At 64.8% G+C, this 57671-nt stretch carries 50 protein-coding genes and 1 pseudogene (2 of these 51 cut by a window edge); 23 read left to right on the top strand and 28 right to left on the bottom strand.

Annotated features, from left to right (window positions below):
- From LJ656_RS08460 to LJ656_RS08440, 5 genes are all read left to right on the top strand, one after another.
- Positions 1-499, top strand: the final stretch of a protein-coding gene (locus LJ656_RS08460) for a PqiB family protein (RefSeq protein WP_230508814.1). It extends 1112 nt beyond the left edge of the window; only the last 499 of its 1611 coding nucleotides appear in the window; its start codon lies beyond the left edge, outside the window; the stop codon is at positions 497-499.
- Positions 496-1074, top strand: coding sequence for a PqiC family protein (locus LJ656_RS08455; protein WP_230508813.1), 579 nt, complete (start codon positions 496-498; stop codon positions 1072-1074). The genes LJ656_RS08460 and LJ656_RS08455 overlap by 4 nt, the downstream gene beginning before the upstream one ends.
- 142 nt (positions 1075-1216) lie before the next feature.
- Positions 1217-3562, top strand: a complete 2346-nt coding sequence (locus tag LJ656_RS08450) for a DUF3141 domain-containing protein (RefSeq protein WP_230508812.1) — start codon at positions 1217-1219, stop codon at positions 3560-3562.
- Positions 3563-3672: 110 nt separating this feature from the next.
- Positions 3673-3930: an RNA recognition motif domain-containing protein gene (locus LJ656_RS08445; protein WP_230508811.1), complete on the top strand. Its 258-nt coding sequence runs from the start codon at positions 3673-3675 to the stop codon at positions 3928-3930.
- Between the two features lie 20 nt (positions 3931-3950).
- Positions 3951-4991, top strand: a complete 1041-nt coding sequence (locus LJ656_RS08440; protein WP_230508810.1) for a hypothetical protein — start codon at positions 3951-3953, stop codon at positions 4989-4991.
- Between the two features lie 69 nt (positions 4992-5060).
- Here LJ656_RS08440 and LJ656_RS08435 read toward each other — a convergent pair whose 3' ends face one another.
- From LJ656_RS08435 to LJ656_RS08405, 7 genes are all read right to left on the bottom strand, one after another.
- Positions 5061-6098 carry a GNAT family N-acetyltransferase gene (locus LJ656_RS08435; protein ID WP_230508809.1) on the bottom strand — a complete coding sequence of 346 codons (1038 nt, stop codon included), beginning with the start codon at positions 6096-6098 and terminating at the stop codon, positions 5061-5063.
- A 51-nt stretch (positions 6099-6149) separates the two neighbouring features.
- Positions 6150-7064 carry a UTP--glucose-1-phosphate uridylyltransferase GalU gene (gene galU / locus LJ656_RS08430; RefSeq protein ID WP_230508808.1) on the bottom strand — a complete coding sequence of 305 codons (915 nt, stop codon included), beginning with the start codon at positions 7062-7064 and terminating at the stop codon, positions 6150-6152.
- 76 nt (positions 7065-7140) lie between these two features.
- A complete protein-coding gene (locus LJ656_RS08425) occupies positions 7141-8292 on the bottom strand; it encodes a hypothetical protein (protein ID WP_230508807.1) in 1152 nt (383 codons plus the stop codon).
- 47 nt (positions 8293-8339) lie between these two features.
- Positions 8340-10592, bottom strand: a complete 2253-nt coding sequence (locus LJ656_RS08420; RefSeq protein WP_230508806.1) for a polysaccharide biosynthesis tyrosine autokinase — start codon at positions 10590-10592, stop codon at positions 8340-8342.
- 380 nt (positions 10593-10972) lie between these two features.
- On the bottom strand, positions 10973-12145 hold the full coding sequence (locus LJ656_RS08415) for a glycosyl hydrolase (RefSeq protein ID WP_230508805.1): 1173 nt from the start codon (positions 12143-12145) through the stop codon (positions 10973-10975).
- Between the two features lie 128 nt (positions 12146-12273).
- Complete coding sequence (locus tag LJ656_RS08410; RefSeq protein WP_230508804.1) at positions 12274-13530, bottom strand: lipopolysaccharide biosynthesis protein; 1257 nt, start codon at positions 13528-13530, stop codon at positions 12274-12276.
- A 146-nt stretch (positions 13531-13676) separates the two neighbouring features.
- A complete protein-coding gene (locus LJ656_RS08405) occupies positions 13677-14834 on the bottom strand; it encodes a glycosyltransferase (protein WP_268998540.1) in 1158 nt (385 codons plus the stop codon).
- A gap of 482 nt (positions 14835-15316) precedes the next feature.
- On the opposite strand from LJ656_RS08405, the gene LJ656_RS08400 reads away from it, so the two are divergent.
- From LJ656_RS08400 to LJ656_RS08385, 4 genes are all read left to right on the top strand, one after another.
- Positions 15317-15499, top strand: a complete 183-nt coding sequence (locus tag LJ656_RS08400; RefSeq protein ID WP_230508802.1) for a hypothetical protein — start codon at positions 15317-15319, stop codon at positions 15497-15499.
- A 401-nt stretch (positions 15500-15900) separates the two neighbouring features.
- Positions 15901-16992: a glycosyltransferase gene (locus LJ656_RS08395; RefSeq protein ID WP_230508801.1), complete on the top strand. Its 1092-nt coding sequence runs from the start codon at positions 15901-15903 to the stop codon at positions 16990-16992.
- A 139-nt stretch (positions 16993-17131) separates the two neighbouring features.
- Entirely contained in the window at positions 17132-18217 is a 1086-nt protein-coding gene (locus LJ656_RS08390) for an acyltransferase family protein (protein WP_230508800.1), read from the top strand.
- A gap of 250 nt (positions 18218-18467) precedes the next feature.
- Positions 18468-19625 (top strand): GNAT family N-acetyltransferase, encoded by a 1158-nt coding sequence (locus tag LJ656_RS08385; RefSeq protein WP_230508799.1) that lies wholly within the window; start codon positions 18468-18470, stop codon positions 19623-19625.
- A 24-nt stretch (positions 19626-19649) separates the two neighbouring features.
- On the opposite strand, the gene LJ656_RS08380 is transcribed toward LJ656_RS08385, so the two are convergent.
- The 3 genes from LJ656_RS08380 to LJ656_RS08370 form a co-directional block, all read right to left on the bottom strand.
- Positions 19650-20834 (bottom strand): AI-2E family transporter, encoded by a 1185-nt coding sequence (locus LJ656_RS08380; protein ID WP_230508798.1) that lies wholly within the window; start codon positions 20832-20834, stop codon positions 19650-19652.
- Between the two features lie 69 nt (positions 20835-20903).
- On the bottom strand, positions 20904-21491 hold the full coding sequence (locus tag LJ656_RS08375) for a hypothetical protein (protein WP_230508797.1): 588 nt from the start codon (positions 21489-21491) through the stop codon (positions 20904-20906).
- A 100-nt stretch (positions 21492-21591) separates the two neighbouring features.
- The gene (locus LJ656_RS08370; RefSeq protein WP_230508796.1) at positions 21592-22065 is read right to left on the bottom strand and encodes a glycine zipper family protein; all 474 of its coding nucleotides are present in this window, start codon (positions 22063-22065) and stop codon (positions 21592-21594) included.
- A gap of 158 nt (positions 22066-22223) precedes the next feature.
- On the opposite strand from LJ656_RS08370, the gene LJ656_RS08365 reads away from it, so the two are divergent.
- The 5 genes from LJ656_RS08365 to LJ656_RS08345 all read left to right on the top strand — a co-directional run bounded on the left by LJ656_RS08365 (position 22224) and on the right by LJ656_RS08345 (position 27471).
- Positions 22224-23819: a DUF3300 domain-containing protein gene (locus LJ656_RS08365; protein WP_230508795.1), complete on the top strand. Its 1596-nt coding sequence runs from the start codon at positions 22224-22226 to the stop codon at positions 23817-23819.
- A 29-nt stretch (positions 23820-23848) separates the two neighbouring features.
- On the top strand, positions 23849-24823 hold the full coding sequence (locus tag LJ656_RS08360) for a DUF2950 domain-containing protein (protein WP_230508794.1): 975 nt from the start codon (positions 23849-23851) through the stop codon (positions 24821-24823).
- A 71-nt stretch (positions 24824-24894) separates the two neighbouring features.
- Entirely contained in the window at positions 24895-25302 is a 408-nt protein-coding gene (locus LJ656_RS08355; protein WP_230508793.1) for an RT0821/Lpp0805 family surface protein, read from the top strand.
- An 8-nt stretch (positions 25303-25310) separates the two neighbouring features.
- Positions 25311-25496: a DUF2964 family protein gene (locus LJ656_RS08350; RefSeq protein ID WP_230508792.1), complete on the top strand. Its 186-nt coding sequence runs from the start codon at positions 25311-25313 to the stop codon at positions 25494-25496.
- Between the two features lie 151 nt (positions 25497-25647).
- On the top strand, positions 25648-27471 hold the full coding sequence (locus LJ656_RS08345) for a SulP family inorganic anion transporter (RefSeq protein ID WP_230508791.1): 1824 nt from the start codon (positions 25648-25650) through the stop codon (positions 27469-27471).
- A 36-nt stretch (positions 27472-27507) separates the two neighbouring features.
- On the opposite strand, the gene arcC is transcribed toward LJ656_RS08345, so the two are convergent.
- From arcC to arcD, 4 genes are all read right to left on the bottom strand, one after another.
- Positions 27508-28443, bottom strand: coding sequence for a carbamate kinase (gene arcC, locus LJ656_RS08340; protein ID WP_230508790.1), 936 nt, complete (start codon positions 28441-28443; stop codon positions 27508-27510).
- Positions 28444-28566: 123 nt separating this feature from the next.
- On the bottom strand, positions 28567-29577 hold the full coding sequence (locus LJ656_RS08335; protein ID WP_230508789.1) for an ornithine carbamoyltransferase: 1011 nt from the start codon (positions 29575-29577) through the stop codon (positions 28567-28569).
- Positions 29578-29633: 56 nt separating this feature from the next.
- Positions 29634-30887 (bottom strand): arginine deiminase, encoded by a 1254-nt coding sequence (gene arcA, locus LJ656_RS08330; protein WP_230508788.1) that lies wholly within the window; start codon positions 30885-30887, stop codon positions 29634-29636.
- A gap of 15 nt (positions 30888-30902) precedes the next feature.
- The gene (gene arcD, locus LJ656_RS08325; protein ID WP_230508875.1) at positions 30903-32267 is read right to left on the bottom strand and encodes an arginine-ornithine antiporter; all 1365 of its coding nucleotides are present in this window, start codon (positions 32265-32267) and stop codon (positions 30903-30905) included.
- 461 nt (positions 32268-32728) lie between these two features.
- Between arcD and LJ656_RS08320 the strand changes: the two genes are divergently transcribed.
- The 3 genes from LJ656_RS08320 (at position 32729) to LJ656_RS08310 (ending at position 35479) form a co-directional block, all read left to right on the top strand.
- A complete protein-coding gene (locus LJ656_RS08320; protein ID WP_230508787.1) occupies positions 32729-33676 on the top strand; it encodes a lactate/malate family dehydrogenase in 948 nt (315 codons plus the stop codon).
- A gap of 110 nt (positions 33677-33786) precedes the next feature.
- Positions 33787-35265 (top strand): DASS family sodium-coupled anion symporter, encoded by a 1479-nt coding sequence (locus tag LJ656_RS08315; RefSeq protein WP_230508786.1) that lies wholly within the window; start codon positions 33787-33789, stop codon positions 35263-35265.
- Positions 35266-35320: 55 nt separating this feature from the next.
- Positions 35321-35479 (top strand): hypothetical protein, encoded by a 159-nt coding sequence (locus LJ656_RS08310; protein WP_230508785.1) that lies wholly within the window; start codon positions 35321-35323, stop codon positions 35477-35479.
- Positions 35480-35539: 60 nt separating this feature from the next.
- Here LJ656_RS08310 and LJ656_RS08305 read toward each other — a convergent pair whose 3' ends face one another.
- The 5 genes from LJ656_RS08305 to LJ656_RS08285 all read right to left on the bottom strand — a co-directional run bounded on the left by LJ656_RS08305 (position 35540) and on the right by LJ656_RS08285 (position 40187).
- Entirely contained in the window at positions 35540-36256 is a 717-nt protein-coding gene (locus tag LJ656_RS08305) for a pentapeptide repeat-containing protein (RefSeq protein ID WP_230508784.1), read from the bottom strand.
- A gap of 232 nt (positions 36257-36488) precedes the next feature.
- A complete protein-coding gene (locus LJ656_RS08300) occupies positions 36489-37166 on the bottom strand; it encodes a carbonic anhydrase (protein ID WP_230508783.1) in 678 nt (225 codons plus the stop codon).
- Between the two features lie 21 nt (positions 37167-37187).
- Positions 37188-38501, bottom strand: coding sequence for a DUF2254 domain-containing protein (locus LJ656_RS08295; protein WP_230508782.1), 1314 nt, complete (start codon positions 38499-38501; stop codon positions 37188-37190).
- A gap of 144 nt (positions 38502-38645) precedes the next feature.
- On the bottom strand, positions 38646-39185 hold the full coding sequence (locus LJ656_RS08290) for a cytochrome b (protein WP_230508781.1): 540 nt from the start codon (positions 39183-39185) through the stop codon (positions 38646-38648).
- A gap of 174 nt (positions 39186-39359) precedes the next feature.
- Positions 39360-40187 (bottom strand): helix-turn-helix transcriptional regulator, encoded by an 828-nt coding sequence (locus LJ656_RS08285; RefSeq protein ID WP_230508780.1) that lies wholly within the window; start codon positions 40185-40187, stop codon positions 39360-39362.
- Between the two features lie 97 nt (positions 40188-40284).
- On the opposite strand from LJ656_RS08285, the gene LJ656_RS08280 reads away from it, so the two are divergent.
- On the top strand, positions 40285-41172 hold the full coding sequence (locus tag LJ656_RS08280; protein ID WP_230508779.1) for an SDR family oxidoreductase: 888 nt from the start codon (positions 40285-40287) through the stop codon (positions 41170-41172).
- A gap of 96 nt (positions 41173-41268) precedes the next feature.
- Positions 41269-42192 (top strand): glutaminase, encoded by a 924-nt coding sequence (locus LJ656_RS08275; protein ID WP_230508874.1) that lies wholly within the window; start codon positions 41269-41271, stop codon positions 42190-42192.
- Positions 42193-42274: 82 nt separating this feature from the next.
- On the opposite strand, the gene LJ656_RS08270 is transcribed toward LJ656_RS08275, so the two are convergent.
- Positions 42275-43288: a substrate-binding domain-containing protein gene (locus LJ656_RS08270; protein ID WP_230508778.1), complete on the bottom strand. Its 1014-nt coding sequence runs from the start codon at positions 43286-43288 to the stop codon at positions 42275-42277.
- A 185-nt stretch (positions 43289-43473) separates the two neighbouring features.
- Here LJ656_RS08270 and LJ656_RS08265 point away from each other — a divergent pair, with 185 nt between their 5' ends.
- Both LJ656_RS08265 and LJ656_RS08260 read left to right on the top strand, forming a co-directional pair.
- Positions 43474-45057 carry a glycoside hydrolase family 68 protein gene (locus LJ656_RS08265; protein WP_230508777.1) on the top strand — a complete coding sequence of 528 codons (1584 nt, stop codon included), beginning with the start codon at positions 43474-43476 and terminating at the stop codon, positions 45055-45057.
- 160 nt (positions 45058-45217) lie between these two features.
- A complete protein-coding gene (locus LJ656_RS08260; RefSeq protein ID WP_230508776.1) occupies positions 45218-46912 on the top strand; it encodes a glycoside hydrolase family 32 protein in 1695 nt (564 codons plus the stop codon).
- Positions 46913-47036: 124 nt separating this feature from the next.
- Here LJ656_RS08260 and LJ656_RS08255 read toward each other — a convergent pair whose 3' ends face one another.
- The 6 genes and pseudogenes from LJ656_RS08255 to LJ656_RS08235 all read right to left on the bottom strand — a co-directional run bounded on the left by LJ656_RS08255 (position 47037) and on the right by LJ656_RS08235 (position 52394).
- A complete protein-coding gene (locus tag LJ656_RS08255; protein WP_230508775.1) occupies positions 47037-47810 on the bottom strand; it encodes a GntR family transcriptional regulator in 774 nt (257 codons plus the stop codon).
- A 91-nt stretch (positions 47811-47901) separates the two neighbouring features.
- Entirely contained in the window at positions 47902-48723 is an 822-nt protein-coding gene (locus LJ656_RS08250) for an ABC transporter ATP-binding protein (RefSeq protein ID WP_230508774.1), read from the bottom strand.
- 2 nt (positions 48724-48725) lie between these two features.
- Positions 48726-49556: an ABC transporter permease gene (locus LJ656_RS08245; protein WP_230508773.1), complete on the bottom strand. Its 831-nt coding sequence runs from the start codon at positions 49554-49556 to the stop codon at positions 48726-48728.
- Positions 49557-49561: 5 nt separating this feature from the next.
- Positions 49562-50602 carry an ABC transporter substrate-binding protein gene (locus tag LJ656_RS08240; protein WP_230508772.1) on the bottom strand — a complete coding sequence of 347 codons (1041 nt, stop codon included), beginning with the start codon at positions 50600-50602 and terminating at the stop codon, positions 49562-49564.
- A 112-nt stretch (positions 50603-50714) separates the two neighbouring features.
- Positions 50715-50897, bottom strand: a pseudogene (locus LJ656_RS35095) (allophanate hydrolase-related protein); the annotation flags it as partial.
- 567 nt (positions 50898-51464) lie between these two features.
- Positions 51465-52394 carry a LysR family transcriptional regulator gene (locus LJ656_RS08235; RefSeq protein WP_230508771.1) on the bottom strand — a complete coding sequence of 310 codons (930 nt, stop codon included), beginning with the start codon at positions 52392-52394 and terminating at the stop codon, positions 51465-51467.
- Between the two features lie 99 nt (positions 52395-52493).
- On the opposite strand from LJ656_RS08235, the gene LJ656_RS08230 reads away from it, so the two are divergent.
- Positions 52494-53783: an MFS transporter gene (locus LJ656_RS08230; protein ID WP_230508770.1), complete on the top strand. Its 1290-nt coding sequence runs from the start codon at positions 52494-52496 to the stop codon at positions 53781-53783.
- Between the two features lie 142 nt (positions 53784-53925).
- Here the strand turns inward: LJ656_RS08230 and LJ656_RS08225 are convergent, their stop codons facing one another.
- Both LJ656_RS08225 and LJ656_RS08220 read right to left on the bottom strand, forming a co-directional pair.
- A complete protein-coding gene (locus tag LJ656_RS08225; RefSeq protein ID WP_230508769.1) occupies positions 53926-54915 on the bottom strand; it encodes a TauD/TfdA dioxygenase family protein in 990 nt (329 codons plus the stop codon).
- A 477-nt stretch (positions 54916-55392) separates the two neighbouring features.
- Positions 55393-55995 (bottom strand): PAS domain S-box protein, encoded by a 603-nt coding sequence (locus LJ656_RS08220; RefSeq protein WP_230508768.1) that lies wholly within the window; start codon positions 55993-55995, stop codon positions 55393-55395.
- Between the two features lie 252 nt (positions 55996-56247).
- Between LJ656_RS08220 and LJ656_RS08215 the strand changes: the two genes are divergently transcribed.
- Positions 56248-57671, top strand: the 5' portion of a protein-coding gene (locus tag LJ656_RS08215; protein WP_230508767.1) for a methyl-accepting chemotaxis protein. 145 nt of this gene lie beyond the right edge of the window; only the first 1424 of its 1569 coding nucleotides appear in the window; it begins with the start codon at positions 56248-56250; the stop codon falls past the right edge of the window.

Raw genomic sequence — 57671 nt, 5'->3', positions numbered from 1 at the left:
CTATCTGATCGAGCATGGCTTCCGCTTCCAGCTCAGAAGCGGCAATCCGCTGACCGGGCAGCTCTATCTCGCGTTCGATTACTTCCCGGACGCGCCGAAAGCGTCGATCGACTGGAGCAAGACGCCGCCCGAACTGCCGGCCACGCCGCGCGCGCTGCAGTCGTTGCAGGACTCGGTATCGCGGCTGATGACGAAGCTGAACAACATCCCGTTCGAGGCGATCGGCAAGGATGCGCGCGATACGCTGCGCACCACCAATTCGATGCTGGCGCAACTCGACAAGGAAGTGGTGCCCAAAGCGCGCGACACGCTCGGTTCCGCGCAGAGCGCGCTCGATTCCGCGAACGCCGCGCTGCAACCGGATTCGTCGCTGCAGCAGTCGACCGAGGACGCGATGCGGGAGCTGACGCGCACCGCCGCGTCGCTGCGCACGCTGTCGGACTACCTCGCGCAGCATCCGGAAGCGTTGGTGCGCGGCAAGCCGGAGCAGAAGCCATGAGATGGGGAACGCTAGCGGTCATGGGGCTCGTGGTGCTGACCGGCGCGTGCGCGTCGCCGGCGACCAACTTCTACACGCTCAATCCGGACCCGTCGCTGACCGCGTCGGCCACCGGCCGGCCGATCGTCGCGGTGATCGGCCCGGTGACGATTCCCGAACTGGTGGACCGTCCGCAAATTGTCACGCGGGTCGGCGATCATGGCGTCGCGGTCAACGAGTTCGATCGCTGGGCGCAGCCGTTGGGCGGCGACATCGGCCGCGTGATCGCGGGCAATCTCGGCACGCTGCTCAATTCGCAGCAGATTTCGGTGTATGACGCGACGCGCGATCCGGCCACGGTCTGGCACGTGCGTATCGACGTAATGCGCTTCGACTCGGTGCCCGGGCAAGAGGTCACCGTCGACGTGCTGTGGGCGGTACGGCCGCCCGGCAAGAGCAGGGTGGTCAGCGGCCGCTCGGTCGCGCACGAAGCGGTGTCCGGACCCGGTTTCGCGCCGCTCGTTGCCGCCCACGACCGCGCGCTCGCGTCGGTCAGCCGCGATATCGCGGCCGCGATGCAGGCGCCGCCGGCCTGACCTGGCGCGCAGGCGCGGCGGCGCAAGCCGGCTGAAATCAACCGCACCGCGCCCATACGACCTTGGTCCGATTGCCGGAACGCGTGACGCGGCGCACAATTGCGCATCGCCACCGTCTGTCGTCCGTTACAGGAGCCGCCTCATGGATGTGCAAACGCTGTTGTCCCGCAATCAGGACATCGCGATGAAAATCAACCGCGTGCTGCAAAAGCGCACGCGGATCGCACAGGAACATCTGAACCAGCGGCTCGACGAAGCGCTGCACGCGGAGCGGCGCGGCACCGGCACCGGCACCGGCACGGCGGACAGCGCGCCCGCGCCGTTCGATCCGTCGCACGCATGGCAATACGGGGTGGATCTCGCGCAGCGTTCGCTGCTGTTCTGGGACACGCTGTATCAGCGCGGCAATGAATTCGTTCAACGAAGCATCGGCGAGCCGCCGCCGGTGCTGCACTTCGACTACGACGTCGTGCTCGACGGCCGCAACTTCGCGCGCCCCGTCAACTACACGCTGCTGCAACTGCGTCCGCTCGAAGGCGTCGGCGTCGACGTGCGCAAACGCCCGTACCTGATCATCGATCCGCGCGCGGGCCACGGCGCGGGCATCGGCGGCTTCAAGGACGACTCGCAGGCGGGCGTCGCGCTGCGCGCCGGCTATCCGGTCTACTTCGTCGTGTTCCATCGCGAGCCCGAACCCGGTCAGACCCTGCTCGATGTCTGCGACGCCGAACAGCAGTTCGTGAAGAAGGTCCGCGCGCTGCATCCGGACAGCCCGAAGCCGGCGCTGATCGGCAATTGCCAGGGCGGCTGGGCGGCGATGATGCTGGCCAGCTCCGACCCCGGCGACACCGGTCCGATCGTGATCAACGGCGCGCCGATGTCGTACTGGAGCGCCGCGTGGAGCGAAGGCGAGGGCGACAACCCGATGCGCTACGCGGGCGGCATGCTCGGCGGCACGTGGCTCGCGTCGTACGCGGCGGATCTGGGCAACGGCAAATTCGACGGTGCGTATCTGGTGCAAAACTTCGAAGGCCTGAATCCGGCCAATACGTTCTGGGACAAGTATTACCACCTGTTCGCGAACGTCGATACCGAGCCGCCGCGCTTTCTGGAATTCGAGCGCTGGTGGGGCAGCTATTACCTGATGAATCGCGAGGAGATCGAATGGATCACCCGCAACCTGTTCATCGGCAACAAGCTGTGGAAAGGCGAGGTGAACAATGCCGCCGGCAACGCGTTCGATCTGCGCGAGATCCGCTCGCCGATCATCCTGTTTGCGTCGATGGGCGACAACATCACGCCGCCGCAGCAGGCGTTCAACTGGGTCGCCGATCTGTACGGCAGCACCGAGGAAATCAAGGCGCGCGGCCAGGTGATCGTCGGGCTGATGCACGAGGACATCGGCCATCTCGGCATCTTCGTGTCGGGGCGCGTCGCGAAGAAGGAGCATAAGCAGATCGTCTCGGTGCTGGAGACGATCGAGACGTTTCCGCCGGGCCTTTACGGGATGTCGATCAACGAGAGCAAGGGCGCGGACGGCGAGATCACGTACGAAGTCGAGTTCAGCGAACATCGGCTCGAAGACATCACCGAGCGCCTGAACCGCTTTCAACGCGTCGACGAAAAGCCGTTCGAGGCGGTCGCCGCGGTGTCGGACTTCAATCAGCGCCTCTACGAGGCATTCGCGCAGCCGTTCGTGCAGGCGATGTCGAACGAGACCAGCGCGCGGCTGCTGCGTCAGTATCATCCGCTGCGCTGGCAGCGTTGGGCGGTGTCCGGCATGAACCCGTGGCTGAGCTGGCTGCCGGCCGCCGCGCAGTCGGTGCGCGAAAACCGTCAGCACGCCGGCGCGGACAATCCGTGGAGCGCGCTTGAACGCAGCGGCGCGAGCGTCATCAGCGCGTCGCTCGACTATTACCGCGCGATGCGCGATGCGGCGACCGAGGCGAGTTTCTTCGGGATTTACGCGAACCTGTATGCATCGTTTCTGGCTGACCGGCCGGACGATCGCGCGAAGGTCCCGGCGGCCGCCGCCGATCCGCGCGAGCTGCCGTTCGTGCGCGCGGCGTTGCAGGCGATCGGCGCGGGCGGCTATACGGCCGCGTTGGCCCGCGCGGCGTTTCTGCTGTCGCGCAAGGGCGCGTCGCTGCCGCTTGCGCGCTTCGAGCTGCGCAAGGAACTGGCGGAAAGCTACGCGGACTATCTGCCGCAGATCGGTATCGACGAATGGCGGCGGATTCGCGGCGAGCAGGAAATCATCGTCACGTTCGCGCCCGACGAAGCGATTGCGACGCTGCCCGCGCTGCTCGCCGATGCCACGGACCGCGAACGATTCGTCGAGTTGCTCGGCAAGCTGGCGGCCGATGAGCGGGTGTTGCAGAGCGCGCCCGACGCGGCCCAACGGGCCGCGTTCGAACGGATTCGCGCGGTGCTCGCGACGGGCGGCGGACGCAAACGCACCGCGCGGCTGGCGGATCAGGCCCGTTGATGAGCTGACCGACGGGCAACGGCTCGAGGCTTATATCGACGGCGGATTGAATATCGTCGCCTGGGGTCGACGTTAAGCAGACCCTGGCATGACGGTCGAGGAGCGACATCATGGCTGAACTGTATCTCGGCAACGTCGAAGAAAGCGTCACGGAAGAGGAAATCGCGGAGTTCCTGATCCGCTATGGGTTTCCGCGTCCGAGTTCGGTGCAGCGGGTGCCCGGCTCGGGTTCGCGTCCGGCCGCCATCGTGCTGTTCGACGACGTCAGCACGGATGGGCTGCGGCTGCTGCAACCGCGTATTCATAACGTGTTCTGGAAGAACCACACGTTGGTCGCGCAGCTGTTGCCGGAGCGCAGCGAGGACTGAGCGTCGAGGCGGAGCGGCTCATGGGTCTGCTGTCGAGATGGTTCGGGCGGAAAGGCACGGCCGGCGCGCGCGATGCCGATCCGCATCGGGCGCGGGAAATCGTCGCGCGCATCGTCGCGCTCAATCCGCCGTTAGCGCTCGCGCGCGATCATGAAGCGCGTCTGCTGACGGCCGCGCAGCAGGCGGCGGGCTATCTGGGCCATCTCGTCGCCGAGATGCCGCCGGCGCGCGAAGCGAGCGCGGCCGCGTGGACGACGGACCCGTACATCCACGCATTTTTCGGCGCGCCCGCGGACGTGTGCGTGCCGTTCAGCCGTTCCGCGGAACTGCTCGCTTACTTCGACGAGCACCTCGGCGCCGACCACGCGTTCGCGGTGCTCGGGATGGCCGTCGACGAACGGCAAACCTTCGGCGTCGCGCAGCACGGCGACTCGACCCGCACCGATGTCGCGCAGACCACGATCAGTTTCAGCGATCACCAGGTGCGCTTGTGCGGCGAGTCCGAAGCCGCGCTGCGGCGCGAGATCGTGCTGCGCATCATCGATCAGCTGGTGCTCGAAGGTCTGCAGAAAATCGCCGCGGATACGCAGCGCTACGACTCGTTGGAACGCGAGCGCGCGCTGCTGAAAACACGGCTGCAAATTCTCGAACGGCAGGGCGCCGGGGTGCGCTCGCTGACGGGCGGCGATGGAGGATTCAATAGCGCGGAGAAGTTCGGCGAGGCGGCGCGGCTGCGCGCGCAGATCGATGAGAACGATAAAGAGCTTGCGCAATTGCCGATGAAGACCGAGGCGCTGGACCGGCATCTGCAGATTATTTGCGACGTGCTGGCGTCGTCGAGTGCGCATTTCTATGTGCTCAAGAACACCTATCTGCTCGATGCGCTCAATGTCGTCGTGCCGCGCGGGGATCCGCGGCCCGCGCGGGAAATCGAGCTGCGAATCGCGCGGCTGCCCGCGCGGCAGGATGCGTTGCGGGCGTTTTCGCTGGTGCGGTTCGAGCGCGCGAATCTGCTGCCGCAGCGCGATCTGCATGAGCGGGCGAGAGATGTGCCGATCTGACTGCGGCCGATCTGATGGCGGCCGTTGGGCGCAATGCCGGATTGCAGGTTGCCGGCCGCCGGACCGGGGTCACAGGTTGGGGGAAGAGAACCCGGTAGCCGAATCCGGCACGAGTCGGCGCTTGAGGATACGCGCGACGGCAAACATCGTACTCGCGCGCTCGACACAGAGACGCTGCTTCAGCGCACCGCCGAAGCCTTCCAGAAACTTGCAGGTGCCCAGGCTATAGAAGCCGTCGACATCGAACGTCAATTTGCGTTCGAGTGCCTGCTGAATGGCGGTCCACACCAGCAGGCTGATCGCGCCGCTATGTGCGCCGGCTTCGCGCGACGACATCAGGTAGTACATCGAATGCTGGTCCCAGACGAGACCGATCGCGGCGACGAGCTTGCCGTGGCTGTCGTAAGCGCCCAGCAGGCGCCCGGCTTTGCGCTCGACAAACGCATTGACCAGCTCGCGCATGACGCCGCGTTCGTACGCGTTCTTGCGCGAACGTTCGAGCAGATTCGTGTCATAGAACTGCACGAACTTGTCCGGCGTGTCGACCGGCTCGACCGTCAGACTTTTGCGGGCGCCGCGAATCACATTGCGGGTTTTGCTATGCATCCGTGCCCACGCGTCTTCGACCGTACACGCCGACGAAATCTGAAACGTATAGCGCACGGAGACCGCAAATCCTTGCAGTGAGAAAGCGAGCGCATCGTCGATACGCGAGTCCAGCAGCTGGTGAAAGCTGTCGAAATGCGGCAATTGTTCGATCAGTGCCGTTGTGACCGCGTGGCGATGATGCTGTTCGCGCGAATCGTCGAGGCCGAGCGGGGTGACCACGGGACCGAGCGTGTGCGTGAGCGGAGGCAGATGCGAAATCCGCCACCCGCTCTTGCGGTTGCAACAATAGGGCATCTGGCCCAGCAGCTGTTTGCCGTGCTCGACTTTAGCCATGCTCCAGTTGCCGCCGGTTGCAATATCGAGCCACCACGGTTCGTGGAAAATGGAGAACGCGGCCGGCTCCGCAAGCGCCCGCACGGACTCCGCGACGAGCGGTACTACTCTGCCTTTGAGACCAAAGCGGGCATCTTTCTTTTCATCGGCGAAAGTATTGAACATAGGGCTCGACGATCAGTTTTTACGGGCGCCTCTTTCGGACCTGGGCGCAGCTCAGATAACCGGCTCACATTCGGAAGTCATGGTCTTCGTCGTATGGCCGTGCATGTAAGTGTGCAGATACGCTTCGAACTCCGCTTTCAGTTCCGGATGACGCAGCGCGAACTCGACGGTCGCCTTCAGATAGCCGAGCTTGCTGCCGCAATCGAAACGCGTGCCGAAGTAGCGATACGCGAGCACCTGCTCTTCGATCAGCAGCGACTGCACCGCGTCGGTCAATTGCAGTTCGCCGCCCGCACCCGGCTTCAGCGCGCGGATGTGCTTGAAGATCGTCGGCATTAGCACGTAGCGGCCCACCACGCCGAGGTTCGACGGCGCCTCGCTCGGCGCCGGCTTCTCGACGATGCCAGACATCTTGATCACGTTGTCCGCCCACTCGCGGCCGTCGACCACGCCATACGAGCGGCTGTCTTCGCGCGCGATCGTTTCGACACCGATCACCGAGCTGTGATAGTGATTGAATGTATCGACCAGCTGGCTCATCACCGGCTTCGAGCTGTGCAGCAGATCGTCGGCCAGAATCACCGCGAACGGGCTGTCGCCGACCAGCTTTTCGGCGCACAGCACCGCATGGCCGAGACCGAGCGCTTCGGCCTGGCGCACGTAGAAGCAGTCGACGTGAGCCGGTTTGATGCTGCGCACGAGATCGAGCAGCTTCTGCTTGTTGCGCGCCTCCAGCTCGGCTTCGATCTCGTAGGATTTGTCGAAGTGATCTTCGATCGCACGCTTGCTGCGGCCCGTCACGAAGATCATCTCGGTGATGCCGGCGGCAATCGCCTCTTCAACCGCGTACTGGATCAGCGGCTTGTCGACGACCGGCAGCATTTCCTTCGGACTTGCCTTGGTGGCCGGCAGGAAGCGTGTTCCGAGGCCCGCAACCGGAAACACGGCTTTGGTGACTTTCAGCATGGTTGGCATCCCCACATCGATTGAAAAGTAGTGTGTCCATGAGCTCGCGATCGACGCCCCGGGTCGGCGGGCCTCGTCAGCCGTTGGAGGACTTCAGCCATCTGCGCTCCTTCGGGTTGAAATGCAAACGCTCCTGCACGCTCTGCGTCAGTTGAGGCGCGTCGGACTCGCGAGCCGCTCTCGACGACAGCAACAGGTACATCAGCAGCGGCGAGATCGGTGAAAGATGGCGCAGGAAGGATCCATAGTCCGGTTCGAAGATCGCTTGAGTCGCGATAAAGCTGACCGCAAAGCAGAAACACAGCCGGTCGAAGCGGGCGGGCTGCGCAACCGCGGCTCTCTTCAGATAGCGCGAGAACGTCGCGCCGAGCGAGAAAAACGTGCAGATGCCGCCGAGGGTCTGGGTCGCCACGCCCGATAGAATCAACGGCACGGGCAGCAGAAACGTGCCGAGAATCAGCATCGCATTGCTCACATCCGACAGCAGGTTGCCGCCCGGAATGATCTGCACGATAAGCGATCCGACTTCGCTCGGATCCCTGAATTCGTTCACCGTCTGGCGCGCGAAGTCGAGCGGCTGACCGTACTGGATGCGAAAGTCGATCGCCATGCAGACGAACAGCACGACCGCCAGCACAATGAGAAACGGCGGCTTGCGCAGGAACGAAGGGCCGAAATACAGCAACATGGTCGGCGCGAGCGTGATGGCCCAATAGGAGCGCAGGTACACCGCGACGAGCAGCGCGCACGCTGTAAAAATGACGACGATGAAGCGCGAATCCTTGCACAACACGATCAGAAAAATCGCGAGAGAAATCACGATCTCCTTCGACGGCAGCGCGATGTACACCGTCTGGTCGAATAGCCAGAAGCAGGCCAGCATGAATTCCAGATAGCTCAGGCTGGGCACGCCCGAACGCCAGATCGCCAGCAGCAGTCCGAACGTCGACGCGAAGAATCCGAGCAGTGATATCGCCAGCGTGCCCAGGCCGAGTGTGCGGAAAAGCCATGCAAGGTTATCGAACGAATCGCCGAATGCCTCGAAGCGGACATCCGCGCTCATCCGCTCGAGAATGAATAGCCCGTCGAGCAAAAATCGCTCCGGCAACACCGTTTCGTGATTGATCGACACGAAGCACAGAAGCGCCAGCACGAGCGCCCAGATCGCCGCGGAGACCCCCGGGGTCGCGGTTTCGCCGATCAATCCAGGTAGTTTGACGATACGCACTTTGATTTCCTCGAATCGCGCGAAGTCCGACTGCTGTATGGCCGGCGTCAACTGGCCGATGCTTTGTCATCCGACGCGCTCGCGTACCGATACGAACCATATCGGCTGCGCAGCGCAGTCGAGCCCAGGCTGTAGCGGTAGGCCGAAGGATCGAAGCCGTTGAAGATCACGCCCTTCAACTCGACGTTCGCCTGCCGCAGCTGCTTGGCCGACTCGCGCACCTCGTCGACCGAGGTCGTGCCGAAACGCGCGACGAGCAATACGGTGCCGCAACGATGCGCGAGGATCGCCGCATCGGAGACCGGCAGCACCGGCGGTGTATCGATCAGCACCACGTCATAACTGTCGCCGACCGAATCGAGCAGCGCCGACATCTGATCGCTCATCAGCAGTTCTGCCGGATTGGGCGGGATCTTGCCGTTGGCAAGGAAGTCCAGTCCGGGCGCGACGTTACGTTGCAACGCCTGATCGAGCGTCACACGCGAGGTGAGCACGTCGGCCAGTCCCGGTTGCGCTTGCTTGCCGAAATAGCGGTGCAGATGGCCTTTGCGCAGATCGCCGTCGATCAGCAATACGCGCTTGTCGGTCCCCGTCATCACGGCCGCCAGATTGGCGCACAGAAACGATTTGCCGATCCGTTCGCTCGGGCCCGTGAGCAGCACCCGGTTGCTGCCCGACTCCTGAATCGACAGTTGCAACGCAAGGCGCAGACTGCGCAGACTCTCGACCGATGGATCGGCCGGGGCGTGCTGGGCAAGCAGCAGCAGGCTGTCGTCGCGTGCCGGCGCGTCCAGCGTGAGCGCGGCTTGCGTGCGGGAGACCGGCACGGTCGCGTAGACGCTCAGCCCGGTCTCGTGCTCGATGTCCTGCGGATCGGTCACGCCGCGGCGAACCACCTGGCGAATGAACGCGGCGAGTACGCCGAGAACGAGACCGAGCACCGCCGATGCGCCGATCAGCAGCGGCTTGTTCGGCTTGATCGGCTCCTTCGGGACCACCGCGCGATCGAGCAGGCGCACGGTGCCCACTTTGCCGGCGCGCACGAGTTTCAACTGCTGCATGTTGTTGAGCATGCCGACATAGAGGTCGTTGTTCACACGCACGTCGCGCATGAGCCGCAGAGATTCCTGTTCGAGCTCGGGCAGCGCGGTCATTTTCCCCGACACCGCCGCGGCTTTCGCGCTCAACGCGGCAATCTGCTCATCGACCGCCCGGACCGCCGGATACTCACTGGTGAAATGCCCGCTGAGTTCCATGCGCTTCTGTTTCAACGCGAGCAGGTTGGTCTGCAGATCGACGCTTTCTTTCAGATAGGTCTTGCCTTCCTCGCTCAGGTCGAACGTGCCGCGCTTGACCCGCAACGCGTTGTAAGTCGCCTCCGAACTTTCGAGTTCCCTTTTGAGTTGCGGCAGCAGGTCGCTGAGGAAGGCAAGCGATTTTTCCGCTTCGGCTGCTTTGCGCGCGATATTCGCCGCGACGTATTCGTCGCCGAGATTGTTCAGGATTTGCGCTGTCAGATGCCGGTCGTTGCCGGTCAGCGATACGTCGATAATGCCGCTCTGCTTGCCTTTCTCGAGGATGAACAACTTGTCTTGCAGATTCTCCATCGTCTTCAGGCGCGAGTTGCGTACCAGCACGAATTCGGTGCCGGGATTCGCGTGCAGCGATTGCACGCGCAGCGTGATCGGTCCGTTGCTGCCGCCCGAGACCACGGTCTCGCCGACCCGGCCCTCGATCGGGGTGTCGAGAAACTTCTGCTCGACCCTGAAGCGCCCGTTGCCGAGCGCGATCAACCTGAAGCTCTCGCCTTCCAGATCGTCGGGAACATCGAAAACGTCCACATCGATCGATTCGCCGGCCCACGCATAACCGCCCATGCCGAACAGCCCGGGTCGGGATAGCCCCTTGTTCCAGCGTGCGATCCAGCTGCCGATCAGTGGAAAACGCACGGGTTCGGCGCGGATATAAAGTTTCAGCTTGTCGACCGCGTTTCCCACCACCATACGCGAGCGCAGTACTTCTATCTGCGCGCTCGTTTCGGTTTTCACGTCGAACAGGCTCGAGACATCGCCCAATAGACTTTTTGCATTCGTCGGGTTCTCCTGCTCCACTTGCACGACGATGTCCGACTGATAGACGGGCCGCGCAAGAAAACTGTAAGCGACGCCGAGCAGCAGAACGGTCGAGGCGATTGCGAGGACCAGCCAACGGTTGGCGAGGACGACGTCGAAGTAACGGACCAGACCGATGTCGTTCTGGCGTGAGCCGGCCGCCTGCGAGCTACGAGAAAACTCATTCATATAGAGCCCATCGAAAAGGTTTAACCGACCACCTGAAGCACAACTGGCCACTCGCCGGCAGCAGAGAAAAACGTGCACTCGATCCGTTCGAACGTCGAATCAAGTGATGTTTCCGCGAGCCGGTCGATCTCGGAGAACGCTGCTCAATTTCGAAATACGGAAGTGCGAACTTGCTGTCTTTTCAGTCAAAACCGACGAAAGACTTATTCGTGAATTGATTTGCGACGCGTCATATAAGGAGACGCAATCGTGATGGGGCGTGTCACAACGGCAATGTAAGTTCTGGAAATATTAACGAGGCAATAAGTGCAAGTTGGTTCGGAAACGCACAAGACTCGTTTTTTTTACTGCATCGGTTATGCAAAAACGGTAATCGTTGCTTACGGGACCGGTGTCAGATAGACGCCGGATAAAAAGCGTTCGGACACGGGAACGGTCGCGGTGTATGCCTTGATCGCCGCGGCGAGCCGAGGTCTGATCAGATTGCGGTGATAGTCGTATATCGCATAGGTATCGCCTTCGCCGTTTGCCGGATCGCCGTTGCGCACGACGAACCAGAACGCCTTTTGCACCGCATTACTGCTCATCAACAGCTTCAACTGTTCGAATGCGCTTGTCATGCCGGCATCTGTGTTGTCCGTGCCGCTATTGGTTTCCGTGATCCAGAGCGGCTTGGTGCGGTTCGGTGTGAGCGCCGCGAGCGTGGTGATGATCGCTTGCACCGTCGTCACATACACGTCGCTTTTGAAATATGGATGGATGTCCACCACGTCGATTACGGCATTGAGCGGACTGCTCGCCGCAGCCGTGTGGTTCCCGAGTGCCTGAAGAAGATCGGTTGCCTGAATGAAAGGAGCATGATCCGGCGGCTTCCACCCGGCATTCGGATAGGCGGAATTATAAAAATAGGAAATTCCCTGGCTGTGCAGAACCGCGTTGTAACCGAGCCGCTTCTTGCTGTCGAGAACTCGCTTCGCTTCGATATAGAGTTCCGTTTCACGCCGGGGAATGTAGCCGAAGATGCCATTCACATCGCCGTAAGAGGGATCGTCGATAGAGAATCCCCAGTTCAACTCGTTGAACAACTCGATGTCCGCCGTATAGGGCAGCACGATGTCCATCAGTGCGCTCAGATATCTGCTGAAGACGGCATCGCAGAAGTCGAGCCGCGGCGACGCCTTGCGTGGCCGGTTCACGACGCCGGGGCACTGATATGCGCCCACAGGCGCCAACATGCCCACCTGGAACAGGATCTTCATTCCGCGCGCGCGAGCGGCATCGAGAAGCGCCTTGGTGAACGCGACCTTGCCCGGCTCGAGCGTACTGCCCTGACTCATGAAGTCCCAGCTCACGCCGAGACGAACGGTGCCGACGCCTAGCGCCCTGATCAGGTCCAGATCCTTCGCGCACTCGTTCAACGCCGCGCGATCCACGGACCAGGGGTTGCAGTTCACGGCCATCGCAAAGCGGTCCGGACCATGCCCGGTTGGCGGGGGCTGCAACGCCGCCAGCTTCGCTGCGTGGCGCGCGCCGGCAGGCGTGCCGGCCGTCACCGCGGCCGCCGGCGGAACCGGCGCGGCCAGGTGCAGCAGCGCGAGACCCGCAACGCAGTACTTTTTCAACCGGCGAGCGACGACCGGCGCCGCGCGTGGCGATCTCGCAATTGCTGTAAAGAGACAATTCAGCCTCCCCATGTTTTACCCAATTGCGCGCCTTTGGGGCTCCGGTGATTTCCGCCTCTTGCGACTTCATACGCGTAGTAGATTCCGATGCTTGCGACGAGCGTGCCGGAAACGCTGAGGAGTGCGAGGACCAGCATCAGATCCAGCTTGAAAACGCTGGTCGCGGCAAAGATGATGAAAATGCTCGCGGCGTTCATCGTCTGGAACACCACATCGAACTTTTGCCGGCGGAAAACCGTGAAAACCTGAGCGAGGGTGCCGAACAACGCCATCGCGAGAAAATACGGCGCGAACACCAGATAGATATGCAGCGACGGTCGCCACAGATCACCCATCTTGAAGTTGATGATGAGCGCGAGGCCGACATAGCCGGCGAGCAGCAGCACGACGGTGAGAGGCATCAGAATCATCGAAAAAGAAGCGACTGGATTGCGCTCGTTCGCGGCGTTTCCGCGTCCGACAAAATCGATCAGATCGCGGCGGAATACGGTGCCCAGGCTTTGTCCGAGCAAAGACGCGGGAAAATACCCGATCCGATAGGCCAACGCGACAACGCCGGCGTCGTGCGGCGCGAACACGAGCGGCATCAGCATCGCAATCGAGTAGATGACGATCGATTGAAGCAGCGTCGCGGGCAGCGAAAACTTCGCGTAATCGAGCTGGAGCTGGGAAAACCTGAAGCACTCGCGCGACAGCAACGAGCGCGCATCGAACAGGAAGCGCAGCAACGGCGGCACGGCCGACGCGAAAAACAGCACGCTGTATAGCGCGAATACCTCCACGCCTTTCCATGCGTGTCCGCCCACGCTCACGAGGACGATAAATAGTGCGGTGAACGCGAGATTGGGAAATGCACGCTGCGCCGCGATGCTCGCGTATTTGCGCTCGCTCGCCAGCGCCTGGGAGAGCGCCTGTTGAAAGAACACCCCCGCGGCGAGTACGACGCTCGACGCATAAGCCCAATGTCCGCTAACGAGCGCGGCGCCGGCGAGCAATAGCGCGATGGCCGTGGCAACGCAGATCGAACTGACCAGTGCATGAACGACCTGCTTTCTGTCCGCTGCCATGCAGGCAACTTCGAGCCGCAGGCCGAGCAATGAACCCGCGAAGAAGCCGATCGCGGTCAACTGGCTGAAATAGCCAAGCTCGTCTGGGCCGCAGAACTTGCCGATCAATATGATCGCGACGAAGCTTGCGATCTGGCTGAAAAAGACGCCTGCGATGCTTAGGACCGAATGCTTTACATTGACGATCATCTGGTATTGAGGTTCCGTTCGGGAAAATCGCATGTCGGTCACTGCGGGAACCGGGGGCGCAAACCCCATCGTGGAAAACGGCTGCGAGAAGCCCTTTCCCACGAGTTCGTGTCGCAACGGCTGGTCTGGCTAGTGCGGTGTTGTCTTTACACCGTCTGATCGGGATTTGGCTGGACTTCCCTGGGGCTTGCGGCGAGACGCTCCCTCGTTCCCTTGCCGAGGTTTTCCCTGGCCGTTTCGTAGAGGTTCAGCCAGGTGCAAAAAATGGTGTCCATCGAAAATTTGGCGATGGCCAGTTTCCGCGCGGCGTTGCCCATTTTTTCCCTGAGTTCACGGTCGTCGCGCAAGTCGGCCAGATAGCGGGCCATCTGTTCTTGCGTCGAAGCGACGAAACCGGTAACGCCGTGAACGACTACGTCGCGATTGCCCACCACATCGGTCACCACCGCGGGGATACCCGCGACCTGAGCTTCGATGAGCGCGACAGGCATGCCTTCCCAGCGCGAGGTCTGCACGTAGATGTCGAGTCCCGACACCAGTTCCAAAGCGCGCGAGCGCGTGAGCCAGCCGCTGCACGTGAGCGCCGAACTATCGCGTTCTTCCTTCAGGTCGTCGCGATTGCCGCCGATCCACAGAAACCGCGTGCTCGAATCGTGCAGCGTATTCGCAAGCGCAATGAACATCTCATGGTGCTTCTGAAACGAAGGGCGGCCGTTCATACCGATGACGATGTCGGTATCTTCGCGGACCCGGCGCACCGGAATGCTTTCGATGTTGACGCCGTTCTCGATCAGCGCCGCGTCTTTCACATGCATCCCGCCTTTTATTTCGTTCAATTCGCCGGGCGAGCAGGCGACGACGGTGCCTCCCATCAAGGCCGCGATCCGCTCGAACATAAGAAAGGCGAGTCGCCTCCCACGGGAAACGTCGCTGCGCAGGAACGCGAGACCATGAGGCGAATAAAAGATCCTCGCGTGTTGCGAAGCGATGCGGGCGGCCGCCCGGCCCAGCACGCCCGCTTTCGACGAGTGCAGATGAATAACGGTCGGATCGCAGCGCCGGATGTGTGCTGCCATTTCCCACATGCTCAGCCAATCATTCTTCGGATGAACTTCGCGGCACATCGACACGTGGACGAGGTCGATGTCTGGATGGAATAGTTCGCGGAAGTTTTTCGGCGTCTCGGGTCGGATCGAAAAAAGTACTGTGACTTTTGCACCGGTCGCCGCGGTACGGTTGCACAGTTCTGTGAGCATCGAGAGGACGCCGCCCCCGAATGCCTCCGTAATATGAACAACTCTCATGTGCCTCCCGCGCTGAATTGACGAGGTCCAGTTATTAACCGGGCAAGGTTTTGTCGTTTATCATTGATACGGAACCGGCTTACCCTGGGCATCACACGCACCCGGCCGGCATCGCGCGGACACGCGCAATGTGCCTTTCAAGTGGGACGGGAGCTGCGTGGGTTGCTCAGGTAACTGTTACGGTATGACGTTTGCAATCGGTATTTCTGGGCCACGATAGAAGTTCAGAATCCACGGCTCTGTGCGGAAACCCACATCGATCCCTAAATCGAATGTATTACGATTGGAATTGCGGGCAATATTCGCGGACAGCGAATTGGTTTAAGATTTTTTTCGTGGTTAAAAATAACAACTGACAAAAGCGGCCAATCAAGAGGGCATCCGGTCTGCGTCAATACGCGGGTTCGTAATTCCACTGCCGGGGCGTTTTCGGCGGGTAGTGCAAGATCGTTCGCTTCATTGCGGGCGTGGCGAGGTGCAACATGGTAGATGGTCCGGCATGGCGGAAGATTCAGCGCGCAGGTTCAATTGCCTGGGTGCTATTGCTGTTTCTCACTGTGACCATCAGCATGTGGGTGTTTCAGAGTGTGGGACGGCTCATCGTCAAACTCAAACGTGCGCCGCTCAAGCGCGCCGATTCTCTCGCCGAACCGCCGAATAGCTGAGAGCTGCGCGATTCATATTTCAATCGGGAAATCGGCACGCACACGTTTGCGCGCGAGAGTTCTCTCGTCCGCTGTTTTCCAATCCCAACTCGCACCCTCTCCAAACTGCCGCCCAGCGCCTTTTTGTTTTGCCTGAACGCAAAACGGTCCGCCGCGCGCCTGCGAATCGAATGTGCATCAGGTAGAACTTGGTGTGCGTTTGCGCACGGAGCCGGTAAAAATGGAATGCCAGTCTACGCGTGCCTGCCGAATGCTTCGGAAGGCGAACCAAAAATACGTAGACCACGAGGCCGACCATGGAAGAACGCGCACTGCAATTTCCGCAATCGAATGGTTCCACGGCGATTGCCGTGATAGTCGTAACGTGCCCGCTCGCGGCCTGACATCGTCCAGTCAAGCAGATGAAAAACGCACTGTTTCTGATGCAGGACATCAGGGGTGGGGGCGCGGAACTCGTCACGCTGAATGTGGTGAGCGGAATCGTTGCGCGCGGCGGTGACGTGCGTATCCATACGCTCAATCACAGGCGCGCGGATCACGCGCTTCCGGAGAACCTCGCACGCGCGGGAAACTCGGTGTTCGCCGCACGCGGAGGGCGGCCGCTGTCGCTGTGGCGCGCACTGCGCGAGGCGGACGTGGTCGTCGGCTCGCTCGAGATCAAGACGCATCTGGCCGCCGTGCTGCTCGGCGCGATCTTTCGCAAGCCCGTCGTGCTGTGGCTGCACAAGGACCTGACGGTTTTCCTCGAAAACAAGGGCAGCGCGCAGCGCGTGATCTATAAAACGCTGTTCGGCCTGAACCTTCGCTTTGCGCGGCAGACCATCGGCGTGAGCGAAGGCGTAGCACAAAGCCTGCGCACGATGTTCCCGCGCCACGCTTCCCGTATCGCCTGCATCTACAACCCGATCGACATCGCGCGTATCGACAGTCAGCTCGAGCGCGCGCCCGCAGTCGCAGCGTGGATGCAAAAGCCGTTCGTACTCTCGGTCGGGCGTCTCACCAGTCAGAAAGGCTTCGATCTGCTGATCCGCGCGTTCGCGGTGGTCGCCGGGCGCGTTCCGGAAGTGGATCTGGTCATCCTCGGCCAGGGTGAGGAGCGCGCGGCACTGGAGCGGCTCGCGGCGCAGCTAGGCATCGCGCAGCGCGTGCATCTGCCCGGTTTCGTCAGTCCGCATCAGGCGATGGCGCGCGCTTCCCTCGTGGTTGCGTCGTCGCGTTTCGAGGGTTTGTCGCAGGTGCTGATCGAGGCGCTCTATCAAGGCGCGCGCATCGTCTCGACCGATTGCCCGTCCGGGCCGCGGGAAGTACTCGATGGCGGTCGTCACGGCACGCTGGTCGCCAACGGCGCGGTCGCCGATCTGGCCGACTCGATCGTGCGGGAGCTGACGACGGCCGATACGCACGGCGCGAAAGCGACGCGCCGCGCGCGCGCCAAAGACTTCTCGTTCGATTGCATCGTGCCGCAATGGGAGCGTCTGCTGGGCCGTGTTTGATCCGTGTTTGATACGTGATTGACACGTGTTTGCGCATCGAAACGAGCGCGCGCTGAAAGAAACTTCCGGCTGCCTGTGGACCGCTGACGTAACTCCCGCGCGCCGACGCGCGGCACATCCTTCCTGCTGCGAGATGCCCATGGCTGAAGCTAGCGTTAGAACCAGAACGACCATTCCGTGGCTCGACGCCGTGCGGTTCGCGGCGGCGTTGATCGTCGTGCTTTACCACTACACCGCGTACGACTTGCGCACGGGGATCTACCCGGTGACCCGCTATGGCAACCTCGGCGTGCCGCTCTTTTTCATCATCAGCGGACTCGTGATTGCGATGAGTCTCGAGGCGGCCGCGACGCCCGTGCGCTTTCTCGTCAACCGCGCGACGCGCCTGTATCCCGCGTTCGTGGTGTGCTCGGCGATCACCGTCGCGTACGTCGCGTTCTTCACCAGCGGTCCGTTCTTTACCGTGCGCGACGTGCTCGTGAATCTGACCATGTTCGGCGAGCTGCTGCACGGGCGGCTGATCAACGGCTCGTACTGGACGCTCGCCGTCGAATGGGTCTTCTATCTGCTGATGTTCGGGCTGTGGTGCGGGGCCGGGCGGCGCGCGCTGCCGCTGTTCCTGTGGGCGTGGCTGGCTATCTCCGCGGTGGGCATCTGGGTGCCGCTCGGCGCGCTGCCGCGCGCGCTCGTCTCGCACTCGGCGCCGTTCTTCATCGCGGGCGCGGCACTGTACCTGATCTCCACGGGCAAAGGCGGCAGGACGATGCCGGCGCTCGTCGTCGCGAGCTTTCCGGTCGCGCTGTACTGGACGCTGTACAAGCTGGACGACGGGCATTTCCCCGAGCCGCCGTCGCAGTGGGCGGTGATCGCGGTCATTACCGCGTGCTATCTGCTGGTTGCCGCGCTGGCGCTGCGGCCGCGCTGGACGCGGGCGGGGCCGGTGATCGTGCAATTGGCCGGCCGCGCGAGCTACCCGCTTTATTTGTTGCACGAGACGATCGGCGCGCAGGTGCTGCATCGTTTTTACCGGCCCGGCGCATCGGGTGTGCTGCTCATTGCAGTGCTGGTCTGCGCGATGGTTGCCGCGTCGGTTGCGCTCGCCGTGCTGGTGGAACAGCCGCTGATCGACGCAATAAAACGGCGGCTCGCCAGCGGCAGGGGCAGGGGCGAGGCCGTGGCACACGCTGCGCCGACGGCGACGCCGGCGCAACAGGATCTGCAATGACGGCGTGTATGCGCAAGCGAACGACTGGCGATTCGCGAACGCAGGCGCGCAACCCGGACATTCTGTTGTCCTCCCTTTTATTCGTTCGCCAGCACGCCGGACGCACGTTGCCCGACGCCAACGCAAATCGCGAGCGCGGCAGTGCGGCCGATCGTCAACCCATCGATGCGGAGATAGCGTGACCATGGCAACACAGTTCGTAACCGCTCTGTCGCATGCCGCGCAAGCGGGCCGATTCACTCACGAAATCGTGTCCGTTGATTCCATCGACGGGCTCGGCGCGTTGCGCGGTGTGTGGGACACCTTGGCCGCTCAGGCGGACAATCCGTCGTTATGCGAGGGCTACCCATACTGCGAACTGGCGGCATCGATAGCCTTCGAGCAACGCATGGCGGTGCGGGTGCTGCTGCTTCGCGAGGGTCACGACCTGGTCGCGCTGTGGCCGTTCGTGATCGAGCGCCGCGCGCTGCTGCGGGTCGCGCGGCGCCTGACCTGCGGCGCGCGCGAGGAGTACGGCCAGCCGCTCGTCAAACTGGGTGTCGGCGACGACATCTGGCCGGCGCTCATGACCGCGCTCAAGCGGCTCGACGCCGATCTCGTCGAAGTAAGCCGGGTCGCCAACGGCACGAGGCTGCAGGCGGCGCTCGACACCGCGCCGCAATCGCGTGCGCATCGTCTGCTGCCATCGAGCAAACGCGGCCACCCCGGATACGCAATCGGCCTGCGCGGATTTGCGAGCTTCGTCGAGTTTGAGAACGCATCGTTGTCGTCGAGGTTTCGCCAGGTTTTGCGCAAATGTCGCCGGCGGCTCGAACAACTCGGGCCCGTCGAATCTGGTTGGTGCGATACGCCCGAGGAGACCACGCGGCTGCTCGGTTGGATCATCGAACAGAAGCGCGCATGGGCCGCCGCGCGGAGCATCGAGAACGAGTACCTGGAGGATGACCGGATCGTCGCGTTCTTCTCGCGGCTTGCGCAAAGACTGGATTTGTCGAAGACGCCGCTGGTCGCTTTTCTGAAGGTGGACGGTTTGCCGGTCGCCGCGTCGTTGAACATGGTCGGTGGCCAGACTCTGGAGGGCGGCGTCACGACTTACGATCCGGCATTCGGCGAATATTCGGTCGGCTCCCTGCACCTGTATGACCTGCTCAAGTGGGCGCATGCGCGCGGGCTGGATTTCGATTTGCGTCCGGTGCACGTCGACTACAAGGAGCGTTGGGCGACTCACCGTAGCTGGCACGAGACACGGGAGCTGCTGATCACCGCGCGCGGCCGGCTGGTCGACGTCGCACACCTGCACAACTACGCGCAACGAGGCGCGCGCAAGCTGCTGCGTGAGACGGTGCGCCGGATGCGGCCCGCCGCGAAAGCCCCGGAAGCCGCGAAAGCCGCGCAGCCCGGCAAGTAACCGGCGCGGCCGGCGGGGCGGCCGTTACTCCTCACGCGGCGCGGCATCCTCTTTAACACCGGCGGGCTCGGCGCTGACCCGGGCGGGGCCGGCCGCGCGCTCGAACGCCGCCGTTCGATTCGTGGCGCCGACCCAATCCAGCAACAAATGATAAGTAACGGCCAGCAGAACCGGCCCGACAAACAATCCGACCGGCCCCATCGCAATCAATCCGCCGATCACCCCGGCCAGAATCAGCACCAGCGGTAACGCGACAGCGCGTTGAATCAGAAGCGGCCGCAGCACATTGTCGAGCGTCGATACGCACACGGCCCACACCAGCAGCACCGCAGCGGTAATCCGAAAGCCGTGCAGGAACAGCCAGATCACCGAGCCGAGCATCGGCAGCAGCGGCCCGAGCTGCACGAGGCACAGCACCAATATCAACGCGCTGAGCGCGCCCGCAAACGGCACACCCGCCAGCCAGATCCCCGCCGAAGCGAGCGACGCCTGCACCAGCGCGGTGACCACGACACCGAGCGCGATCGCCCGGATCGACTGCCCGGTCAGATAGACGACGCCGGCACCGCTATCGGGCGCGACCCGCACCGCCAGCGCGATCAGCAACGCCACCATCGCTTCGCCCTTCGCATACAGGAGCCCGCACACGATGATCATCAGCAGCAGGTGCAACGCCAGTTCGCCGACCACGCCGATATGCAGCAGCAGCCATTTCGCGGCGACCGCGACATAAGGCTCGATACGCGCGAGCAAGCCGCCGGGCCCGGCCTCGGACAGCCGCTGCCATTCGAGCGTCACAGGCTTCAATACGCGCATGCTGCCGAACCAGCGCGGCGGCGCCGGCAGCGTATCGTTCGGTAGCCCCTGCACGAAGCGCATCACGTCGTCCGCGCGGTCGGCGAGCGTATAGACCGCGCCGAACGTCGGAATGCAGATCACGACGATCTCGAGCAGCAGCATCACCGACACCGCGAGCCAGCGCCGGCCGCCGAACGCTTGCTGGAGCCTGAGCATCAGCGGCCACGTGGCGACCACGATCGTGCTCGCCCAGATCACCGCGGGCACGAACGGACTGACGATATACAAACTGCCGCCGATCAGCGCGACCAGCACGCCGCCGGCGACCAGAATCCGCGCGAGGTCGAACGAGCGCAGCCTGGCCTCGCGCGGTGCCGCGGGCTCGCTGGGGCGCTGGGCCGGGTCGTTCATCGTGGTCGCCGCGACTCCGGTTCGGATGGCGGCCGGGGCCGGATGTCAGCGGCGCGTACCCCCGCGCAGCTAATTGGCGGCCTTCGGTTCGACCGAAATGGCCACCGCCTCGTTGTAGACCACTTCGAGCTGGTCGCCTTTCCTGATCCGCTTCAATTGTTCGGGATCCTCCACGACCAGCTGTACCGAGTTGCCTTGCGGCCCTTTCAGTGTGAGCGTGCCGCTGTGGTGATCGACCGCCGTGACGTTGGCGATCACCGTCACTTCCCGCGCGGCCGAGCCGCCGGGCTTCGCGCCGAGCGCCGCGCGCTCGATCGACTCGGTCGCGTTCGCGCTCGGCGGCGTATGGGTCTTCTTCAGCGTGACGGTCACCGCCTGCGAGTATTCCGCGCTGACCTTGTCGCCGAGTTTGAGCTGGTCGAAGTTGCGCGCTTCCTCGCCGACCACCACCTGCACGACCCGATCTTTCGCATCCTTGAGCCAGATCGTGCGGGTCGACGGTTCGATACCGACGATCGTCGATACCGATTTGACCGTGCCGGTGACGGTCACCTTGCCGGGTTCGCGTTGCGTGGTCACTTGCGGCGCGTCCTGCGCAAACGCGGTTTGCGCCGCGCACAGGAACGCCGCCGCGCAAATCAGTCGGCCGTATTTCATGGTGTTCTCCTCGATTGCCGCACAGACGTCGTCCGCGCGGTCACAGTTGACGCCACGCGCGGGACGGCACGAGCGCGCGCACCGCGCTTTAGCGGACCGTCTAGTGGACCGTGTAGCCGCGCCCCTGCATACACGCAGCCCAGGCGCGATTGAAGGTGTCCATCGCGCCTTGCGTGTTCGCCTGGCTCTGCGCCGCCTGCGCGCGCCGGTTCTGCCGCGCGCGCGAGCCGCCGACCACGGTGCCGGTCGCCGCGCCGATCGCCGCGCCTTTGCCCGCGTCGCCGGCAATCGCACCGATCACCGCGCCGCCGGCCGCGCCGCGCGCGGCCCCGCCCAGCCGCTCGCCGCCGCCGACCGCCGGTCCCGAAGGCGGCGGAGGCGCATTGGCGACCGCGGTCGGATCGACACCGGTATTGCTTTTCGCCCACGAATAACAGGCGCCTTCGTCCTGTTGCTGCTTCTGCGCGCTCTGGCCCTTCGCCGGGTACGCGATGGGCCGCGCCTGACCGATGCCCTCGAGCGGCAGCGCGACGCTCAACGCTGCAACCACCAGATACTTCGTCACCTTTTTCACGACAGCTCCTTGCGTGAACGCACGCGGGTGCGGGTCGTCGGCTGCCGCCCGGCGCATCGCGCGCACAGCATGGCAGGTTCGCTTACATCATGGCGCGCGCGCCGTGACCGGCGCATCGGACCAAGGTCGTATTGGCGGCAACACGCGGCGCTGGTGAAATGATTTCTGAAAAAGTGCAGGTATCGTTTCGGTCGCCGCGCTTCGCGGTCTCGTCGAAAATGCAACGCGCGGTGCCGGCCACGCGTGAGGGGGAAATAGCGATGGAGCGCATCACGCATGCTCTCGAACGGATCGTCCCGCTCGCGAGGTCCGCTTCGGCGCCCGGCGGGCGGCCGGCGGTCAACGCGGCGCAGCGCCCGTGCAAGCCGGCAGCGCGTTTGGACACGGCGCGCGGCGCGCTCACGCTGACCTTATGCGCGGCGCTGTGCGCTTTCTCCGCGACCGCGCTGTTCAGCGCGGCCGCGCTCGCCCAGGCGCCGGCCGCCAACGTCGGCGCGGCGCCGGCACCGGCGTCGCCGGCCGAACTGGACAAGCTGGTCGGGCCGATCGCGCTGTATCCGGACGACCTGATCGCGATCATCCTGCCGTCCGCGACCTATCCGGTCGAAATCGTTCAGGTCGACCGCTTCCTCGATCAACGCAAAAGCAACCAGTCGCTCAAGCTCAACGACTCCTGGCACGACCCGGTGAAGGCGCTCGCCAATTACCCAGACGTCGTGAAGAAGATGAGCACCGATCTGGACTGGACCATCGATCTCGGCGAAGCGGTGGTCGCCGACCAGGGCGCGGTGCTCGAAGCGATCCAGCGCTTTCGGCGGCAAACGCAGTCGGCCGGCAATCTGAAATCCGACGACAAGCAGGTCGTGGTGGTCGAAAAAGAGGTGATCAAGATCCAGCCGGCCGATCCGCAGGTGATCTACGTGCCGCAGTACAACCCGACCACAGTCGTGGTCGCCGGCGCGCCGGCACCGTATGCGTACTATCCGGCGCCGTACCCGGCCTATTACTACCCGTACGCGCCCGGCGCGGCGCTCGCGACCGGTCTGATCTGGGGCGCCGCGCTCGGCGCCGCGTGGAGCGGCGGCCACTACGAAGCGCACTACGGTGGCGGCGGCAACAACAACATCAATATCAACCGCGAGAACAACTTCGAGCGCAACGTCGATCGCGGCGACCGCACCGTCAATCGGGGCGACCGCGGCAACATCAACACCGGCGACGTGAATCGCTCGGGCGGGAACCGCACGACGTCCTGGACGCCGGACAAGAAGCCCGGCCAAGTCAGCGGCATCGCCGATCGGTCGACGCGCACGCAGCGGGTCGGCGATCCGCCCGCGCGCGGCAATGCGGGCGGCGGCAATGCGGGTGGCGGATTTGCCGGCGGCGGCGCGGGAGCAGGGGCAGGGGCAGGCAATCGCGCCCAGGCCACCCCGCGCAATGCGTCGATGAGTCCGCGCGAACAGACGCCGCGCGCTTCGCAGACGCCGGCCTCGCGTGGCGAGGGAGGCCGCGGCGATGCGTTCAGCGGTTACGGCTCCGCGCGCGACACGCAGGCCAATAGCGCGCGCGGCGCGGCGAGCCGGCAGTCGTTCTCGGAAGCGCGCGGCGGCCAGGCGCCCCGTGCGTCGGCGGGCGGCGGCGGCTTTGGCGGCGGAGGCGGCGCGCGCGGCGGCGGGGGCTTTTCGGGTGGCGGCGGCGGTTTTGCGCCGCGTGGCGGCGGCATGGGCGGCGGTCGCGGTGGCGGCCGGCGTTGAGGAACCCTGAACGACGAGAGGCGACGACGATGACCAAGCGCATCATCAGCGGCGGCAACCCGGGCGCGCGCAACGCGCCGCTCGTAAGCCGGCTAGTCGCGTGGGCCGCCACGCTCGCCAGCGCGGCACTCTTCGCGTTGGCGCTGCCGCATCACGCATGGGCCGCCGGCCAACGCACGTTCGCCACCCCGGAGGATGCGGTCGCCGCGCTCGCCGACGCGCTGAAAACCGACAACGAAACCGCGCTGGTCGAGATCTTCGGCGACGCGCACAAGCGCCTCGTCGTGTCGCCCGATCACGCGGAAAACGAAGCGAACTGGGCGAACGCTAGCGCCGAACTACAGGCGTTCCACGCGCTCGACGAAGCGGGCCCCGATCGCCGCATCCTGCTGGTCGGCAATGAAGCGTGGCCGATGCCGATTCCGATCGTCAAGGAAGGCGGCAGCTGGCGCTTCGCGACGGAGCTGGGCGAGGACGAGATCATCAATCGGCGCATCGGCGCCAACGAGCGCGCGGCGATCAACGTGCTGACCGCGTATCTGGCCGCGCAGCGCGAATACGCGTCGCGCGCGCGCAACCACGACGGCGTGCTCGAATACGCGCAGAAGCTCGCCAGCACGCCCGGCAAGCAGGATGGCCTGTACTGGCACACGGATGCGAACAGCGCCGAGGAAGCGAGTCCGTTCGGTCCGCTGGTCGCCGCGAGTTCGGAGTATCTGAAGGGCCACCGGGCCGGCGATCCGTACCGCGGCTATCACTTCCAGATCCTCACGAAGCAGGGTCGCCACGCGCCCGGCGGCGCGTTCAGCTACGTGATCAACGGCCATATGCTGGCCGGCTTCGCGATGGTCGCGTATCCGGCCGAGTACGGCACCAGCGGCGTGATGACCTTCGTGGTCAACAACAACGGCGTGATCTATCAGAAGAACCGCGGCCCGCATGCGCCGCCGATCACCGAATTCAATCCGGACAGCACATGGCAGCGCGTCGACGATCATTTGTGAGCCGCACGCCCGTCGTCGCGCTCGTGGTTCGCCACCGCCCGCATCCGCTACCGATTCCGAGGAGCCCATCCATGTCATTGCTGTCATTGCGATCTCACCCGGCCGCGCGCGCGGTCCTCGTCTGTTGCGGCGCGCTGGCGCTGCTCGGCGGCGCGGCCGCGAGCCATGCGGCCAACCTGAACTTTCTGAAGGACACGCCGGTAACCTACATGCGCGAGGCCGACCGCAAAGCGCTCAATAGCGCCGCGCAGAAGGCGTTGGAACAAGGTAAGGATGGCGAATCGTTCGACTGGAGCAACGCCGGCACCGGCAACCCGGTGACGATCTCCGGCACGGTGACGCCGCGCGATACGTTGAAGCAGGGCGACCGGACCTGCCGGCACGCGACCCTCGTTGCAACCGCGAAAGGGCAGACGCAGACGTGGATGCCGACCGTCTGCAAGACCGGCGACGGGCCGTGGAAAATCCTGCGCGAATGACAGCAATCATGGAACGCGTGGAAGGCAGGATCGTGCTCGCGGCGATTGCGATATTCATCGCGTTGGGCGGCATCGCGTCGGCGATTCGCGGCTTGCTGTACGAGGACAGCTCTCTGGTGCGGATCGGTGCGCTGGCGATGGTGCTCGGCGTCGCGGGCTTCGTGATCCTGCTCAATCCGTGGGCCAACAAGTGAATCGTTTCCCGCCGCCGGCTGCACGTTCGGGCCGGAACGGCCGGGATTGTTATCTGCGTCAGTTGCGCGACATGACGATGCCGGTGTCGATCGACAGGCTCGACGGGCTCGCCGCGCCGACGCACGCCGCCCGGCGGACAAGGAGGGTGCGATGGCGCAACCGCGAATCCCCGTCGCCCCAATCGACAGTCACGCGCCCGCGCGCGGCTGGCGCGCGATCTTGCCGCCCGCGCAATGGCTGCCCGACTATCGGCCGCAGTGGCTGGCCGCGGACGCGCTCGCGGGTCTGACGCTGGCGGCCTACGGGATACCGGTGTCGCTCGCCTACGCGACGTTGGCCGGTTTGCCGCCGCAATACGGGATCTACTGCTATCTGGCCGGCGGCCTCGCGTATGCGCTGTTCGGATCGTCGCGGCAACTGGCGATCGGGCCGACTTCGGCGATCTCTATGCTGGTCGGCGTGACTGTCGCGGACATGGCGGCCGGCGACCCGCTGCGCTTCGCGGCGATCGCCGCGCTCACCGCGCTTCTGGTCGCGGTGATGTGCGGGTTCGCGTGGCTGCTGCGGCTCAGTTCGCTGGTCAACTTCATCAGCGAGACGATCCTGCTCGGCTTCAAGGCCGGCGCCGCGCTGACGATCGCGTTGACGCAACTGCCCAAACTGTTCGGCGTGAAAGGCGGCGGCGAACAGTTCTATGAACGCATCGCGGTGCTGGCCGCGCAGCTTCCCGATACCCATGTCGCCGTGCTCGGGTTCGGTCTCGCCGCGCTCGCATTGCTGCTCCTCGGCGAAAAGTTCTTGCCCGGACGGCCGGTGGCGCTGGGCGTCGTGGTGCTGTCGATCGTGCTGCTGTCGGTCACGCCGCTCGGCGCGCTCGGCTTCCAGGTCGTCGGCGCATTGCCGCGCGGTTTGCCTACCTTGCAGTTTCCGCCGCTGCACGTGCGCGACGTCGACGGCATCGTGCCGCTCGCGTTTGCCTGTCTGCTGCTGTCGTATGTGGAAAGCGTGTCGGCCGCGCGCGCGATCGCCCAGCAGCGCGGCTACGAGATCGACGCTCGCCAGGAGCTGCTCGGGCTCGGCGCGGCCAATCTCGCGGTGGGGCTGTTCCACGGCTATCCGGTCGCGGGCGGGCTGTCGCAGTCGTCGGTCAACGACAAGGCCGGCGCGCGCACGCCGCTCGCGCTGGTGTTCGCGTCGGCGGCGATCGGGCTGTGCCTGCTGTTCCTGACCGGTCTGCTCGCGAATCTGCCCAACGTCGTGCTGGCCGCGATCGTGCTGGTCGCGGTCAAAGGGCTCGTCGACGTGCAAGCGTTGCGGCATGTCTGGCGCGTGAGCCGCTACGAGTTTTTCGTGTCGGCGGTCGCGTTCGCCGCGGTGTTGCTGCTCGGCATTCTGAAGGGCGTGATCTTCGCGGTGCTCGCATCGATGCTGCTGCTGATCACGCGCGCCGCGCATCCGCACGTGGCGATTCTCGGCCGCATTCCGGGCACGCGTCGCTATTCGGATCTCGAACGTCATCCGGAGAACGAAGCGGTGCCGGGCGTGCTGATTTTCCGGGTCGAGTCGTCGCTGTTCTATTTCAATTGCGACAACGTGCGCGCGGCCGTGTGGCGGAAAATCCGCGCGAGCGCGGCGCCGCTCGGGCTCGTGATCTGCGATCTGTCGAGTTCGCCGGCGGTCGATCTCGCCAGCGCACGGATGCTCGCGACGCTGCACGCCGATCTGGTCAAGGCGGGGATGCGGCTGCGGATCGTCGCCGCTCACGCGGGCGCGCGCGACATCCTGCGCGCCGAGGGGCTCGAACAGCAGGTCGGCGCGTTGGGGCGGCGCGTCGGTGTGGATGAGGCGATCGACGCGTTTTTGCACGACGTGGCGCCGCGCGGTGCAAGCGCGGGGACAGCGGTTACGCCGGACGCACGGGGCACCTCGGGCACCTCTGGCACCTCTGGCACCTCTGGCACGCCGGCGGCATAACCCACGCGCCGCGCGCGGGACGCGGCGCGCTACGCGTTACGGGTAGTACCGGATACCGGGCTGCGCGATGCTGACCCGGGTGCCCGCTTCGTTGTGCGTAATCGCGACGATGTCGGACAGCGCGCCGATCACCGCGTCGCGCCCGGTATTGCGCGCGAACTCGCAGGCGGCCATCACCTTCGGGCCCATCGAACCGGCCGCGAAGCCGAGTTTTTCCAGCTCGTCCGGATGGGCCTGCGCGATCGCTTTCTGACCCGGCTTGTTCCACTCCACATACGCGGCGTTCACATCGGTTGCGATCACCAGGAGATCCGCGTCGAGTTCCTGCGCGAGCAGCGCCGCGCACGCATCCTTGTCGATCACCGCTTCGACGCCGTGCAGCTTCTTGTGAGCTTCGTCGTACATCGTCGGAATGCCGCCGCCGCCCGCGCAGATCACGATGGTGCCGTGCTCGAGCAGCCATTTCACCGGGCGGATCTCGAAGATGTGCTTCGGACGCGGACTCGCGACCACGCGGCGGAACATGTCGCCATCGGGCGCGATGCTCCAGCCTTTTTCGGCCGCGAGGCGCTGCGCTTCGTCGCGCGGATACACCGGGCCGATCGGCTTGCTCGGGTTCTGGAACGCGGGATCGTTCGCGTCGACTTCGACCTGGGTCAGGATCGTCGCGAACGGCACCTCGTACGGCAGCAGGTTGCCGAGTTCCTGTTCGATCACGTAGCCGATCATCCCTTCCGTCTGCGCATCGAGCACGTCGAGCGGATAGCCGGGCACGTCCTTGTAGGCGGCGCCCTGCAACGCCAGCAGACCGACCTGCGGCCCGTTGCCGTGCGCGATCACCAGTTCGTTGTCCGCAGCAATCTGCGCGATCTGTTCGGCCGCGAGCCGCACGTTGTCACGCTGGTTGTCGGCGGTCATCGGTTCGCCGCGGCGCAGCAACGCGTTGCCGCCGAGCGCAATCACCATTCGCATGATTTACCCCTTTTTTTGCAGTGCTTTTTGCAGTACAGACGTGGCGGGCCGCGTGTCGCGCCGCGGCCGCCCGGTGGAGGGCATCGCGCAACGCGCACGCGGCCGGAACCCGCCTCGTGACCGTTACAGATCGGCGAGCGTCGAGACGAGAATGGCCTTGATCGTATGCATCCGGTTTTCGGCCTGTTCGAACGCGAGATTCAGCGGCGACTCGAACACCTCTTCGGTGACCTCGACGCCGTTTGCCAGATGCGGATATTTCTCCGCGATCTGCTTGCCGACCGTGGTCTCGCTGTTATGGAACGCGGGCAGGCAGTGCATGAACTTGGCCTGCGGATTGCCGATCGACTTCATGATGTCCATGTTGACCTGGTACGGCAGCAGCTGGGCGATCCGTTCGCCCCAGGCCTCGACCGGTTCGCCCATCGACACCCACACGTCGGTATGCACGAAGTCGGTGCCCTTGACCGCTTCCTTCGGGTCTTCGGTCAGCAGCATGCGCGCGCCGCTTTCGTCGGCGAACCGGCGGCACTCGGCGATGTGCTCCTCCGACGGCCACAGGCTTTTCGGCGCGGCGATGCGCACGTCCATGCCGAGCTTCGCGCCGATCAGCAGCAGCGAGTTACCCATGTTGTTGCGCGCGTCGCCGAGATACGCGTAGCTGATCTGGGTCAGCGGCTTGTCGGTGTGCTCGCGCATGGTCAGCACGTCGGCCAGCATCTGGGTCGGGTGGTATTCGTCGGTGAGCCCGTTGAACACCGGCACGCCGGCGAATTTCGCGAGGTCCTCGACGATTTCCTGGCTAAAGCCCCGGTATTCGATCGCGTCGTACATCCGCCCGAGCACGCGGGCGGTGTCCTTCATGCTTTCCTTATGGCCGATCTGGGACGAGTGCGGATCGATGTAGGTGACGTTGGCGCCCTGATCGTACGCGGCGACTTCGAACGCGCAGCGCGTGCGCGTCGAGGTCTTCTCGAAGATCAACGCGATGTTCTTGCCTTTCAGGTGCTGTTGCTCGGTGCCGGTGTACTTCGCGCGCTTCAGGTCGCGCGACAGGTCGAGCAGGTAACGCAGTTCACGGGTGGAGTGATGCATCAGGCTCAGCAGGCTGCGGTTGCGCAGGTTGAATGCCATGTCGGTTCTCCAATGCAGGTTCGGAAAGACTGCGCTGAATGCGGCGGGCGATGCGCTCAGTAGTCTACCGGGTCGCGAATGATCGGGCACGTCATGCAGTGGCCGCCGCCGCGGCCGCGCCCCAGTTCGCCCGCGGTGATCGTGATTACCTCGACGCCCGCCTTGCGCAGCAGCGTGTTCGTATAGGTGTTGCGGTCATAGCTGATCACTACGCCCGGTTCGATGCAGACCACGTTGTTGCCGTCGTCCCATTGCTCGCGCTCGGCCGCGAACGCGTTGCCGCCGGTCTCGACGACGCGCAGCTTCGGCAGCCCCAGCGCTTCGCCGACCACCTCGACGAACGGCTTGTCCTCGCGCCGCAGGCTGAGCTTCGACGGGCTGTCGTCGGGGCGCACGGTGAACGGCACGATCTCCTTGACCACTTCCGGGAAGATCGTCACGAGGTCGCGGTCGCAGAAGCTGAACACGGTGTCCAGATGCATCGCCGCGCGCGACTTCGGCAGGCCGGCCACGATCACGCGCTCGGCGCCGCCGCGCGCGAACAGCTGCTGCGCGAGCTGGCCGATCGCCTGGCGGCTGCTGCGCTCGCCCATGCCGATCAGCACGGTGCCGTTGCCGATCGGCATCACGTCGCCGCCTTCGAGCGTCGCGTTGCCGTGATCGGCATCCGGGTCGCCGTACCAGACTTCGAAGTTCTTGCCGGCGAAGTCCGGATGGAACTTGTAGATCGCGGCGGTCAGCAGCGTTTCCTGGCGGCGCGCCGGCCAGTACATCGGATTGAGCGACACGCCGCCGTAGATCCAGCAGGTGGTGTCGCGCGTAAACAGCGTATTGGGCAGCGGCGGCAGCACGAAGCTGGAATAGCCGAGGTAGTCGCGGAACATCTTCAGCGTATTGGTTTCGCTGGTATCGGGGATATCCTCGGCCGCCACGCCGCCGATCAAAAACTCGGCGATCCGCCGCGGCTCCAGTCCTTCGAGCCACGCGCGCACCTCGCCGGCGAGCGTCACGCCGACCGTGTTGTCGCGGATCTTGCGGTCGAGAATCCACTTCAGCGCCTCGGGCACGCGCACGGTTTCGGTCAGCAGGTTGTGCATCTCGACCACGTCGACGCCGCGCTCGCGCATCTTGGTGACGAAGTCGAAGTGATCGCGCTTGGCCTGGCTGACCCAGATCACGTCGTCGAACAGCAGCTCGTCGCAATTGCTGGGCGTCAGGCGCTGATGCGCGAGTCCCGGCGCGCACACCATCACCTTGCGTAGCTTGCCGGCTTCGGAATGTACGCCGAAACTCGCCGTTTCCGTGCTCATGCTTTTCTCCTCGAATCAGAGGGTCAGAAATCCCTTGTACAGACCGAAAGCGGCGATCAGCGCGGCGATGATCACCGCCGCGAAGACGATCGTTTCGATGCCGGTGAAGACCGGCTTGCCGGCCTCGCGTTTGGCTTTCGCAAACAGCAGCACGCCGGGCGCATAGAGCAGCGCCGACAACAGCACGTATTTGACGCCGCCCGCATACAGCAGCCACAGCGCATACACGACCGCGATCGCCGAGATCAGCAGGTCCTTGTTGCGCTCGCGGCCGTCCTCGTAGGTTTCGCCGCGCACCGCCAGCAACAGCGCGTAGGCGGCCGACCAGAAGTACGGCACGAGGATCATCGAGGTCGCCAGATAGATCAGCGACAGATAGGTGCCCTTCGAAAACAGCGTGACGATCAGGAACAGCTGGATCATCCCGTTGGTCAGCCACAGCGCGTTGGCCGGCACGTGGTTGGCGTTCTCCTTGCGCAGGAATGCCGGCATCGTGTGGTCGCGCGACGCGGAGAAGATGATCTCCGCGCACAGCAGCACCCACGACAGCAGCGCGCCGGCCAGCGAAATCACGAGGCCGACGCTGATCAGCACCGCGCCCCAGTGGCCGACCACCCGTTCGAGCACGCCGGCCATCGACGGATTTTTCAGCGCCGCGAGTTCGGGCTGCTTCATCACGCCGAGCGACAGCAGGTTCACCAGCACCAGCAGCAACAGCACGCCGACGAAGCCGATCACGGTCGCCTTGCCGACGTCGCTGCGTTTTTCGGCGCGCCCGGAGAACACGCTCGCGCCTTCGATGCCGATGAACACCCACACGGTCACCAGCATCATGTTGCGCACCTGGCTGCCGACGCTGCCGAGCTTCGGGTTCTGCAGGCCCCAGACGTCGGACGTGAAGGTCGACCACTTGAACGCGAACACGCAGATCAGAATGAACAGCGCGAGCGGCACCATCTTCGCGATTGTGGTGATCACGTTGACGGCCGCCGCTTCCTTGATGCCGCGCAGCACGAGGAAGTGCACGCTCCACAGCAGCACCGAAGAGCACACGATCGCGAGCGGCGTATTGCCTTCGCCGAACACCGGGAAGAAAAAGCCCGCGGTACTGAACAGCAGAACGAAGTAACCGACGTTGCCGAGCCACGCGCTGATCCAGTAGCCCCAGGCCGAGCCGAAGCCCATGAAGTCGCCGAAGCCCGCCTTCGCATACGCGTAGACCCCGCCGTCGAGATCGGGCTTGCGATTGGCGAGCGCCTGGAACACGAACGCGAGCGCCAGCATGCCGACCGCGGTGATCGCCCAGCCGATCACGACCGCGCCGGCGTCGGCGCTGACCGCCATGTTCTGCGGCAACGAGAAGATTCCGCCGCCGACCATCGAGCCGACGACCAGCGCGGTCAGCGCGCCGAGCCGCAGCTTGTTCGCGGAGGCGGAGACGGCCGCGCCCGAGGCGGCCGGGGAACCGTGGGCGGAGGTCGGATCGGACATGGATGGTCTCAGGGCTGCGCGCAACACCGGGACGGTCGCCGAACTTCGTGCGCGATGCGATGGCTCGGCGATCTGAATCCGCGACCCGACATGTGCAGGCTCCCCTTGGTCTCATAACTTTTCTGGCCTCGTAAGCGCGACGTGAACTCGGGGGAGTCGCCTCGCGTCGTCGCAGAGGGCGCGACGCGTCGAGTGTCATGCACCAATTTGGGCTGCCCGGCACGCTCGTGCAATAAGACCTTGGTCCGATACGAGCCCCCTCCCGATCGCATCGCATTTGCACAACGACGGAGGCAGACATCGCGCGGCGCTTCGGGCATCATTAGGGCCAGACAAGACGGAGGCATGCGATGCGGCAACCGAAAATCGTCATGGTCGGCGCAGGTCTCGTCGGCGGCTCCGCGGCGCTGTTCATCGCCGCGGCCGTGCCGAGCGCCGAGATCGTCATCATCGACCTGGAGCGGATACGCGCGGAAGGTCAGGTGCTCGACCTCGCTCACGCCGCCGCGTTCTGGGGGCATAGCGGCTTCGTCGCCGGCGACTACGAGCACGCGCGCGACGCCGACATCATCGTGATCACCGCCGGGGCCGGCGTGAAACCCGGCCAGACCCGCCTCGACCTCGCCCGCACCAATGCGCGGATCGCGCTGGAGATCGTCGAGCACACCGCGCCGATCGCGCCCGACGCGATCTATCTGGTCGCGACCAATCCCTGCGACGTGCTGGCCGGTGTGATTTTCGACCGGCTGCGCTGCGCGCCGGAGCGCGTCATCAGCACCGGCACCTCGCTCGATACCGGCCGTCTGCGTTCGCTGCTATCGGAGCGGCTCGGCGTGGTCGCGCCGGCGATCCACGCTTACGTGCTCGGCGAGCACGGCGAATCCGCGCTGATCGCGTGGTCGGGCGCGGCGGTGTGCGGGATGCCACTGGAAGTGTTTCTGTCGCGCAGCGGCAAGGAGCTCGGTCCGGCGAGCCGCGATCTGATCCTGCGCTCGGTGCACGAAGCGGCCAAGCTGATCAAGGAAGGCAAGGGCGCGACCCACTATGGAATCGCCAGCGCGATCGGGCGGATTTGCGAAGCGATCGTGCATAACACCGACCTGATTCTGACCGTCGGCACCGTGCAGGGCGAGGTGGAAGGCGTGCCCGACGTGTGCCTGTCGTTGCCGATGGTGATCAATGGCCGGGGCGCCCGCCTGCTGGCGCCCCCCGCGCTCGATGCCGGCGAGCAGGAAGCGTTGCGGCGCAGCGCGCTGATCGTCAAGGAAGCAACCGGCAAAGTATTGGGCGGCCCCTGAGCGCTCGCGCAGCGCCGCCCTTACATCACCAGAACTACCTCATCAGATCCACCACGACCCTCATCGACCCTCAACGACCAAGGCGCCGAGCGCGGCGCGACGAGGTGTATATGGCTCCAACCCCCGCCAAAACTTCACCGCCCACCAGCTCGCCTTCGCCGCGGCCCGCGTCGTCGCCCGGCAGGTTCGCGAACGCGTGGAAATACCTCGTGCCGGTCGCCATCGGCGTCGTGCTGTGGCTGCTGCCCGCGCCCGATGGACTGCCGCCGAAGGCATGGCACATGTTCGCGGTGTTCGTCGCGACCATCGCCGGGATCATGACCGCGCCGCTGCCGATGGCGGTCGTCGCGATCATCGGCGCGACGCTCGGCGTGCTGCTCGACGTGCTGACCTTCGCCGACGTGACGCGCTCGACCGGCACCGATCTGGTCTGGCTCGTGATGCTGGCGTTCTTCATCTCGCGCGGCGTGATCAAGACCGGCCTCGGGCGGCGCGTTGCGCTGCTGTTCATGCGACTGCTCGGCAAACGCACGATCGGGCTTGGTTACGGGCTGGTGCTGACCGAGCTGGCGATCTCCCCGGCGATGCCGAGCATCACCGCGCGCGCCGGCGGCGTGATGCTGCCGATCACCCGCTCGATCTCGGAGGTGCTCGGCAGTCACGCCGATGACCCCGAATCGCGCGGCAAGGTGGGCACCTATCTGATTCTGTGTGCTTTCCACGCGAACATCGTCGCGGCCGGGATGTTCATCACGTCGATGGCGGGCAACCCGCTCACGGTGAAACTGGCCGCCGACCAGGGTGTGTCGATCAGCTGGCTGGACTGGGCGGTGGCCGCGTCGGTGCCCGGCCTCGTGTGTCTCGCGCTGATTCCGCTCGCGATGATGTGGATCGCGCCGCCGCAGATCCGCAATACGCCCGACGCGATCACGCTCGCGCAGCGCGAACTCACCGCGATGGGGCCGATCTCCGTCAACGAAATTCTGATGGCGGTGATCTTCGTTGCGCTGCTGGTGCTGTGGGTGTTCGGCGAGCAATTCAACATCGGCGCGACGCTCGCGGCGGCGCTCGGGGTGTCGCTGCTGTTCATCACCGGCGTGCTCACGTGGCAGGATGCGCTGAACGAGAAATCGGCATGGGACACGATGATCTGGATCGGTCTGCTGATCATGCTCGCGTCCAAGCTCAACGAGTACGGGATGGTCGCGTGGTTCGGCAAGGAATTCGGCGCGCATCTGCAGGGCTTTCCGCCGCTCGCGGTGTACATGCTGGTCGCGGCGATCTACTTCTACATCCACTATTTCTTCGCGAGCGCGACCGCGCATATCAGCGCGCTGTTTCCTCTGTCGCTCGCGCTGATGGTGGCCGCCGGCATTCCGCCGTTCACCGCGGCGGTCGCGCTCGGCATCATCAGCAACCTCAATGGCTGCCTGACCCAGTACGGGATCGGCTCCGGTCCGGTGATGTTCGGCGCCGGCTATGTGTCGCAAGGGCGGTGGTGGAAGGCGGGCTTTCTGATGAGCCTGATCTATATGGCGGTGCTGCTGGTGATCGGGCCGCTGTGGTGGCGGGTGCTCGGGCACGTTTGAGCGGCCGGGCGTTTTAATGTCCGGGCGTGGCGCGCGAGGTCGAGGACGGCGGCGCGTGGTCCGCGGGTGCGGCGCCGATAACCGAAACGTCGGGCTACTGTCGCGCAACGGCAACGTAGCCACCGCGCTCGGCGCGACCGCCGGCTTCTTCCTGCTGGCCGCGCTGATCGTGCTGTTCTTCATGCGCGAGACGCGCGGGCAGGCGCTGTCCTGACGGCGCGACGGCCGGCGCGGGCCAGTCTTCGCGTTGCTACTGAACGCATTACGCGCGCCGTCACAGCACCCGTACTCCGCAGTCGCCTATCAGCATTACCGCCTGCTCGACCGACAGAATCGCGCCTTTCAGATGCTGCAGCACGTCGGACAAACGGATCCCGCTCAGTTCGGCCGCACGCAGGTCGGCGCCGTCGAAGCGGGTGTCGCGCAACCGCACGTTGCGCAGGCTGCCGCCGTCGAATACCGCGTCGCGAAAGTCGCATTCGGTCAGATCGGCGTCGGAGAAATTGATCGATTTCAACGTCTGTTTGCGGAACGACAGACCCTTCAGGTTCGCACCGACCAGCAGCGAATCCTCGAAGGTCAGCCCGAGCGTGCGGGCGTCGACGAAGCGCGCGCCGGTCAGCTTCACCTCGCTAAATACAGTCGACGACAAGCGCGCGCCGGTCCAGTCGGTATTGTTCAGATCGCTGCGGCTGAAGCGGGCGTCGCTCGCATTGCTGTAGCGGAATTTGGCCGCCGCGCCTTTGCAGGCGACCCATTGGCTGCGCGCGAGATCGCAGTGCTCGAAGCGGGTCTGCTCGAAGCTGCAACGGGTGAAGCGCGCGGCGCGAAAGTCGAGGTTCGACAGGTCCGCGCCGTCGAAATCGCAGTGCTCGAAAGACGGTTCGTCGCCGCACTGGCGAAGCGCGCGAGCCAACTCCTCGCGGTTGAAGGTCCGGCCGCTGAACACGTCAGCGTCGCCGCTCGATGTCTCGTTCATATTGCTGCTCATCTGGGCAAGCTCTCCATCACGAGGGGCGCGCAAGGTCATGCCACGATGCGCTTGCTCGACTCGTCAAAGTAAGGTTGACGCCGCGGCATGCATGGAACCAGGCGAATCGGCGCAGGAGCTGCCAGGCTGCCGCTCGGTTTTCGGCGGGACGAGATTCTATCGTTGTCGCGCTAACGGGCACAAGCGGGCTCGCCGCAGCGCCCGTTAGCGCGGTTAGAGCGGTTAGCGCCGGTTAGCGCGCCCGCGCGGCCAGGCGCGCGATCATCCGCTCGGCCATCGCGCGGTCGATCACTTCGAAGGAGCGGCTCGCGCGGTCATACGCGTACATCGCGCCGGTCGCGATGTCGAACCACCAGCCGCTCAGCACGAGCGCGCCGGCGGAGACCTGCTGGCGCACGATCGGGTAGGTCATCAGATGCTCGAGCTGCACCAGCACGTTCAGTTGCGACAGTTGATCGTGGGGTTTGAGCGTCGCGTCGAGCGGGCCTTCCTGGTCGAGCCGGAACGCCGCGTTATTCGCGTGACACAGCCATTTGTCGAGGTTCGGCGCTTTCAGTTTGGCGCCGCGCGAATACACCGCCTTCATCGCGCCGCATTCGGAGTGACCGCAGACGACGATGTTCGCCACTTTCAACACCAGCACCGCGTACTCGATCGCGCTCGCTTCGGAGACGTCGCCGGTGGAAATGCCTTCGGCGGTCGCGGGCGGGATCAGGTTGCCGACGTTGCGCATCGTAAACAGGTCGCCCGGATGGGTCGACGCGAGCAGGTCCGGCACGACCCGGCTGTCCGAGCAGGTGACGAACAGCGCGTCCGGGGTCTGCGCGAGCGCCAGTTTGCTGAACTGCTGCGCGTACTGCGGCAGCATTTTTTCGCGAAACTCGACGATGCCCATGATCAGTTTGCGCATGATGGGTTCTCCGAACCGCCCCTAGTCGCCGCTCGACGAGGTCACCGAACCGCCGAGGCCTTGCGAGTCGGCGATCCGGGCCAACGCCCGGTCTTCTGGAAATAGATGCTGCTTGTCGATCACGCGATCGAGCAGGTCCAGTTCGACGAGCAGTGCGTGATGGCGATGTTCGGGCAGGCTTTGCAGCAGATTCTCGATCGCCGCGCGCAGCCGCCGCGCGATCTGGATGCTGCCGGCGCCGTACTGGCGAATCTCGCGAAAACCGATGTGCACGTAGTTTTCCCAGTTGGGGGTCCGAAATATCACCCGCACCTGTCCCGACGAGTCCTCGATTTCTTCGAGGTACAGCGAGCGTTTGCCGACCACGCTCAACAGCCGCTGCAACTGATCGATCGCGAGCACCGCGGTGGTCGGATCGTTGATCGCCGCGGACAGTGCTTTCAGTGCGATGTCGACGAGGATCCGGAACGCGAACATCGGGTCCTGTTCCATCGTGCGTTCGGTGCCCAGCGCGACCAGTGCGCGCAGCCGGTTTTCGTCGATGGCGGACGCGTTGCCGTACAGATAGAACAGCGGTTCGCCGACCGCGACGAAATCGCCGACTTGCGGCACCAGCTCGATCACCGAATCGGTGCGCCGCCCCTTGGCGACCAGCCGTTTGAGATTCACGGCCAGCACGATGCCCGACTTGCCGCGATGACGCACGATGCGATCGGGGACGCGGCGCTCGCCGGTGGCTTTGAGCGCCGCGATGCGACCGGTGGCCGGCGCCGGATAGACGCTGTCGATCACCGCGATGCCGAGCGCGCCGACCCGCGCGACGAGGCTGACCGGCCGCAGGAACCGCGCCGCGTAGTCGATCAGGAACAGGAACGCGACGACCGATGCGAAACCGAACAGCGCGGCAAGAAACACCTGCAACTGATGGACCTGTTCCTCGCCCATCCACGCGAGGGTCCGGTTCGCGAACAGCAGCGCGAATACGAACAGGCCGGACGTGCCGCGGATCACGTTATCGCGCAGCAGCGTGGTCGCGATGATGCGCGGCGTGTACTGACCGCCGGCGACCTGGATCGCGACCAGCAGCGAGCCGAACGTGAATACGAGGAAAGCGAGATCGGCGGATACGATGTCGCCGACGAGCGAGCGGGCGCCCGTCATCGAGAGCCCGAAAAAGCCGGTTTTGGGATCGAGCAGATGTTGCCCGATCATCCACCGGCCGAGCATTTCGGTCAGCGGTTTGATGAGCGCGTAGATCGCGACCGCGATCAGCGGCACGGTCCACAGCGAAGATCTGAGGTAGCTCTTCAGGCTGTACCAGCGATTCCAGTCCATGATGGCGAGCGCGCGGATTGAGCGGCGGTTGACGACCCGCGCGAATGGAGCCGGGGCCTTTCTGGACTATCAGATACGCAAACGTGGGAGCGGGCAATCAGACCTTGGTCCGACGTCCGCCGGAGGAAGAGGCCGCGGACGCGCTTACGGCAGCATCCGCTGCAACACCCGGTCTTTCAGAACGAACTGGTGGAACAGCGCGGCGGCGACGTGCAACGCGATCAACGCAAACAGCACCCATGCGAGCACGCCGTGCACGTCGCCCATCGTGTGGCCGAACGACGAGCCGGTGCGGCTCAACGCGGGCAGCGGCAGCGCGCCGGCGACGCGCACCGTCCAGCCGCGCGACGACGCATTGATCCAGCCGAGCAGCGGCACCAGCAGCAGGCACAGATACAGCAGAAAGTGGGTGGTACTCGACAGCACACCGAGCAATGGTGGCAGTTCGTGCGGCGCAGGCCGATGCGTCAGACGCCACAGCGCTCTAAGCACGATTACGACGATCAGGGTCGCGCCGACGCCGAGATGCCACGCGATCAGCCCGACGGGCTGCGTGTCGCGGTGGATGTCGGGCATCGTCCAGCCGATCACGAACTGCGCGGCGATCAGCAGGACCGTCAACCAGTGGAGGGTGCGCGCGACGGCGTCGTAGGCCGGCGCCTGGGTTACGGATTGTTTGTTCACTTCGACTCCCACTTTGCGCTGGATAGTCATACTTGATTGGATGCATGGCGCGGGATTGCGCAACCGATGCCGGAACGAGTATCGCCCAGGCTGGCTGAGCGTAGCGAGAATTTCTTAAGGAACCCTGATGTCCGTCGGCGCGTCAGCAAGTTGTTATCACATTGAGGCGGCCCGTCAGGTTTGCGCAACCCGCTGGCGGATGCGCTCGGCCATTTCACTATCGAGCGGCATGTAGACGATCATGCCGAGATCCGGCCGGCCATCGACGGAGAACGCCGAATATTCCAGTTCGATGGATCCGAGTTCCGGATGCTTGAGGCGCTTCACGCCGCCGGCCTCACCGTGTATGAGCACCTCGTTGCTGCGCCACAGCGCTTCGAACTCCGGGCTGACGGCGATCAGTTCGTCGACGAACGCGCCGACCTCGGAAGCCAGACCGGCGCGCGCGACATCCGCGCGGAACGCGCCGACCACGAAGCGGGCGACGCTGTCCCAGTCATGTTGCTTCGCGCGCGCGGCGGGGTCGAGAAACAGGAAGCGCAGGATGTTGCGCTGATCCGCGGGCAACGCGCCGTAGTCGGTCAGCACGACGGCCGCCGCGCGATTCCACGCGACCACATCCCAGCTCGCCGTCTTGATGATGGCAGGACTGGTTTCGAGCGAATCGAGCAGCCGTTGCAAGCGCGGATTGACCGTTTCGACCGAGCGGTAACGGACTTCCGGCGGGCGTCCCAGGCCGAGCATGAACAGATGCTCGCGTTCGGGATCGGTCAGCAGCAGCGCGCCGGCGATGCGCTCGAGCACCTCCGGCGACGGCGCGCCGCCGCGCCCCTGTTCGAGCCACGTGTACCAGGTGGGACTGATATGCGCGCGCTGCGCGACTTCTTCGCGGCGCAGACCGGGTGTGCGTCTGCGGCCGGAAAAACCGAAGCTCGCGGGATCGAGCCGCACGCGGCGGCTGCGCAGAAAGTCGCCGAGCGACAGAGCCGAATTGACCGACATGGGCACCCTGTTAGTCGTTTTACTATGATGAGATCACTACTTTAACGGGATAGGAATCGATCGGATAGTGAACGCGTGATCAACAAGGAGAGTTCACATGCGAATCTTTCTGACGGGCGCGACGGGTTTCATCGGGTCGGCCCTCGTTCCCGAACTGCTCGCGGCTGGCCATCAGGTGCTCGGCATGACGCGCTCGGACGCGGGCGCGCGAGCGCTGGAGGCAGCCGGTGCCGACGTGCATCGCGCGACGCTGGAGGATGCCGCGAGCTTGCGCGCCGGCGCGGCGCAAGCGGACGCGGTGATTCACGCGGCGTTCGACCACGACTTTACGAACTTCGTCGCGAACTGCGAGAAGGACCGGCACGTGATTGCCGCGCTCGGGGCGGAGCTGCGCGGATCGGAGCGGCCGTTGCTGATTACGTCGGGAACCGGGTTCGGTAGCGGCGAACATGGCGAACCGGCCAGCGAGGATGTGTTCAACCCCGCTCATGCGAATCCGCGCATCGGTTCCGAACTGGCCGGTCAGGCGCTGCTCGATGTGGGTATCAACGTGTCGGTGATGCGGCTGCCGCAGGTGCACGATCCGTTTCGCCAGGGGCTGGTGTCGCCTATGGTCGCGATTGCTCGCGACAAGGGCGTGGTCGCGTATGTGGGTGAGGGGCTCAATCGTTGGCCGGCCGGTCATCTCTCCGATGTCGTGCGTCTATACCGGCTCGCGATCGAAAAGGCTCAGCCGGGCGCGCGTTATCACGCGGTCGGGGAAGAGGGCGTGACTAGCCGTGCGATCGCCGAGTCGCTCGGACGCGGGTTGAAATTGCCGGTCGTTTCGATTGCGGCGGAGGAGGCGAGCGCGCATTTCGGCTGGATGGCGATGTTCGCCGGTCTGGATATGCCGGCTTCCAGCGCGTTGACCCAGGCGCGGCTCGGGTGGAAACCAAGCGGACCGACGCTGCTCAGCGACCTCGATCAGGCGCGCTACATCTAGTCGTAGAGGTGCGTGGCGCTGCACGCAAGTGACCGAGCGCTGACGGGCTGCAGTATTATCGCTGCCTTGCTCAAGGGCTCTCCGACGCACCTCTCAATGACCGAACCAGACTATCAGGAAATCCTCGAACGAATTCATCGCGATATCGAACCATGGCGCACCGCCGGCCGTGTCGCGAACTACATTCCCGAACTTGCCAAAGTGCCCGCCGAGCGCTTCGGGATGTCGGTTGTTACGCTCGACGGCCGCATCTTTTCGGTCGGCGACGCGCACGAGCGATTTTCCATTCAGAGCATCTCCAAGCTCTTCGCCTGCACGCTCGCGTTCCAGTTGATCGGCGACGCACTCTGGGCGCGCGTCGGCCGCGAGCCGTCCGGCAACGCGTTCAATTCGCTCGTCCAGCTCGAAGCCGAGCGCGGCGTGCCGCGCAATCCGTTCATCAACGCGGGTGCGCTCGTCGTCACAGACGTCCTGTGTCGCCGCTTCGTCCGCGCCGAGACGGCGCTGATCCAGTTCATCCGGCGCCTGACCGGCGTCGCCGATCTCGACTACGAGCTCCGCGTCGCCAACTCCGAGCTTGCGCACGCTGAACGCAACCGCGCGATGGCGCACTTCATGGCGAGCTTCGGCAACTTGCAGATGCCGCCCGAGACCGTGATCGACGCCTATTGCCGCCAATGCGCAATCGAGATGAACTGCGTCGAACTGGCGACTGCTTCTCTCTTTCTCGCCAACCGCGGCGTCGCGCCGGTTTCGGGCGAACACATCCTCGATGCGAGTTCGGCCAAACGGCTGTCTGCCCTCATGCTGACATGCGGCACGTACGACGCTGCCGGTGACTTCGTGTATCGGGTTGGGCTGCCGGCGAAAAGCGGCGTGGGCGGCGGCATTGTCGCGGTGCTGCCAGGGGAGATGGCCGTGTGCGTCTGGTCGCCCGGACTCGACGCGAATGGCAACTCGCTTGCAGGCGTCCAGGCATTGGAACGGTTGACCACACTTACCGGGCGATCGATTTTTTGAAAGCGCCGGAGCCACTACCTATTTTTGCCGAGCGCCCGGACCAGGCTCGCGTCTTCTCGAACCGTGGGATCGTGCCCGCGAACTATCCGCGCACGGGCCCGTCCGTATCTCCGGCCTCGATCTCTGGCGTGTCGAGCTGTTGCCCGTGTGCGCCATCGTCGACTAGCCGGAGCATCAGTTCCGCCAGCGCGCGCCCCGTGGCGTGCCCAGTCGGTTGCACGACGGCTGTGACACGATGCGGATACGCGCCGTCCGTCGGCACCCCGTCATAGACGATCAGCGACATGTCGTGACCCAGGCGTAGCCCGCTGTCGACCAGCGCACGAAACACGCCGTCGCCCGCGATATTGTTGTCGACCAGCAGCGCAGTTGGCCGTTCGGCGTGCGCGAGCAGCGCCCGCGTCGCTTGCAGGCCGCCATCGCGCGTGAACGGACACTCGACGAGCAGCGACGGCTCCGGTTCGATGCCGGCCTCGCGCATCGCGGCGAGATAGCCCGCACGCCGCTGCGCGGCGAAATTCAGCGTAAGCGGCGCGCTGATCATCGCGATGCGCCGGTGCCCGAAGCCGAGCAGGCGACGCACGGCATTGCGCGCGCCGGCCTCGTTGTCGAAGTCGAGCCACGCATACGGCCCGGCAACCTGCGTCCGGCCGTAGGCGACGTACGGAAACCCGCGCGACTGCAGGTAGGCGATGCGCGGATCGTCGACGAGCGTGCGCGCAACGATCAGTCCGTCGACCAGCTTGCCGTCGACGAGCCGCCGATACGTGTCGAGCTCGGCGTTCGGTCGCCCGGACACGATCACGAAGTCGAGATTGCGTTCGGCGAGCCGCTCGGTGATCCCCGCAACGACCTCGCGGAAACGCGGATCGCCCAGGTCAGCTGCGTCGAACGGGTAGACGATCCCGATCATATCCGCCCGCCCCGTCGCGAGCCGTCGAGCGGTCGGGTCCGCGACATAGCCCATTTCCCGCGCGGCCTTCACCACGCGTTCGCGCGTCGTCTCGCTGACGTCGTCGTAACCGTTCAACGCACGGCTGACCGTCGTGCGCGAAAGCCCGAGCGCATCCGATAGCGCCTTCAGATTCACCTTCACCGTCGTTCCTTGCCTTCTGAATTTCGCGTGCCGAGCCGATTCCCGGCAATTATTTCCACATGGTAATGGCTACCGTCAAAAATTTATCTTTTGACGCCCAAACCGGTTTGGACTAGCATCCAAACCGGTTTGGATGCTGATAGTTGCCAGCCGTTCCGTTTAACGACCTTGGAAACAACGCCGCGATGACATACTTTCCCCTTTTCCGCTCCACTTCGAGCAAACGTTTGGTGATCGCGGGCGGCGCACTGGCCGCCTTCGCGGCCGTCTCGCACGCGCAGACGGCGGGCGCCCCCGCGCCGACGCCCCATACCCAGCAAGCCTATGACCCGGAGGGCAGCTTCACGATGCGCTGGACGCGCGCCGACATCCGCCAGATCGTCGCGCAGTCGCACGCCGCGAACGGCGTCGACAAAAACTCGCTGCCACAGGCACTGACGATGCCGGACATCCCGCAGGATTTCCCGCTGATCAACTCGAATGTGTGGGTCTGGGATACGTGGCCCCTCGCAGACCTGCGCGCGAACCAGCTCAGCTACAAGGGCTGGGAAGTGATCTTCTCGCTCACGGCCGACCCGCATGCCGGCTACACGTTCGATGATCGCCACGTGCATGCGCGGATCGGCTTCTTCTATCGCCGCGCGGGCATTCCCGCGTCGCAGCGCCCGGCCAACGGCGGCTGGACCTGGGGCGGCCACCTGTTCCCGGATGGCGCGAGCGTGAAGGTGTTCGGCACCACGCCGATGACCGACAACGCCGAATGGTCGGGCTCGGCGCGCCTGCTCAACGGCGACAACGTCAGCCTCTACTACACCGCGACGTCGTTCAACCGGTCCGCCCCGGGTGGCGCCGACATCACGCCGCCCGTCGCGATCATCACGCGCGCCGACGGCCACATCCATGCCGACGACAAGCACGTCTGGTTCAGCGGCTTCGACGATCACAAGGCGCTGCTGCAGCCCGACGGCACCAATTATCAGACGGGCCAGCAAAACACCTATTTCTCATTCCGTGATCCGTTCGTCTTCACCGACCCGGCGCATCCCGGCAAGACGTACATGGTCTTCGAGGGCAACACGGGCGGCGCACGAGGCGCGCGCACCTGCACCGAAGCCGACCTCGGCTACGCGCCGAATGATCCGTACAAGGAAGATCTCAACGCAGTGATGAATTCGGGCGCAGTGTATCAAAAGGCCAACGTCGGCCTCGCCGTCGCGACGAACCCGCAGCTGACCGAATGGAAGTTCCTGCCGCCGATCCTGTCGGCGAACTGCGTCGACGATCAGACCGAGCGTCCGCAGATCTACCTGAAGGACGGCAAGTACTACCTGTTCACGATCAGTCACCGTACGACGATGGCGGCGGGTGTCGATGGCCCGGACGGGGTCTACGGCTTTGTCGGCAACGGCATCCGCAGCGACTTCCTGCCCCTGAACGGCGGCAGCGGCCTCGTGCTCGGCAATCCGACCGACTTTGCTGCGCCCGCCGGCGCACCGTACGCCCAGGACCCGAACCAGAACCCGCGCGAATTCCAGTCGTATTCGCACTACGTGATGCCGGGCGGTCTGGTCGAGTCGTTCATCGACGCGATCGGCCCGCGCCGCGGTGGCACGCTCGCGCCGACGGTGAAGATCAACATCAATGGCGCGTCGACGACGGTCGACCGCTTCTACGGACACGACGGGCTCGGCGGCTACGGCGACATTGCGGCGAACCTGCCCGCGCAGGGCGCCGGCCAGAACGGCGGCAATCCGGGCAACGGCAACTGAAACAACAGTAACGGCAACGGCCGGGGCCACCGGTAAGCCGCGGGACATGCATCGTCGCGTCGCGTGCGCGGCCCCTGTTCACTTCCCTTTGCCGATCGCGCATGCCGCCGTCACGGGCGGCATGCGCTGTTCGTTCACCCGCCAAGGCACGAAACCACGCATGAGATTGACGCCTTATCGCTTTTCCCTTCGTGTTGCGCCGCTGCTGATCGCCGCTCTGTCAGGCGCGCACATCGCGGCCGCGTCCTGCGCCGCGCCCTCCGCAGACGGTACGCCGCAATGGCGGCCGGCGCTCCATTACACGCCGCAGCGCAACTGGATGAACGACCCGAACGGCCTCGTCTACGACAATGGAAGCTATCACCTCTTCTATCAGTACAACCCGCTCGGCAACGACTGGGGCAACATGTCGTGGGGCCATGCGACCAGCACGGACCTCGTCCACTGGCGCGAGCAGCCCGTCGCGATCCACGCGAATGCGAACGAGGAGATCTTCTCCGGATCGATTGTCGCCGACGCGCGCAACACATCGGGCCTCGGCGCGCCGGGCAACACACCGCTCGTTGCGCTGTACACGAGCGTCTACAAGGAGGGCTCCGGGCATGCACCGGGCACCCAGGCGCAGTCGCTCGCCTACAGCCTCGATCACGGCGCGACCTGGCGGCCCTACGCGCACAATCCGGTACTTACGCTCGATCCCGAATCGAAGCAGTTCCGCGACCCGAAAGTGTCGTGGTACGCGCCGGGCGGCTACTGGCTGATGACGACCGTCGTCGCCGACGCGCACGTCGTGAAGCTCTACCGGTCCGGCGATCTGATCCACTGGACGTTCCTGAGCGATTTCACGCTGCCGGGCATCCCGCACGAGGGCGCGCTGTGGGAAATGCCGGACCTCGTGCCGCTGGCGCTCGACGGCGATCCCCGCCGCATCAAGTGGGTGATGATCGTCAACGTAAATCCGTGGTCGATCGCGGGCGGGTCGGGATCGATGTATTTCGTCGGCGACTTCGACGGCCGCACGTTCACGCCGGACCGGGTCGCGCCGGCCGGTTCAGATCCCGCGCAGTTCCGATGGGTCGACCACGGCGCCGACTTCTATGCGGCGGGCACGTTCTCCGGCGCGCCCGGCGCGCGTCCGGTCGTGATCGCATGGATGAGCAACTGGGACTACGCGGCGAAGGCGCCGACAACGCCATGGCGCGGCGCGATGACATTGCCGCGCGAGTTGGCGCTGAAGACAATCGACGGCGAGCCGCGGCTCGTCATCGCGCCGACCGCGGCATTCGACGCGTGGGCCGACCGCGGCAGGCCCGCGACGCATCTAGCGGACCTGACAGTGACGTCGACGCTGACTGAGCTGCCTGTCGCGACGCGCGGCGCCGTGCAGCGCATCACGTTGTGGCTCGCGCCGCGAAGCGCCGTCCGCGCGGGGCTCGTCGTACGGCGTTCGGCTGACGGCGCAATCGGCACGAAGATCGTTTATGACACCGTAACCTGGACGCTGACGCTCGACCGCTCGCAATCGGGTGAAGCGAATTTTTCCGATGCGTTCAGCAAGCAGCACATCGTGAACCTGCCGCTTGAGCATGGACGACTCAAGCTCGAGATCGTGGTCGATCGCGGCTCGGTCGAAGTGTTCGCCAATGGCGGCCGCGCCGCGCTCACGGACCTCATTTTTCCGCCACGTGACGCGGACCGCGTCGCTGTATTTTCCGAACACGGCAGCGCGACCTTTGACGGCCTGACGGTGACTCAGCTCGCGGGCAGCGACGACGATCCGGCATGCGCATCGCGCCAGGCAGCGGGCAATTCCTGTTGTCTGCCTGATCGACAGCATGGCGATGGCCGCTTGTGATGTTGGACATCCACTGACCTTTCAGCAAGGCGACTTCATTTTGGCAAGCTGAGGTTCCCACGCATCCCGATCTTCCGATTCGATGAGGGACTTGAGTCGACCCACTCCCGCTCGCGATCCGGGCTTAGTCCTGGCCGCCGGCGGCCTCCTGCGCCTGGCGGGCCTGGTGGCGCGCCAGGTAGACCTCGTGGAGGGTGATCTTGCGCACCTCGAGCTGGCTGGCGCCGATATGCGCGCGCAGTATGCGGCAGGCCTCGTCGCCGCGCCTGGCGAGAATGGCCTGGAGGATCTTGCCGTGCTCGTCGTAAGTGGCGGCGACGCGCGCGGGTTTGGTGAAATCGAGCCGGCGGATGATGCGGATGCGCTCGCTGACTTCGCGGTGCACGTGCGCCATCTCCGCGTTGCCGGCCGCGCTGACCAGCGTGCAATGAAACGCTTCGTCCAGCGCGCCCACCTGCGCCATGTCCTGCAGCCGGTCTTCCGGCGCCACCAGCCAGATCGCGGCCAGCGCGTCCAGGCTGGCGCGGTCGGCATCAGGGCTGCCGGCGCAGATGCGCGTCACGGCCTCGGTCTCCAGCACCATGCGCAGATCGTACAGCTCCTCGAACTTGCGGAAGTCGAACGGCAGCACGCGCCAGCCGCTGCGGAACAGCACCTCGACGATGCCTTCCTGCTTCATCCGGAACAGAGCCTGCCGCACCGGCGTGCGCGACACGCCGAGCCGTTCGCAGACTTCGTTTTCGGTGAAGCGGTCGCCCGGCACCAGCCGGAATTCGGCGATGTCGGCCTTGAGCAAGGCATAGACGCTCTCCGCGCGAGAGCGGGGCGGCCCGCCGAATTCGGCGGTATCGGGCGCGGCCGGTGCGTCGGGGTCGAGGTCGGCTGAGGGGGGCGTCATGTGCGGGTTCGCTAAGGCATGCTGCTGCGCCAATGGTGGCACAGACGGGGTCCGGCGCCTATCGGGTGCCGGCCGGACGCCGTCCACGGGCTTAGCGACGGACTTCGCGCTGGAAGATTTCAAGGCTCTGCTTCTTGGCGGCCACGAAGCTGGCTTGCGACAACGTGTCCACGGTGCGCGGCCGCGCGTCGTCGTATCTGAGGATCTCGGCCACGCGCGTAGGCCGCTTGGTCAGCAGCAGGATCTCGTCGGCCAGATAGACGGCCTCCTCGAGGTCGTGCGACACCAGCAGCATGGTGGTGCGCGTCTGCATGAACACTTCCTGCAGCTTTTCGCGGATGAACAGCGTCATCTCGAAATCGAGCGCCGAGAACGGTTCGTCGAGGAACAGCACCTCGGGTCCCGGCGCCAGCGCGCGCATGATCGACGCGGTCTGCTGCTGTCCGCCCGACAGTTCGTACGGATAGCGGTTCAGGTCGAACTTGACGTCGAACGACGCCACCAACTCGGCCATGCGCCGGTCCACCTCGGCCTTGCCGCGGCCTTCGAGCAGTAGCGGATAGGCGATATTGTCGATCGTGCGCATCCACGGGAACAGCGCCTCGCGGTAGTTCTGGAACACGTAGCCGATCTTGGTATCCCTGAGCGTTTTGCCATCGAACAGGATCTCGCCGCGGTCGACGGGAATCAGGCCGGCGATCATGTTGATCAGCGTGCTTTTGCCGCAGCCGTTGGGGCCGAACACCGACACGATCTTGTTCTTCGGAATGTCGAGATCGAAGTTCTCGTACAGCGGCCAGCCCGCGAAGTACTTGGTCAGGCCGCGAATGGTGATGTGGGTGCCCGTCGGGCCCGGGCGGAACGGCGGCATCGGCACTTCGACGTGGACGGGGGCGTTGATGATGGTGCTCATGATTACCTTCCACTCCAGTGAACGATGCGGCGTTCCAGCATCAGGAACACGATGTTCAGGACATAGCCGAGCGCGCCGGCGGACAGGATGGCCGCGTACATGACGCGCACGTTCAGCACCTGCTGCGCGTCGATGATGGCGTGGCCCAGGCCGTTCTCGGAACCGATGAACATCTCGGCCACGATCACGATCACCAGTGCCATCGACACCGCCGAGCGCAGGCCGACGAAGGTCGGCTGCAGGCTTTCCCAGATCAGCACGTCCTTGAAGACGCGCCAGCGCGAGGCGCCCATTACCCTGGCCGCCATCACGCGCTGCTTGCGCGCGTTGATGACGCCGTAGGCGCTGTTGAACACCACGATCAGCAGCGCGCCGAACGCCGCAATGGCGACCTTGTTGAAGTCCGATACGCCGAAGATCAGCAGGAACAACGGGATCAGCGCCGACGACGGCGTGGAGCGGAAGAAGTCGATCAGGAATTCCACGCTGCGATACGCGCGCTCGTTGCTGCCGAGCAACACGCCCAGCGGCACGCCGACCACGGCGGCGAACGCGAATGCCTGCAGCGTGCGACCCACGGTGACCAGGAAATCGGTCAGCAGCGCGCCGCCGGCCAGCCCCGCGACCAGCGTCGCCAGTGTGTCGGCCGGGCTGGGCAGCAGGATGGCCTTGATCATCCCGAAACGCACCACCAGGTCCCAGATGACGAACAGGACCAGCGGGCCGATCACGGGCAGGAAGCGTTCGGTGCGCGGCTTGACGGGCGCGGCGTCGGCGGAGGCCGGCGGCGCCCAGGGCGCCGCGGCCGAGGTCTTGGTGGTGGTTTCGCTCATGATGCTTAGCCCTTGTAGATCAGCGATGCGACGTCGACCCTCTTCGAATAGATGCCTTTCTCGGTGAACAGGTCGTAGAACTTCTGGAAGTAGGCGATATCGGCCGACTTGAACTGGTCGTAGAACATGTAATCGGACATCGGCACCTCGGCGGTCAGCGCGCCTTCGATGGCGGTGTAGCCGGTCAGGTACTTGCGCGCCTCGGCGGGGTTCTTCTGCACCAGCTCCACGCCGCGCCGGTACGCCGCCATGTAGCGCTTGGCCACGTCCGGGTTCTTCTTGATGAATTCGCTGGTGAGGCTGGCGGCGCCGCCGTGCCACGGGGCCATGGGGTCACCCAGCACGTACCTGGCGATGACGCCGACTTCCAGCGCGCGCGTGGTGCCGTGGATGCGGCCCACGGTGCCGGTCGGTTCCAGCGTGTAGACGCCGTCGACCTGGCCGGCCGCGAGCGCGGCCACGTGCTGGCCGATCGGCAGTTCGGTCACAGTCATCTTGCCGGCGCCCGCGCGTTCCAGCACCGTCTTGGCCAGCAGCACGTTCTGCACGCCCGGGCCGCAGGCCACGCGCTTGCCCTTGAGGTCGGCGATGGTCTTGATGGGGCTGTCCTTGGCCACCAGGAACTCGTCGAGCACGAACCTGGCGTTGGTCGGGTTGGTGCAGAAGATCTTGAGCAGGCCCGGCTGCGCGATTTCGCCGATGCCGAGCACGCCCGATGCCGTGCCGTTGGCGCTACCGTCGGAGCGGCCCGCCAGCATGGCTTCCATCACCTGTTGCGCGCTCGCGAACTTCTGCGCTTCCACGTCCAGCCCAACTTCCTTGAAATAGCCTTTCTCCACGGCCGCGTAGAACGGCAGGCCCGAGGCCACCGGCCAGAAGCCGACACGGATCTTGGGGCCGCTGCCCTGGGCGCGGACGATGGCGGGCGCGGCGAGCATCGACAGGCCGGCGGCACCGGCCTTGAGGATCTGGCGGCGCGTGGCGGAGGCGGGTGCGGCGGTGGCGTGGTGGACAGGGGCGGCGGCGGATTGCGGGTGCTTGGGCATGACGGTACCTGGTTCGAGAGACAGTGTGAGGGGCGAAAGAGTCGTGGGCAATGCGCCGCGGCGCGCGGGGTCCGTGCGTCCAGGCGGTGGCCAGCGACCGCAGGTAGGCACGCCAGCCACCGTGCGCGGTCACGTCGGTGGCGCCGGCCAGCGCGTGGCCTTCGCAGACGAAGCCGTGCTCCCAGCTACCATCGGCCGGTTCCACGCTGCCCGGCGCGAGCGGCTGCGGCCCCAGCGCAAGGACGCTGCCGACGGGGTGCAGCGGCACCCGCCAGAGCTTGGCGGCGAACGTCAGGCCGGCGAGCGGGCCCGGCGCCCGCGTGGCTGGTGCCCGCAGCGCTGCGGCGAAGCGGGGATCCGGGCATTGGCGGGATCGGCGGTGTGCGCGTCCGTCGCGGAGGCGGCATCGGGCTTGGTCATCATGGGGTCCTGAAGAAATCCCTTCTTGGATCCAAGATAAGCAAGCGTTGTGCCAACAGATAGCGGTGGTACCGAAAACTGGCGCAATCCGTTGATGGGCCTGCGTGGGCGGCCAGCGGGCGGGTCATGGCGAGAGAATGCCCGGGGCGCGGGACACGGCGAGCGGCGCCCCAATCCCGGGGCGGTGGGCGCGATAACGGTGCAGGACGCGCAGCGCGCGACGCCAGCCTCAGGTCCGGGAGCAGGGGGGCGGCGCCCGATCCCATATAGCGGCCCGTCAACGCGTCGAACGGCAGACATCATTCGTCAACATCGTCTTGCTGCCACGAGCGGCTTGTTATGGCCGATCCAGCAACGTTCACTATGTCGAATTGAATGGCCGCTTAGGGTGGAAACGACGCATGAATGTCCCAGCGACGGTGCGGGCGAATGACGCTCGCGCTTATGCGACGGAATCGGCGAGGGGCAAACATACCGCATCCCTTTCCAGCGTTTCGATCAGTGCGTCGCGCATCACCGCGGCGGGTCGCACAAGACGGCCAGGCAGCGCACCATGCACGAGCCACACGCTCAGCCCGCTTTTGAACTCCGGCACATCGACGATCTGCAGCGCATTGCGATGCGGGCTGCGCGCCAGCACTTCAGGCGCGGCAAGCCCGACGCCCAAGGCGCGCGCGACCAGCGACAACTGCAGTTCCGAACCGAACGCTTCGACAGCGACGTTGAACGGCAAACCCGCCGCCGACATCGCGCGGCTCAGTGCCGAACGCATTCCGCAACCGTCCTGGTTCAGCACCCAGGGATAAGCCGCAAGATCGGCGAGCGAGACGGGTTTGTCGGGCAGACCGAACGAGCGCGGCGCGACGACGACCGTAGGCTTATAGGCGAGAAGCGTCGACGTCAGACCTTCCGGCAACGGCGCGCCTTCAGGCAATAGCACGACGGCCGCATCCGCCTTCGCCTTTTCGACGCCCTCCAGCAGTCCCGGCGACCAGCCCGCTGTCACGCGCAGCGTCAGATTCGGAAAGGCGGTACGCAGACGGTCGACCGGTTGCTCCAACGCCAGCTCAGACAAAAACGGCGGTACGCCGATCCTGAACTCGCCTGTCGGCTCGCTATCAGGCGACGCGACGGCCAGCAGGTCGTCGACCGCGCGCAGCACCGTGCGCGCAAGACCATAGACCTCGCTTCCGGCCGCCGTCGGCTTGAGCGGCTTGCTCTGCCGGTCGAGCAACTCGATGCCGAGCATCGTTTCCAGATTCTGGACACGGCGCGTGAGACCCGGCTGGGTCAGAAACAGCCTCTCTGCGGCCCGCACCATTGAGCCGCTTTCGACCACTGCCACGAAAGCCTGCAAGTCACGCGTGTTCATAAAACAATCTCGCATAAACATTATCAGGATAATTCAATTGTCGCATAACGTTCGCGTCTCTAGGATAGGCCACGCTCCTACACCCAACAGTCCAAACCTATGAGTCAACCTGCTGACACCTGCGCGCGCAGACTGCCTTGCGCTTCACCGTCCTCACCGCAAGCGGATGCGTCCGCATGCGGTGGGCTGACCACGCCGCTGACGATCTTTTTTGCTGCCGCCGTCGGCGTGATCGTCGTGAACCTGACGGCCGCGCAACCTCTGACGGGGCCGGTCAGCCGAGCCCTGACTCTGCCGCCCGAGTTTGCCGGCCTGATCGCGATGCTCCCGCAACTCGGCTACGCCGCCGGTCTGCTATTGCTCGTACCGCTATGCGACCTGCTGGAAAATCGCCGCCTGATCGTCTGGACGCTCGCCTGCTGCGCGATGTTTCTCGGACTCTCGTCGCTCGCGCGATCGGGTTGGCTGTTCCTGGCATCGGTGTTCATGGCGGGGGCGACATCGAGCGTGATCCAGATGCTCGTGCCGATGGCGGCGTCGATGGCGCCTGAAAGCCGGCGCGGACGTGCAGTCGGCAACGTTATGAGCGGCCTGATGCTGGGGATCTTGTTGTCGCGACCGCTCGCGAGCCTGATCGGCGGCACGTTTGGCTGGCGTGCGTTCTATGGCATCGCGGCGTTGGCCGACTCGCTGCTTGCCGTCGTGCTGCTGATGCGGTTGCCGAGTCACACGCCGCACACGGCCGCGCGCTACCTGGACTTGCTGCGCTCGCTGTGGACCTTGCTGCGCACCGAACCCGTCTTACAGCGTCGCGCGACGCTTGCCGCGCTCGCGCTCGGTGCGTTCAGCGCGTTCTGGACCGCCGTTGCGCTGCTTCTCGCCCAGCCGCCGTTTTCGCTGGGTATGCACGGCATTGCCGCCTTCGCGCTGGCGGGTGCAACGGGTGCGATGGTGACGCCGCTCGCGGGCTATCTCGGCGATCGCGGCGCGGGCCGCGCCACACAAATCGCCGCGCATCTGGTGATGATCGCGGCGGTGCTCATGCTCGCGGCTGCCGGTGCGGGCTGGGGCGGGTTCTCCGCGGCCACGCATCCCGTCCTTGCGCTCGCATTGCTGGTCGCCGGGGCGGCGGCGCTCGACGCCGGTGTGATCACCGATCAAACGCTCGGCCGGCGCGCGATCAACCTGATTAATCCGTCGGCTCGTGGCCGATTGAACGCGCTCTTTGTCGGCATCTTCTTTGTCGGCGGCGCAATTGGGGCTGCGCTGTCAGGCGCGGCATGGGCATGGGCGGGATGGAATGGCGTGTGCCTCGTCACGCTGGGGTTCGCGATCACCGTGTTTTTGTTCGGCTGTTTCGACCGTGCCGCGCAGTCAGGCCGCCAATGAAGTGAACAGGGTGACCGCCGGGCGGTGCCGCAGCGCGCGAGGCGCGGCGATTCCAGGGACGATGCGGGCGGGCGCAACGGCACGATCACTTCCGCGTGTCTTGTGGAGCGTCTCTTCCTGGTTTTAGATTCATTGCATTCAGTCACGCGACAGACGCGACAGTCTCCCGGCCCGCCACCCGCGAGCCGGCCTGAGCTTCCACCTCCGCCTGCGGCCGCCGCAACGTCCGGCTACGCCGCCCATCCACCGAAACCGCGCGTTCCCCGGCCACCGTCACGCGCCGCACCAGCCGCTCCTGGTTGCCATAGTCGTTCACCGCGTAGTGCTGGGTCGCGCGGTTATCCCAGATCACCACATCGTTTTGCCGCCACTGCCAGCGCACGGTGTTCTCCAGGCGAATCACACGGTTCTGCAGAATGTCGAAAATACGCGCCGATTCAGCACTCGACAAACCGACGATCCGTTTGACGAAATGCCCGAGCAGCAGCGCCTTTTCTCCCGATACCGGATGCACATGCACGAGCGGATGCTCGGCCTCGTACACGGTCGAGACGAACACGTTCTGGTGATGCGCGATACGCGCCTCTGCCAACTGCGCATCGGTGCCCGCGACGCGCTCGGCGCCGTAGTCGTAGTCATTCGTATGCACGGCCCACAGCGAGTCGGCCAGCCGCTTCAGCTCGTCGGGCAGGCGCTCATACGCGACGGCCGTGTTGGCCCACACGGTATCGCCGCCATAGGCCGGAATCTTCACGCCGCGCAGAATTGAAATCTTCGGGAATGCATCGAGGAAGGTGATATCCGTGTGCCACGAATCGGCGCGTCCGCCGCCTTTCGATGCGTCCAGCTCGAACAGCTTCGTGCCTTCCGGCGACGGCACGGTCGGGTGCGCGATGGTGTCGCCGAAACGCGCGCCGAACGCCTGATGCGACGCGTCGTCCAGATGGCTCTGAGCGCGGAAAAACAGCACCTTGTACTTCACCAGCGCGCGATGCAGCGTGTCGATCGCGGCATCGTCGAGCAACGCGGAGAGCTTGAAATCCTGAACCTCTGCGCCGATCAATCCGGCGACACGCCGGATGCGAAGATTTTCAAAAGACGTGTCCAGATCGGTTTGGGCGGAAAGACTCACGGCTCACACTCCTGTATAGAGCTAACTGGATAGAGAGCTAACGAGTGTAGAAAACGCGCCGACCCGCTCAAACCAATCGATCGGAATATGGTTTTCGCGCACGGCCTGATAAGTATTCGGGCGGATTTCGGGCGGATGAACGCGCGGGGCGCGCAGTGAACGGGATACGGAGTCGATGCCGTTTCGCCCGTCACCCCTCTGATTAGAAGGGTGCGGAGCGCATCGCGTTTCGAGTAGTATTCGATCCGGAAATGGCTATGACTGTTTTACCGGGCGACGTGAAAGCGCGCACAGGAGACCACCACCATTCCGATAACAAGCTGGACACCTGAGAGCACAAAACTAAAAGCGTAGGAACCGGCGGGGCCTGCTTCAAATTACCGACGAGACGCAGCTTACGGGCGCGGGCCGACACGTCGGTCCGCGCGGCATTGCAAACGAAACCCGCGTCATGCGCGGTTGCGATAAAGACGCTATCTATTTGTCGCCGGTCCGGGCGATATCGCCGGACAGATGCTTGAGCCACAAACTCATCAAGCCGGCCCGGCCGCGCACGCCATATTTGCGGAAAATCCCGGTGATATAGGAATGCGTCGTCGAAACGGCGAGACCCAGTTGCTCGGCGATCTGTTTTTCGGTCGCCTCGGTCAGCAACAGATCCAGAACCTTGCGCTCGTACGGCGCCAGCACGGCCAACAGCGTCGGCGGCATCGCTTTACGGCGATGAAACTCGGTCACGTCGCGCGCCACCCCGACGCGCAATTGCTCGTGTTCTAGCCAGCGTGCCGACCACGACACGTAGACGTCGCTGCCGTCCTTATGACGATAGCGGTTCTCGAAACCGACGCGTTTGCGTCCGGCCAATACCTCTTTCGCCTCTTGCAGCGTCGCGTCCTGATCGGCCGGCACCACGAAATCGATAATGAACTGATCGACGAAATCGCCCGGCGCATAGCCGAAGATGTCTTCGCACGCCGGGCTCACCTGGCGGATTCGGCCCTGCTGATTGACGAGAAAAATGGCGTCCGGCGAATAATCGAAAGAGGCCACAACCAGATCTTCGGAGAGTTCTTTTTTCATGGCGATGGTCCGGCCCGGGTGCGTCCGGGTCGCGCAACGAAGATGGTCTCAGCGAAAAGTCGCCGCATGGGCAACGCATCAGCGCGACAGCGTAGCGCGATCCGAATTAAGGGTCAATTTTCCGCGAGCTTTCAAATACCCGACCACGCTACTCAGATAACCGTAAAGTTTTTAGGGGTATTGCCGTTAAGCAGTCATTGAATGACATTCCGTCGCTTTCAAACAAAGCGCGGTGCTTCGGAAAACATTTTCATGCGCAATAACCAGCCGGTAACTCAACGCGAATTCGATTATTCCGCGTCGGACATGCTCGTCTCCGCGACCGACGTGAAGGGCAAAATCCAGTACTGCAATCCCGCTTTCATTGCGATCTCGGGCTTCACGCGCGAGGAACTGCTCGGCGCGCCGCACAACATCGTCCGTCATCCGGACATGCCGCGCGAGGCCTACGCGGACATGTGGGAGACCATCGGCGCAGGCTACCCGTGGACCGCGCTGGTGAAAAACCGCCGCAAGAACGGCGATCATTATTGGGTCTGCGCGAACGTCACGCCGGTCGTCGAAAACGGCCGCACCGTCGGCTATCTGAGCGTGCGCACCAAGCCCTCGCGCGACGAAGTAACCGTCGCCGAGTCGACCTACGCGCGGATGCGCGAAGGCACGCTGCGCTCGCACCGGTTGCGCCGCGGCCAACTGGTGCGGACCGGTTTCGCCGGCAAATTGCAGGCGTTCACGCGTTGGTCGGTCGGCGCGCGGCTCGCGAGCGGCTATGCGGTCGCGCCGCTCGCATTGCTGGTGGTCGGCGCCGTGCAGGCGGGCGGGCCGCCGCCGCTGCCCTACTGGAGCGCGGCGGCCATTGCCGCGCTGGCGGCCGGGCTCGCGTGGTTCACGCTGAGCCGGCAGGTGGGCGTGCCGCTCGCGGGGCTGTCCAGTTTCGCGACCCGGATGGCGGCCGGCGATCTGACGGTCGAAATGAGCGGCGCGCGCCACGGCGACTTCGCCGACGTATCGAGCGCGTTGAATCAGTTGAAGGCGAACCTGGGCGCGATCGTGCTGGACGTGCGCGGCCAGATCGGCGGGGTGATCGATGCCGCCGGCGAAATGTCGAGCGGCAATGCCGACCTCGCGCGCCGCACCGAAATGCAGGCGGCCTCGCTCGAAGAAACGGCGGCGACGATGGAGCAATTTACGACGACCGTCAAAGCCAACGCGGATGCCGCCGCGTCCGCGCTAGCGCTTGCAAAAGAGGCGCAGGACGCCGCGGCGCTGGGCGGCGAGATCGTCGGTCACGTCGAGAGAACGATGTCCGGCATCACGTCGGCGTCGCAGCGGATCGCCGATATCACCGGCGTGATCGATGGAATCGCGTTTCAAACCAACATCATCGCGTTGAACGCGGCGGTGGAAGCGGCCCGCGCCGGCGACGCCGGCCGCTCGTTCGCGGTGGTCGCCACCGAGGTGCGGATGCTCGCGCAGCGTTGCGCGGAGTCGGCGCGGCAGATCAAATCGGTGGTCGATCTGACGGTCGCGGAGGTGTCGCAGGGCACCGGGCTGATCGAGCGGACCACGTCGCAAATGAAAGTGATCGACGACACCGTTCGACGCGTGCTGAAGATCATCGACGACGTGTCCAACGCCAGCGACGAACAGGCTAAAGGCATCACTCAAGTGAACCA

Origin of the sequence: Paraburkholderia sejongensis (assembly GCF_020880815.1) — a bacterium.
Lineage (GTDB): Bacteria > Pseudomonadota > Gammaproteobacteria > Burkholderiales > Burkholderiaceae > Paraburkholderia > Paraburkholderia sejongensis.
The sequence above is the reverse complement of the archived record's forward strand: the minus strand, read 5'-3'. Positions and strand labels throughout refer to the sequence as shown.

Excerpts from the sequence above, each read along its gene's own strand:
- LJ656_RS08455 (WP_230508813.1), top strand. The coding sequence starts at position 496 with ATGAGATGGGGAACGCTAGCGGTCATGGGGCTCGTGGTGCTGACCGGC.
- LJ656_RS08450 (WP_230508812.1), top strand. The coding sequence starts at position 1,217 with ATGGATGTGCAAACGCTGTTGTCCCGCAATCAGGACATCGCGATGAAA.
- LJ656_RS08445 (WP_230508811.1), top strand. The coding sequence starts at position 3,673 with ATGGCTGAACTGTATCTCGGCAACGTCGAAGAAAGCGTCACGGAAGAG.
- LJ656_RS08440 (WP_230508810.1), top strand. The coding sequence starts at position 3,951 with ATGGGTCTGCTGTCGAGATGGTTCGGGCGGAAAGGCACGGCCGGCGCG.
- LJ656_RS08435 (WP_230508809.1), bottom strand. The coding sequence starts at position 6,098 with ATGTTCAATACTTTCGCCGATGAAAAGAAAGATGCCCGCTTTGGTCTC.
- galU (WP_230508808.1), bottom strand. The coding sequence starts at position 7,064 with ATGCTGAAAGTCACCAAAGCCGTGTTTCCGGTTGCGGGCCTCGGAACA.
- LJ656_RS08420 (WP_230508806.1), bottom strand. The coding sequence starts at position 10,592 with ATGAATGAGTTTTCTCGTAGCTCGCAGGCGGCCGGCTCACGCCAGAAC.
- LJ656_RS08410 (WP_230508804.1), bottom strand. The coding sequence starts at position 13,530 with ATGATCGTCAATGTAAAGCATTCGGTCCTAAGCATCGCAGGCGTCTTT.
- LJ656_RS08405 (WP_268998540.1), bottom strand. The coding sequence starts at position 14,834 with ATGAGAGTTGTTCATATTACGGAGGCATTCGGGGGCGGCGTCCTCTCG.
- LJ656_RS08400 (WP_230508802.1), top strand. The coding sequence starts at position 15,317 with ATGGTAGATGGTCCGGCATGGCGGAAGATTCAGCGCGCAGGTTCAATT.
- LJ656_RS08395 (WP_230508801.1), top strand. The coding sequence starts at position 15,901 with ATGAAAAACGCACTGTTTCTGATGCAGGACATCAGGGGTGGGGGCGCG.
- LJ656_RS08390 (WP_230508800.1), top strand. The coding sequence starts at position 17,132 with ATGGCTGAAGCTAGCGTTAGAACCAGAACGACCATTCCGTGGCTCGAC.
- LJ656_RS08380 (WP_230508798.1), bottom strand. The coding sequence starts at position 20,834 with ATGAACGACCCGGCCCAGCGCCCCAGCGAGCCCGCGGCACCGCGCGAG.
- LJ656_RS08375 (WP_230508797.1), bottom strand. The coding sequence starts at position 21,491 with ATGAAATACGGCCGACTGATTTGCGCGGCGGCGTTCCTGTGCGCGGCG.
- LJ656_RS08365 (WP_230508795.1), top strand. The coding sequence starts at position 22,224 with ATGATTTCTGAAAAAGTGCAGGTATCGTTTCGGTCGCCGCGCTTCGCG.
- LJ656_RS08360 (WP_230508794.1), top strand. The coding sequence starts at position 23,849 with ATGACCAAGCGCATCATCAGCGGCGGCAACCCGGGCGCGCGCAACGCG.
- LJ656_RS08355 (WP_230508793.1), top strand. The coding sequence starts at position 24,895 with ATGTCATTGCTGTCATTGCGATCTCACCCGGCCGCGCGCGCGGTCCTC.
- LJ656_RS08350 (WP_230508792.1), top strand. The coding sequence starts at position 25,311 with ATGGAACGCGTGGAAGGCAGGATCGTGCTCGCGGCGATTGCGATATTC.
- LJ656_RS08345 (WP_230508791.1), top strand. The coding sequence starts at position 25,648 with ATGGCGCAACCGCGAATCCCCGTCGCCCCAATCGACAGTCACGCGCCC.
- arcC (WP_230508790.1), bottom strand. The coding sequence starts at position 28,443 with ATGCGAATGGTGATTGCGCTCGGCGGCAACGCGTTGCTGCGCCGCGGC.
- LJ656_RS08335 (WP_230508789.1), bottom strand. The coding sequence starts at position 29,577 with ATGGCATTCAACCTGCGCAACCGCAGCCTGCTGAGCCTGATGCATCAC.
- arcA (WP_230508788.1), bottom strand. The coding sequence starts at position 30,887 with ATGAGCACGGAAACGGCGAGTTTCGGCGTACATTCCGAAGCCGGCAAG.
- arcD (WP_230508875.1), bottom strand. The coding sequence starts at position 32,267 with ATGGTCGGCGGCGGAATCTTCTCGTTGCCGCAGAACATGGCGGTCAGC.
- LJ656_RS08320 (WP_230508787.1), top strand. The coding sequence starts at position 32,729 with ATGCGGCAACCGAAAATCGTCATGGTCGGCGCAGGTCTCGTCGGCGGC.
- LJ656_RS08315 (WP_230508786.1), top strand. The coding sequence starts at position 33,787 with ATGGCTCCAACCCCCGCCAAAACTTCACCGCCCACCAGCTCGCCTTCG.
- LJ656_RS08305 (WP_230508784.1), bottom strand. The coding sequence starts at position 36,256 with ATGAGCAGCAATATGAACGAGACATCGAGCGGCGACGCTGACGTGTTC.
- LJ656_RS08300 (WP_230508783.1), bottom strand. The coding sequence starts at position 37,166 with ATGCGCAAACTGATCATGGGCATCGTCGAGTTTCGCGAAAAAATGCTG.
- LJ656_RS08295 (WP_230508782.1), bottom strand. The coding sequence starts at position 38,501 with ATGGACTGGAATCGCTGGTACAGCCTGAAGAGCTACCTCAGATCTTCG.
- LJ656_RS08285 (WP_230508780.1), bottom strand. The coding sequence starts at position 40,187 with ATGTCGGTCAATTCGGCTCTGTCGCTCGGCGACTTTCTGCGCAGCCGC.
- LJ656_RS08280 (WP_230508779.1), top strand. The coding sequence starts at position 40,285 with ATGCGAATCTTTCTGACGGGCGCGACGGGTTTCATCGGGTCGGCCCTC.
- LJ656_RS08275 (WP_230508874.1), top strand. The coding sequence starts at position 41,269 with ATGACCGAACCAGACTATCAGGAAATCCTCGAACGAATTCATCGCGAT.
- LJ656_RS08265 (WP_230508777.1), top strand. The coding sequence starts at position 43,474 with ATGACATACTTTCCCCTTTTCCGCTCCACTTCGAGCAAACGTTTGGTG.
- LJ656_RS08260 (WP_230508776.1), top strand. The coding sequence starts at position 45,218 with ATGAGATTGACGCCTTATCGCTTTTCCCTTCGTGTTGCGCCGCTGCTG.
- LJ656_RS08255 (WP_230508775.1), bottom strand. The coding sequence starts at position 47,810 with ATGACGCCCCCCTCAGCCGACCTCGACCCCGACGCACCGGCCGCGCCC.
- LJ656_RS08250 (WP_230508774.1), bottom strand. The coding sequence starts at position 48,723 with ATGAGCACCATCATCAACGCCCCCGTCCACGTCGAAGTGCCGATGCCG.
- LJ656_RS08245 (WP_230508773.1), bottom strand. The coding sequence starts at position 49,556 with ATGAGCGAAACCACCACCAAGACCTCGGCCGCGGCGCCCTGGGCGCCG.
- LJ656_RS08240 (WP_230508772.1), bottom strand. The coding sequence starts at position 50,602 with ATGCCCAAGCACCCGCAATCCGCCGCCGCCCCTGTCCACCACGCCACC.
- LJ656_RS08235 (WP_230508771.1), bottom strand. The coding sequence starts at position 52,394 with ATGAACACGCGTGACTTGCAGGCTTTCGTGGCAGTGGTCGAAAGCGGC.
- LJ656_RS08230 (WP_230508770.1), top strand. The coding sequence starts at position 52,494 with ATGAGTCAACCTGCTGACACCTGCGCGCGCAGACTGCCTTGCGCTTCA.
- LJ656_RS08220 (WP_230508768.1), bottom strand. The coding sequence starts at position 55,995 with ATGAAAAAAGAACTCTCCGAAGATCTGGTTGTGGCCTCTTTCGATTAT.